At 71.0% G+C, this 55,714-nt stretch carries 53 protein-coding genes and 1 tRNA gene (1 of these 54 cut by a window edge); 20 read left to right on the forward strand and 34 right to left on the reverse strand.

Translation table 11 applies throughout. The features are described 5' to 3' along the window. Positions 1–234 precede the first annotated feature (234 nt). From ACK4TT_RS15405 to ACK4TT_RS15445, 9 genes are all read right to left on the reverse strand, one after another. Positions 235–320: transfer RNA gene (locus ACK4TT_RS15405), tRNA-Leu, on the reverse strand. 53 nt (positions 321–373) lie between these two features. Continuing rightward, positions 374–1,741, reverse strand: a complete 1,368-nt coding sequence (locus tag ACK4TT_RS15410) for an ATP-binding protein (RefSeq protein ID WP_410213348.1) — start codon at positions 1,739–1,741, stop codon at positions 374–376. Continuing rightward, positions 1,738–2,484 carry a response regulator gene (locus tag ACK4TT_RS15415; RefSeq protein ID WP_409642492.1) on the reverse strand — a complete coding sequence of 249 codons (747 nt, stop codon included), beginning with the start codon at positions 2,482–2,484 and terminating at the stop codon, positions 1,738–1,740. Before ACK4TT_RS15415 ends, ACK4TT_RS15410 begins: the two co-directional genes overlap by 4 nt. An 86-nt stretch (positions 2,485–2,570) precedes the next feature. Beyond that, positions 2,571–3,863: a DUF1254 domain-containing protein gene (locus tag ACK4TT_RS15420; protein WP_409642489.1), complete on the reverse strand. Its 1,293-nt coding sequence runs from the start codon at positions 3,861–3,863 to the stop codon at positions 2,571–2,573. Beyond that, positions 3,860–4,942, reverse strand: coding sequence for an alpha/beta hydrolase family protein (locus tag ACK4TT_RS15425; RefSeq protein ID WP_409642486.1), 1,083 nt, complete (start codon positions 4,940–4,942; stop codon positions 3,860–3,862). Before ACK4TT_RS15425 ends, ACK4TT_RS15420 begins: the two co-directional genes overlap by 4 nt. A 3-nt stretch (positions 4,943–4,945) precedes the next feature. Further along, entirely contained in the window at positions 4,946–7,141 is a 2,196-nt protein-coding gene (locus ACK4TT_RS15430; protein WP_409642483.1) for a TonB-dependent receptor, read from the reverse strand. A 223-nt stretch (positions 7,142–7,364) separates the two neighbouring features. Beyond that, positions 7,365–7,862, reverse strand: a complete 498-nt coding sequence (locus ACK4TT_RS15435) for a hypothetical protein (RefSeq protein WP_410213349.1) — start codon at positions 7,860–7,862, stop codon at positions 7,365–7,367. Between the two features lie 31 nt (positions 7,863–7,893). Next, entirely contained in the window at positions 7,894–8,565 is a 672-nt protein-coding gene (locus ACK4TT_RS15440) for a TetR/AcrR family transcriptional regulator (RefSeq protein ID WP_410213350.1), read from the reverse strand. Positions 8,566–8,572: 7 nt separating this feature from the next. Further along, a complete protein-coding gene (locus tag ACK4TT_RS15445; RefSeq protein ID WP_410213351.1) occupies positions 8,573–10,123 on the reverse strand; it encodes a sulfatase-like hydrolase/transferase in 1,551 nt (516 codons plus the stop codon). A gap of 99 nt (positions 10,124–10,222) precedes the next feature. Between ACK4TT_RS15445 and ACK4TT_RS15450 the strand changes: the two genes are divergently transcribed. Next, the gene (locus tag ACK4TT_RS15450) at positions 10,223–11,131 is read left to right on the forward strand and encodes a LysR family transcriptional regulator (RefSeq protein ID WP_410213352.1); all 909 of its coding nucleotides are present in this window, start codon (positions 10,223–10,225) and stop codon (positions 11,129–11,131) included. Between the two features lie 79 nt (positions 11,132–11,210). Next, positions 11,211–12,539 carry a PQQ-binding-like beta-propeller repeat protein gene (locus tag ACK4TT_RS15455; RefSeq protein WP_410213353.1) on the forward strand — a complete coding sequence of 443 codons (1,329 nt, stop codon included), beginning with the start codon at positions 11,211–11,213 and terminating at the stop codon, positions 12,537–12,539. Here ACK4TT_RS15455 and ACK4TT_RS15460 read toward each other — a convergent pair. After that, on the reverse strand, positions 12,496–13,428 hold the full coding sequence (locus ACK4TT_RS15460; protein WP_410213354.1) for an alpha/beta hydrolase family esterase: 933 nt from the start codon (positions 13,426–13,428) through the stop codon (positions 12,496–12,498). The two genes, ACK4TT_RS15455 and ACK4TT_RS15460, sit on opposite strands and share 44 nt — an antisense overlap. Before the next feature lie 144 nt (positions 13,429–13,572). Here ACK4TT_RS15460 and ACK4TT_RS15465 point away from each other — a divergent pair, with 144 nt between their 5' ends. The 3 genes from ACK4TT_RS15465 to purU all read left to right on the forward strand — a co-directional run bounded on the left by ACK4TT_RS15465 (position 13,573) and on the right by purU (position 15,570). Continuing rightward, positions 13,573–14,139: a hypothetical protein gene (locus ACK4TT_RS15465; protein WP_410213355.1), complete on the forward strand. Its 567-nt coding sequence runs from the start codon at positions 13,573–13,575 to the stop codon at positions 14,137–14,139. A 96-nt stretch (positions 14,140–14,235) separates the two neighbouring features. Continuing rightward, complete coding sequence (locus tag ACK4TT_RS15470; RefSeq protein ID WP_410213356.1) at positions 14,236–14,658, forward strand: EF-hand domain-containing protein; 423 nt, start codon at positions 14,236–14,238, stop codon at positions 14,656–14,658. A 69-nt stretch (positions 14,659–14,727) separates the two neighbouring features. Further along, complete coding sequence (gene purU / locus ACK4TT_RS15475) at positions 14,728–15,570, forward strand: formyltetrahydrofolate deformylase (RefSeq protein ID WP_410213357.1); 843 nt, start codon at positions 14,728–14,730, stop codon at positions 15,568–15,570. A 20-nt stretch (positions 15,571–15,590) separates the two neighbouring features. Here the strand turns inward: purU and ACK4TT_RS15480 are convergent, their stop codons facing one another. The 4 genes from ACK4TT_RS15480 to ACK4TT_RS15495 form a co-directional block, all read right to left on the reverse strand. Further along, positions 15,591–16,343 (reverse strand): sulfite exporter TauE/SafE family protein, encoded by a 753-nt coding sequence (locus ACK4TT_RS15480; RefSeq protein WP_410213358.1) that lies wholly within the window; start codon positions 16,341–16,343, stop codon positions 15,591–15,593. A 16-nt stretch (positions 16,344–16,359) separates the two neighbouring features. Then, positions 16,360–17,139 (reverse strand): SDR family NAD(P)-dependent oxidoreductase, encoded by a 780-nt coding sequence (locus ACK4TT_RS15485; protein WP_409642601.1) that lies wholly within the window; start codon positions 17,137–17,139, stop codon positions 16,360–16,362. A gap of 68 nt (positions 17,140–17,207) precedes the next feature. After that, a complete protein-coding gene (locus ACK4TT_RS15490) occupies positions 17,208–20,390 on the reverse strand; it encodes an efflux RND transporter permease subunit (RefSeq protein ID WP_409642603.1) in 3,183 nt (1,060 codons plus the stop codon). Between the two features lie 4 nt (positions 20,391–20,394). Continuing rightward, positions 20,395–21,606, reverse strand: a complete 1,212-nt coding sequence (locus ACK4TT_RS15495; protein ID WP_410213359.1) for an efflux RND transporter periplasmic adaptor subunit — start codon at positions 21,604–21,606, stop codon at positions 20,395–20,397. Positions 21,607–21,820: 214 nt separating this feature from the next. On the opposite strand from ACK4TT_RS15495, the gene ACK4TT_RS15500 reads away from it, so the two are divergent. Continuing rightward, entirely contained in the window at positions 21,821–22,801 is a 981-nt protein-coding gene (locus ACK4TT_RS15500; protein WP_409642607.1) for an NADPH:quinone reductase, read from the forward strand. Here ACK4TT_RS15500 and ACK4TT_RS15505 read toward each other — a convergent pair. The 3 genes from ACK4TT_RS15505 to ACK4TT_RS15515 form a co-directional block, all read right to left on the reverse strand. Beyond that, positions 22,798–23,517, reverse strand: a complete 720-nt coding sequence (locus tag ACK4TT_RS15505) for an AAA family ATPase (RefSeq protein WP_410213360.1) — start codon at positions 23,515–23,517, stop codon at positions 22,798–22,800. The genes ACK4TT_RS15500 and ACK4TT_RS15505 overlap by 4 nt on opposite strands. Before the next feature lie 165 nt (positions 23,518–23,682). Further along, entirely contained in the window at positions 23,683–23,928 is a 246-nt protein-coding gene (locus tag ACK4TT_RS15510; RefSeq protein ID WP_409642611.1) for a hypothetical protein, read from the reverse strand. Between the two features lie 67 nt (positions 23,929–23,995). Continuing rightward, complete coding sequence (locus tag ACK4TT_RS15515) at positions 23,996–24,760, reverse strand: competence/damage-inducible protein A (protein WP_410213361.1); 765 nt, start codon at positions 24,758–24,760, stop codon at positions 23,996–23,998. Between the two features lie 151 nt (positions 24,761–24,911). Here ACK4TT_RS15515 and sfsA point away from each other — a divergent pair, with 151 nt between their 5' ends. Then, complete coding sequence (gene sfsA, locus ACK4TT_RS15520; protein ID WP_410213375.1) at positions 24,912–25,622, forward strand: DNA/RNA nuclease SfsA; 711 nt, start codon at positions 24,912–24,914, stop codon at positions 25,620–25,622. Positions 25,623–25,655: 33 nt separating this feature from the next. Here the strand turns inward: sfsA and mgtE are convergent, their stop codons facing one another. Both mgtE and ACK4TT_RS15530 read right to left on the reverse strand, forming a co-directional pair. Next, positions 25,656–27,026, reverse strand: coding sequence for a magnesium transporter (gene mgtE, locus ACK4TT_RS15525; RefSeq protein ID WP_410213362.1), 1,371 nt, complete (start codon positions 27,024–27,026; stop codon positions 25,656–25,658). Between the two features lie 269 nt (positions 27,027–27,295). Continuing rightward, on the reverse strand, positions 27,296–29,410 hold the full coding sequence (locus ACK4TT_RS15530) for a S9 family peptidase (protein WP_410213363.1): 2,115 nt from the start codon (positions 29,408–29,410) through the stop codon (positions 27,296–27,298). Between the two features lie 142 nt (positions 29,411–29,552). Here ACK4TT_RS15530 and map point away from each other — a divergent pair, with 142 nt between their 5' ends. The 5 genes from map (at position 29,553) to ACK4TT_RS15555 (ending at position 33,589) form a co-directional block, all read left to right on the forward strand. Then, positions 29,553–30,371 carry a type I methionyl aminopeptidase gene (gene map / locus ACK4TT_RS15535; protein WP_409639826.1) on the forward strand — a complete coding sequence of 273 codons (819 nt, stop codon included), beginning with the start codon at positions 29,553–29,555 and terminating at the stop codon, positions 30,369–30,371. A 4-nt stretch (positions 30,372–30,375) separates the two neighbouring features. Further along, on the forward strand, positions 30,376–30,666 hold the full coding sequence (locus ACK4TT_RS15540) for a hypothetical protein (protein WP_409639824.1): 291 nt from the start codon (positions 30,376–30,378) through the stop codon (positions 30,664–30,666). Positions 30,667–30,915: 249 nt separating this feature from the next. After that, positions 30,916–31,461 carry a DUF4402 domain-containing protein gene (locus ACK4TT_RS15545; RefSeq protein WP_409639821.1) on the forward strand — a complete coding sequence of 182 codons (546 nt, stop codon included), beginning with the start codon at positions 30,916–30,918 and terminating at the stop codon, positions 31,459–31,461. 39 nt (positions 31,462–31,500) lie between these two features. After that, positions 31,501–32,256 (forward strand): RadC family protein, encoded by a 756-nt coding sequence (gene radC / locus ACK4TT_RS15550; protein WP_409639818.1) that lies wholly within the window; start codon positions 31,501–31,503, stop codon positions 32,254–32,256. Between the two features lie 127 nt (positions 32,257–32,383). After that, positions 32,384–33,589, forward strand: a complete 1,206-nt coding sequence (locus tag ACK4TT_RS15555) for an acetyl-CoA C-acyltransferase (RefSeq protein WP_409639813.1) — start codon at positions 32,384–32,386, stop codon at positions 33,587–33,589. On the opposite strand, the gene ACK4TT_RS15560 is transcribed toward ACK4TT_RS15555, so the two are convergent. Next, complete coding sequence (locus tag ACK4TT_RS15560) at positions 33,586–34,044, reverse strand: SgcJ/EcaC family oxidoreductase (RefSeq protein ID WP_409639810.1); 459 nt, start codon at positions 34,042–34,044, stop codon at positions 33,586–33,588. The genes ACK4TT_RS15555 and ACK4TT_RS15560 overlap by 4 nt on opposite strands. Positions 34,045–34,197: 153 nt before the next feature. Between ACK4TT_RS15560 and ACK4TT_RS15565 the strand changes: the two genes are divergently transcribed. Genes ACK4TT_RS15565 through ACK4TT_RS15575 form a run of 3 tightly spaced genes read left to right on the forward strand, consistent with a single transcriptional unit; the run spans position 34,198 to position 36,840 of the window. Further along, entirely contained in the window at positions 34,198–35,676 is a 1,479-nt protein-coding gene (locus tag ACK4TT_RS15565) for a carotenoid oxygenase family protein (protein WP_409639807.1), read from the forward strand. Positions 35,677–35,686: 10 nt separating this feature from the next. Next, positions 35,687–36,442: an SDR family oxidoreductase gene (locus tag ACK4TT_RS15570; RefSeq protein WP_409639804.1), complete on the forward strand. Its 756-nt coding sequence runs from the start codon at positions 35,687–35,689 to the stop codon at positions 36,440–36,442. Between the two features lie 11 nt (positions 36,443–36,453). Further along, complete coding sequence (locus tag ACK4TT_RS15575) at positions 36,454–36,840, forward strand: nuclear transport factor 2 family protein (RefSeq protein WP_409639802.1); 387 nt, start codon at positions 36,454–36,456, stop codon at positions 36,838–36,840. A gap of 41 nt (positions 36,841–36,881) precedes the next feature. On the opposite strand, the gene ACK4TT_RS15580 is transcribed toward ACK4TT_RS15575, so the two are convergent. Beyond that, positions 36,882–37,298, reverse strand: a complete 417-nt coding sequence (locus tag ACK4TT_RS15580) for a nuclear transport factor 2 family protein (protein WP_409639799.1) — start codon at positions 37,296–37,298, stop codon at positions 36,882–36,884. 426 nt (positions 37,299–37,724) lie between these two features. On the opposite strand from ACK4TT_RS15580, the gene ACK4TT_RS15585 reads away from it, so the two are divergent. The 3 genes from ACK4TT_RS15585 (at position 37,725) to ACK4TT_RS15595 (ending at position 41,023) form a co-directional block, all read left to right on the forward strand. Further along, a complete protein-coding gene (locus ACK4TT_RS15585; RefSeq protein ID WP_409639797.1) occupies positions 37,725–40,001 on the forward strand; it encodes a TonB-dependent receptor in 2,277 nt (758 codons plus the stop codon). A gap of 63 nt (positions 40,002–40,064) precedes the next feature. Beyond that, positions 40,065–40,496 (forward strand): nuclear transport factor 2 family protein, encoded by a 432-nt coding sequence (locus ACK4TT_RS15590; RefSeq protein ID WP_409639794.1) that lies wholly within the window; start codon positions 40,065–40,067, stop codon positions 40,494–40,496. Positions 40,497–40,504: 8 nt separating this feature from the next. Next, positions 40,505–41,023: a nuclear transport factor 2 family protein gene (locus ACK4TT_RS15595; RefSeq protein ID WP_410213364.1), complete on the forward strand. Its 519-nt coding sequence runs from the start codon at positions 40,505–40,507 to the stop codon at positions 41,021–41,023. A gap of 6 nt (positions 41,024–41,029) precedes the next feature. On the opposite strand, the gene ACK4TT_RS15600 is transcribed toward ACK4TT_RS15595, so the two are convergent. The 3 genes from ACK4TT_RS15600 to ACK4TT_RS15610 are packed head-to-tail and all read right to left on the reverse strand — an operon-like array spanning position 41,030 to position 43,796. Then, the gene (locus ACK4TT_RS15600; RefSeq protein ID WP_410213365.1) at positions 41,030–41,986 is read right to left on the reverse strand and encodes a winged helix-turn-helix transcriptional regulator; all 957 of its coding nucleotides are present in this window, start codon (positions 41,984–41,986) and stop codon (positions 41,030–41,032) included. Positions 41,987–42,044: 58 nt separating this feature from the next. Continuing rightward, on the reverse strand, positions 42,045–42,968 hold the full coding sequence (locus ACK4TT_RS15605; protein WP_409639786.1) for an NAD(P)H-dependent flavin oxidoreductase: 924 nt from the start codon (positions 42,966–42,968) through the stop codon (positions 42,045–42,047). Between the two features lie 18 nt (positions 42,969–42,986). Further along, on the reverse strand, positions 42,987–43,796 hold the full coding sequence (locus ACK4TT_RS15610) for a DUF1295 domain-containing protein (protein WP_410213366.1): 810 nt from the start codon (positions 43,794–43,796) through the stop codon (positions 42,987–42,989). A gap of 125 nt (positions 43,797–43,921) precedes the next feature. Here ACK4TT_RS15610 and ACK4TT_RS15615 point away from each other — a divergent pair, with 125 nt between their 5' ends. Then, a complete protein-coding gene (locus ACK4TT_RS15615) occupies positions 43,922–44,746 on the forward strand; it encodes an SDR family NAD(P)-dependent oxidoreductase (RefSeq protein ID WP_410213367.1) in 825 nt (274 codons plus the stop codon). Positions 44,747–44,749: 3 nt separating this feature from the next. Here ACK4TT_RS15615 and ACK4TT_RS15620 read toward each other — a convergent pair whose 3' ends face one another. The 10 genes from ACK4TT_RS15620 to ACK4TT_RS15665 all read right to left on the reverse strand — a co-directional run bounded on the left by ACK4TT_RS15620 (position 44,750) and on the right by ACK4TT_RS15665 (position 55,612). After that, positions 44,750–46,537: an AMP-binding protein gene (locus tag ACK4TT_RS15620; RefSeq protein ID WP_410213368.1), complete on the reverse strand. Its 1,788-nt coding sequence runs from the start codon at positions 46,535–46,537 to the stop codon at positions 44,750–44,752. Between the two features lie 2 nt (positions 46,538–46,539). Further along, positions 46,540–47,760, reverse strand: coding sequence for an acetyl-CoA acetyltransferase (locus ACK4TT_RS15625; protein WP_409639774.1), 1,221 nt, complete (start codon positions 47,758–47,760; stop codon positions 46,540–46,542). A 16-nt stretch (positions 47,761–47,776) separates the two neighbouring features. Beyond that, positions 47,777–48,673, reverse strand: a complete 897-nt coding sequence (locus tag ACK4TT_RS15630) for an SDR family NAD(P)-dependent oxidoreductase (RefSeq protein ID WP_410213369.1) — start codon at positions 48,671–48,673, stop codon at positions 47,777–47,779. Between the two features lie 72 nt (positions 48,674–48,745). Continuing rightward, positions 48,746–49,831, reverse strand: a complete 1,086-nt coding sequence (locus ACK4TT_RS15635) for a hypothetical protein (protein ID WP_410213370.1) — start codon at positions 49,829–49,831, stop codon at positions 48,746–48,748. 56 nt (positions 49,832–49,887) lie between these two features. After that, on the reverse strand, positions 49,888–50,832 hold the full coding sequence (locus tag ACK4TT_RS15640) for a winged helix-turn-helix transcriptional regulator (protein ID WP_409639765.1): 945 nt from the start codon (positions 50,830–50,832) through the stop codon (positions 49,888–49,890). Between the two features lie 85 nt (positions 50,833–50,917). After that, positions 50,918–52,606, reverse strand: coding sequence for a class I adenylate-forming enzyme family protein (locus ACK4TT_RS15645; RefSeq protein ID WP_409639762.1), 1,689 nt, complete (start codon positions 52,604–52,606; stop codon positions 50,918–50,920). Between the two features lie 100 nt (positions 52,607–52,706). Then, positions 52,707–52,943: a hypothetical protein gene (locus ACK4TT_RS15650; RefSeq protein ID WP_409639759.1), complete on the reverse strand. Its 237-nt coding sequence runs from the start codon at positions 52,941–52,943 to the stop codon at positions 52,707–52,709. A gap of 62 nt (positions 52,944–53,005) precedes the next feature. After that, positions 53,006–53,554 (reverse strand): hypothetical protein, encoded by a 549-nt coding sequence (locus ACK4TT_RS15655; RefSeq protein WP_409639756.1) that lies wholly within the window; start codon positions 53,552–53,554, stop codon positions 53,006–53,008. A 4-nt stretch (positions 53,555–53,558) separates the two neighbouring features. Continuing rightward, positions 53,559–54,446, reverse strand: coding sequence for a sugar kinase (locus tag ACK4TT_RS15660; RefSeq protein WP_410213371.1), 888 nt, complete (start codon positions 54,444–54,446; stop codon positions 53,559–53,561). A 17-nt stretch (positions 54,447–54,463) separates the two neighbouring features. Continuing rightward, positions 54,464–55,612 (reverse strand): saccharopine dehydrogenase family protein, encoded by a 1,149-nt coding sequence (locus ACK4TT_RS15665; RefSeq protein ID WP_409639750.1) that lies wholly within the window; start codon positions 55,610–55,612, stop codon positions 54,464–54,466. Positions 55,613–55,693: 81 nt separating this feature from the next. Between ACK4TT_RS15665 and ACK4TT_RS15670 the strand changes: the two genes are divergently transcribed. Beyond that, a protein-coding gene (locus ACK4TT_RS15670; protein ID WP_410213372.1) for a beta-N-acetylglucosaminidase domain-containing protein crosses the window boundary here: on the forward strand, positions 55,694–55,714 show its start. The gene runs 1,044 nt beyond the window's last position; only the first 21 of its 1,065 coding nucleotides appear in the window; it begins with the start codon at positions 55,694–55,696; its stop codon lies beyond the right edge, outside the window.

The following is a 55,714-nucleotide window of genomic DNA, read 5'->3' on the forward strand; positions in this document are numbered from 1 at the left end:
GCTTCCCGCTCAGCTCGTAGCGCTTCACGCTCATCAACCCGCTCCGAATCACAAACCCGGAGACCGATTGATTCAGCACCTTTCAGGCATGGGAATCCTGAATGTGGATTGGTCCTAGAGCGCGATCCGCGAAAATGGACGCCGGTTTGGCGACCAGATGGCGCTCAAGGCTTTGATTTGGAGCTTTTTCGTCCCGTTCAAATCATTCCGTTTGAACGGGAAGGACTCTAGGCCTGGTGGGGACACCGGGGGTCGAACCCGGACGGGCGTTGCCCGAGCGATTTTAAGTCGCTTGCGTCTACCAGTTCCGCCATGTCCCCCAAACGCGCCGGCGATGGGTGTGCGCCAGCGATAGGCGCCGCCGGGGGTTTTCTCAAGCGCCGTCTCCCGCCGCCGGCAGCCGGACGGTGGCGCTGAGGCCGCCTTCGGGGCGGTTCTCCACGACGAGGTCGCCGCCCTGGCTGCGGGCCAGGGCCCTGACGATGGCCAGGCCCAGGCCGGCGCCGCCCGTCTCCCGGCCCCGCGAGGGCTCCAGCCGCTCGAACGGCTCCTGCACCCGGGCCAGGGCCTCCGCGGGCACGCCGGGGCCGTCGTCCTCCACCCGCACCCAGACCTCGTCCGCCTCGCGGCCCGCCGACAGCCGGGCGAGTCCGCCGTAGCGGACGGCGTTGTCCGTCAGGTTGGCCAGCATCCGGCGCAGGGCCAGCGGCGCGCAGCGGGCGGCGAGCGGCTCCGTCCCGCTCGCCTCCAGGCTCACGGGTTCTCCCATCTGCGTGCGCACGGCGACGAAATCGGCGAGTTCGCGGGCCACATCCGTCGCCTGGGGACCGGCGCCGCCGTAGCGCGCCGCCTCGCTCGCGAAGGTCAGGGTGTCGTCCAGCAGCAGCGACATGTCCTCCAGGTCGCGGACGGCCGCCTCGCGCTGGGCCGTGTCCTCGATGAAGTCGGCCCGCAGGCGCAGCCGCGTCAGATAGGTCCGCATGTCGTGGGCGATGGCGGCCAGCATCCGCGTCCGCTCGTCCAGCAGCCCCCGGATGCGCCGCTTCATGCCGTTGAACGCCGCCGACAGCGTGCGGACCTCGTCGGCTCCGCGTTCGGGCAGGTCGGGCATGTCGATGTCGGTGGCGAGGTCCCGGGCGGCGCGCGCAAGCCGGCGGGCCGGGAGCGCGATCTGCAGCAGGCAGGCCGCCATCACCAGCAGCAGCACCCCGCCGGCCGCCGCCGCGATCACCGCCGAGCGGGCGAACAGCCGCTGGAGCAGCACGGGCGCGCGCTCGACGACCAGCACCTGGCCGGTCTTCAGCTCGACCAGCAGCCGCACCGCGCCCGGCGCGCCCACCCGCCCGTGGACCGCCGCGCCCAGCGCCGCGCCGTTGCGCACCTGCACCCGGAAGGGCCGGCCCTCCAGCTCGTGGCGGTAACGCGCGTAGGATTCCAGCCCCCGCGCCCAGCGGGCCCTGCGCGGCGGCGGCGCTGCGGCCTCGGCCGGGAAGCCCGGCTCGAGCTGAACGATCAGGCTGCCGGCGTTCAGCGCCTGGACGATCAGCCGCTGCTGCTCGGGGGTGGCCGCCTCCAGCGCCCGGGCCATGGCCGCCGCATCGTGCGGCGAGACCAGGCGGAAGATGGCGGGCCGGCCCTCGGGCCAGAGCACGGCCACGGTCACCGCGATCTGCATCACCACCAGCCCCGCCAGGAACAGGAGCCCCAGACGGACGGCGATGCTGTTGAGCGCCCCCTTCATGCCCCGGCCGACCCGCGCTCGCCCCCGCGCTCGACCTTGGGCGCGAAGAGGTAGCCGCCGCCCCGCACCGTGCGAATGATGGCGGGCGCGCGGGCGTCGTCCCGCAGCTTGCGGCGCAGGCGGCTGAGCTGGACGTCGATGGTGCGGTCGAAGGGGTCGGCGCTGCGCCCTCGCGTCCAGTCCAGGAGCTGCTCGCGGTTCAGCACCCGCTGCGGATGGGTGGCCAGGACCATCAAGAGGTCGAACTCGCCGCCGGTCAGTTCGACCGCTCCGCCCTCGGGGTCGATCAGCTCCCGCGAACCCGCGTCCAGGGTCCAGCCGGCGAACCGCAGCGTCCCGGGCCGGGGCAGGTTGGCCGCCTGGTGGACGTCGCGGGTCCGGCGCAGGATGGCCCGGGCGCGGGCTGTGAGTTCGCGCGGGTTGAACGGCTTGGGCAGGTAGTCGTCGGCGCCGATCTCCAGGCCGATGATCCGATCCACGTCCTCGCCCTTGGCGGTGACCATCAGGACGGGGGTGGCGGGCGAGGCCGCGCGCAGGCGGCGGCAGATCGTCAGGCCGTCGTCGCCCGGCAGCATGAGGTCGAGGATCACCAGGTCCACCCGCCGGCGCGACAGCAACCGCTCCAACTCGGTCCCGTTCTGGCAGGCGGCGGCCTCGAAACCCTCGCGCGCCAGCAGGCCGCAGACCAGCGAGCGGATCTCGGGATCGTCCTCGACGACGGCGATGAGGGTGGTGCGGTCCACGGGCGGCCTCGGCTCCAACCGCCGCAATGTCCTGCGCCGAGGCGTCCGGAGGAAGCCCCAAGCCCCTCCGGACACACTTCGTTACATCAGGCCCGCCGCAGCGGCGGCAGGCGGTAGCGGCCGTTCCTCAGTTCGGCCCTGGGCAGGTAGGCGCGCAGGAACACCGAGAATGGCGCGGCCGGCGCCGGCAGCCAGTTGGACCGCCGCTCCGGGCCCGGGTCGGCATGGCCGATCCAGATGTCCAGCGAGCCGTCGGCATTGTGCGCGAGCCCGGGCGTGCGGTCGCCGATGGCGTAGCGGTCGAGGGGATTTCGGGTGAAGAAGTACTGCCCCTCGGGCGTGGCCTCGTACATGCTGAGCGACCAGAAGGCGTCCACCGGCGGCAGGCGCCCGGCCGGGAAGTGCAGCCGCCACAGGCCGCCCGGCGCGAACCGGCCGCGGCCCTCGCCCTCGGCCTGCATGTAGACCGCCTCGTCCACCGTCAGGGCGGCCAGGCCGCCCAGCGCCACGGCGGCGCGGTATTGGTAGTCTTGGCCGAAATCGCCCAGGTCCGCCTTGGGATAGGACCAGCCCTGGACATAGTTCCGGCCGGAGACCCCGCCGCGCAGGCTGGCGCGCGCGTCGGCGACGCCGGCCTCGATCTCGGCGGCCTGTGCGGGCGTGAAGCGGGCCGGATCGAAGTCCGGTCCCAGGCCCAGCGGCGCCATGCGCCGGACCATGGCCGCGTCGCCCGGCAGCGGCGGGTTGAGGCCCAGCAGCAGGCCCGCGGTCCTGAAGTACTCGCCCCATGGCGCGCCGCGGCGCGGGATCGGCGGGGCCGGCGGGACATCCTTGGGCGCCGTCAGCGTGATGCCCTCGGCCACCCGACGGGCCTCGGCGAAGTCGTCGGCGCTGGCCACCAGGGTCCGGCCCAGCAGCCAGACGTGGTTGGTCGGCGAGCGGATCGCGCCCTTCGGCGCCTCGGCCCCCGGCCCGACCAGGGTGAACGTCCCGCCGTCAGGCGTCGTCCGCGTTCCCAGCACCGCGAAGTTGTTCGAATAGGCGTCCATCAGCGCCACCGAGATGTAGCGCCCCCGGCCGGACGGCACGGTGAAGCTCGCCGGTCCCCTGCTCAGGTCGATCTGCGCGCTGGAGTAGAGCGTGTCGTTGTTGGGCGTGGTGACCGCCCGGGCCGTATAGTCCGACAGCGCCTGGGCATGACCCAGCCGGTTGATACCCGCGGCGGCGCGCATGTGGCGTGTGCGGGCGATCTCCATCAGCGGCAGGGTGAAGATCCACGCGTCCCGGGCCGCCTGCCGGAGCCCGCTCGGGGCGGCGGCGGCTGGCCCCGCGAGGCCCGCCGCGGCGGCCGCGGCCAGCATCTGTCGTCTGTCGATCATCCCGGTTTCCTCTTGTCGTCCGTGGCGCCGTCCAGCGGCGCGATGGGGGTGGGCGGCCCGCAACGGGGCGCCTTGATGAAGCCCTCGCCCTGCGCCGCCGCCCGCTGAGGCAGCTCGCAAAGCTCGGCGGCGGCCCGGGCGTCGCCGCCCAGGTACGCCCGCCAGAAGCGAACCGTCTCGTCCTTGATCAGCGCCATGTGGCCTGGATCGGTCGGCTTCAGCCGGCCCGTGGCCGCGCGCCGTCCGCCGAACACCGCGTGGTCGCCGCCCCTCAGGATCACCAGGAACTGATCGGCGCCCTGGATGGCCTGGAAGGGCGCGGTCCGCTCGAACGGCGAGCGCTCCAGGTCGAACGGCGTCACGTCCTCCGTGCCCGTGAAGTGCAGCATCGGCGTCCGCACGTTCCGGAACGCGGCCGCCGGATCGTCGCCGCGCGGCTTGTTGGGGCTGTAGGCGATGGCCGCCCTGATGCGCGGCTCGGCGAAGCTCGCGCCCGCCGGCGCACCCAGCGTACGCTGCCCCACCGCCACCAGGGTCGAGAGCGCGCCGTAGGAGTGGCCGGACATGCCGACGCGCGAGAGGTCGGCCTTCCCCGCCAGGGGGCCGCCGGCCTGCGCCTCGCGTGCGATCTGGTCGAGGGCGAAGGGGACGTCGCCGTAGCGGGCCTGGGCCGCTCGCGGGCTCATGCCCCGACGGCCGGCCGCCACCAGCCCGGCCTCCCCGCCCCCAGGGCCGAGGCCTTCGAGGAGGGCGCTGTCCGAACCCGCGTGCTGGAGGGCCACGACCAGGAACCCCGCCTTGGCCACGGCCTCCAGGATGTAGCCCGAGGCTTCGCGCGAACCGCCCAGGCCGTGCGAGTGCACAACCACCGGGAACGGCCCTTTCCCGGCCGGGACGTACATCTTGTAGGGGACGACCCGGCCCCCCCGAGCCGGGTCGTCCCACTCGCCGTAGCGGATCTCCACCGCCAGCGCCGGTGCGGCGGCCTCTGCGGCGGCGTACGCCGAAGAGACCGCCGGCGCCGCCGCGGGGAGGAGTGCGACGAGCGCGATCAGCCAGGCAAGTCCCGCCCTGGCCACGACCTACCAGCCGTAGCGGAGCTGGGCCCCGTAGGTCCGGGGGATGTTCCAGCGCCGGGTCGTGGGCGCGTCGAAGACGATGTACGACTCGTTCCCGGCGTTGTTGGCGAACAGGGCCAGCTCCCAGGCGTTCCGCTGCACGCCGGCCCGCACGTCGAAGATCTGGTAGTCGTACAGCTTCGGCGTCTGGGCGATCTCCTGCACCCCGCCCCAGCGGCCGTTGCCCTTCACGTTGAAGAAGCCGGTGTAGCCGCCCGGCAGGTCATGGCGGTAGTTGACCGAGAAGGTGGCGGTCCACTTCGGCCGCTGCGGGCCGGTCTTGCCCTTGTCCGGCCCGTCCACGATCTCGCCGCCCTGGCGAGAGCCGCCCAGGGTCAGCCGCGCCACGCCCCCCAGAACCTCGCGGCTGGCGGTCAGCTCGGCCTCCAGGCCCCACAGCTCGGCCTTGCCGGCGTTGAACACGAATGGCGTCGCCTGGACCGGGCAGGCCGGATTCGAGATGTTGCAGCCGTTGTCGGCCTGGACCATCAGGTTGTCGACCTCGGTGAAGTAGGCCGCCGCCGCCAGGTAGACGCGCGGCGCCAGGTCGCCCTTCAGGCCCACCTCGTAGGAGCGCGCCTTCTCGTCGTCGAAGGTGGCCGGCACCGGGATCGGCTGGCGCGGGTCGCCCAGGGCCAGGTTGAAGCCGCCGGCGCGATAGGCCGTGCCGATCTTCGCGTAGGTCAGCCAGTCCATGATCTTGTACGACGCGGTGACGTTGTACGAGAAGTTGTCCGTCTCGCGCGAGGTGTCGATCTTGAAGCCCGTGCCCACCGGCACGCCGGTGCCGAAGCCCAGGCGGTCCGACAGCAGGTCCTTGTCGTCGCGAGTGTAGCGGCCTTCCGCCGTGACGTTGAAGGCCTCGGTGACGTCGTAGCCCAGGGAGCCGTAGAGCGCCCAGGAGACGAAATCGAGCCGGCTCACCCCCACCGTGCCCCGGGACGGGTTCGTCCGGGTCGGCGATTGCGAGAGGGTGTTCTGGTACTTGTCGTTCAGGTCGTAGTACTCGACGCCCGCCAGCCAGCTCAGCGCGCCCACCGGCTCGCCCACCAGGTGGACGTCCTGGAAGAGAATGCGGGCGAAGTCGTTCTGCGAGCCGCCCAGGAAGGCGTCGCCCAGGTTGGCGCCGGGCGCCACCAGGCCCTGGGCCCGGGCCCAGGCCTGGAACTCGGGAGAGCTGGCGTCGCGGTCATAGGCGTTCTGCGAGCGGCGCTCGCGCACCGAGCTGGTGGACGTCAGCGTCGCGAAGCCCAGGTCGTACTCCAGCACCAGCTCGGCGTAGTTGACCTGCTGCTTGGCCGACGACGGATGGTTCCAGGGCATCTCGTACTTGTCCTGGTAGATGCCCCGCGGATAGGTCGCGTTGGCGGGGATCATCACCTGGTACATCAGGCCGGGCAGCTGGTCGCGGCCGTGCTCCAGCAGCAGGTTGGCGCTGAACGGGCCGTTCTCGTAGCGGACCTGGCCGCGATAGATCTCGGTCTCCTGGGCGTCGAAGTACTCGTCCCGGATCGGGTTGTAGAAGAAGCCCTCATTCTGCTTCATCAGGTCGGCGCCCAGGCGGATCGCCCAGTTTTCGTTGATCGGCTCGTTGACGACGAGCTGCACCTCGCCGCGCTCGTTGTTGCCGACCTCGACCAGGGCGAAGCCGGTGCGGTCCTGGGTCGGCCGGGCCGAGACCACGTTCACCGAGCCGCCCACGGCGTTGCGGCCGTTCAGGGCGCCCTGCACGCCGCGCAGCACCTCGATCCGGCCCACATCGAAGAAGTCGGTCTTGGAGAAGGTGCGCCCGCCGACGTAGCCGCCGCCGATGTAGACGCCGTTCCGATAGAGGCCCACGGCCGCATCGGCGGCCGTCGCCCGGCTCGTTCCCGAGCCACGGATCGAGACCTCGGACGTCACGGGATTGGACGTGTTGGCGAAGTTCACCGCCGGCACGTTGGAGAGCAGCGCCTGGGTGTTGGCGATGCCGCCCATGTCCTTGATCATGCCCGCGCCGATCGCCGTGCCGGCGAGCGGCGCCTCGCGCAGGCTCTCCTCGCGCTTACGGGCGGTGACCAGCACCTCGTCCACCTCGGCGTCCTGCGCGACGGCCGGCGCGGCCACGGCCAGGCAGAGCGCAGCCAGCGACGCGCCCGTCAGAAATCTTGCGGCCTTCATTGTCATCCCCCTCGATGCTCGCCGTCTTGGATGCGGCGAAGCTGATCCTCCAATTCCAATTGGATTTGTAGGAATATTGTTTCGCAACCTCCGCAGAAATTCTGGGAGGGCGTTACTCCTTGGTAACAGCCGCAATGAAGCTAGCTATTGCCGGCCCGGCTTTCCAATGCCCGCAGGGCTTGGAGCCATAGCGCCGTGTCCGCTTGACGGCCGGCGGGAATGGCTATGGCGCGAAGCTAGAGCGCCCCTGGATGCCCCAGCGGCCGTCCACCTTCGTCACGATGTAGATGGAATCAAAGGCGCCCAGGACGCTGCCGTCCTTGCGGTAGCGGGCGAAGCGGGTGTCGATGTGCACCTTGTCGGCCCCGGCGTGGATCACGTCGCGCCGCTGCCAGGCCGAGTGGTTCCATTCCGCCAGCGCGCCGCGCTCGAACATCTCCGGCTTGTGGAAACCCGGATTGATGATCGTCACCGTCCCCGAGGCGAACCGGACATGAGGGAAGTTGAACGTGGCCTCGAAGGCCGCCACGTCGCGGGCGTTGAAGGCGGCCATGAAGGCGTCCAGCCGCTCCTGGGCCGCGGCGATCTCGGCGGCGAACCGGGCGAACTCGGGCTTCACGGCCGGCGCCTTCACCGGTTGTCCCCCGGCCTGGGCCGAGGCCTGTCCGGCCGCCGCCAGGGACAGGCCGGCTCCCAGCAGGGCCTCGCGTCGACGCAGCATCCCGTTCTCCCCATGTCGTTGTCGTGATCCATCAGGGCTCCCCGGTGTCGAAGCCCCAGTCCTGTTCCGGCGAGTCCAGGTTCAGGAGCTCGCAGGCGTTCCTGCGCCAGGCGCTGATCATCTGACCGCACCAGCGCAGGTAGTGCTCGTCCTGCGCCGGATCGCCCTGCTCCACCCAGTAGGCGAGCGCGTCGTTGCAGAACGAGATCATCGGCTCCAGCGACAGGTCCAGCAGGGCCGGCAGCTCGGCCTTCGGCGGCGGCTTGGCCGGATGCCAGAGCAGCGACTTGAGCCGCGCGCCAGTGCGCCGGCGCAGCGTGTCCTGGAAGGACTGGTAGGCCGTCTGGCGGCGGCAATCGCGCACCAGCAGGATGTAGCCGTCCTCGAACGACCGCGCCGCCGCGAGCGAGCGGCGCATGCCCGCGCCGTATCCGGTCCAGGGCCGCGCGTCGGCGTTGCGGAACCGCAGGACGGTCTCGTTCAGGATCGCCTGGATCAGTTCGTCCTTCGAGGCGAACCGCCGGTAGAGCACCATCTTGGTGACGCCGGCCGCGGCGGCGACCTGCTCCATGGTGCCCCGGGCCAGTCCCTGCTCGCGGAAGACCCGCGCGGCGATCCGCATGAAGGTCTCGCGCCGCTCCGCCTCCCGCGCGGCGCGGTCGGGCGTCGTCTCCTCGGTGAGGCTGGCGGCGGATCGGGACATCGGCGCGCTAGTCGTACATCTGGAGGAGGTGGCCGTCCTGCTTCTTCACCGACTGGCGCATGCTGGTCCATTGCGGCGTGACGTTGCCGGCGTCCCAGGCCTTCAGCTTGGCCTGCAGGTCGGCCACGACCTTGGGCTCGCGGGGCGCGCGGTTCCGATGTTCGCCGAGGTCGGTCTTGAGGTCGTAAAGCATCACGTGCTGACCGTAGGGCGAGACAGTCGCGTGCGTCCCGTCCGGCGTGATCTCGGCGCTCCCGGTCGCCTCGGCGCCGGGCGGGGCCTTGTTCACGCTCCACATCTTCCAGCGTCCATCGCGGATCGCATAGTTGGGGCCCGCCCGCCAGTAGAGCGTCGGATTGGGGACGCCGCGATCGCCCCCCGCCAGATAGGGCAGCAGGTTCACCCCGTCCGAGCCCTTCGGCAGCGTCGCCCCGGCCAGGGCCGCGGCCGTGGGCACGATGTCCAGGCTGGAGACCATCCGGTCGTCCGTCCGGCCGGACGGGACCGTCCCGGGCCACGAGACGATGAACGGCACCCGCACGCCGCCTTCCAGGTGCGTGCCCTTGTACCCGCTGAGCGGCGCGTTCGAGCAGGCGCCCAGCACATAGGCGGCGCAGCCGTTGTCGCTCAGGAAGACGATCAGGGTGTCCCGCTCCAGGCCCTCGGCCTTCAGCTTCGCCCGGATCTCGCCCACGCCGTCGTCCAGAGCCGAGACCATCGCCGCGTAGACCCGCTTGCCCTTGTCCGGTACGTGCCGGTAGCGGTCGACGTACTTCTTGGGCGCCTGAAGGGGCGTATGGGGCGCGTTGTAGGCCAGGTAGAGGAAGAACGGCCGGTCCTTGTTGGCCCCGATGAACCGCACCGCCTCGTCGGTGAAGGCGTCGGTGAGGTAGTCCTTCACCTCCACCTTCTGCTTGCCCCGTTCGATCGGCGACATCCGGCGGGTGTAGGCCATGCGCTGGGCGGGCGTGGCGTCGGCCGGCAGGGGATCGCGGGCGCTGGCTCGCTCCGAGGCCTCGGAGCCCGGCGGGGTGTAGGCCTCGTCGCCGGGCTGGAGGTCCAGCATGTAGCTCGAAGCGCCGGCGGTCATGCCGAAGAACTCGTCGAAGCCGCGGTCCATCGGGTGGTAGCCGTCGGCCATCCCGAGGTGCCACTTGCCGACCATCGCCGTGCGGTAGCCGGCCTGCTTCATCACCTGGCCCACGAAGGTCTCGGCGAGCGAGACGCCGCCCGTGCGGTCGCGGCCCACCGGATTGAACTCGTAGCCGAACCGCGTCTGGTAGCGCCCGGTCAGGATTCCGGCCCGCGACGGCGCGCAGACGGGGTGGGTGACATAGCCTTCCGTGAACCGCACGCCGTCGGCGGCCAGGGCGTCGATGTTCGGCGTCCGGATGATCGTCGAGCCGTAGCTGGAAAGGTCCCCATAGCCCAGGTCGTCGGCCAGGATGACGATCACGTTCGGGGGCCGCGCGGGCCTGCCGTCCACCGCCACCGCCGAGGACGCCCCGCCCACCGTCACCGCCGCCAACACCAACGCCGCAGCCTGCTTCGCCGCCATGGAATCCCCTCGTTCGGTCGTAACTCCCCGAAACGACCCTAGCCGGAAGCGCCGGGGCAATCTCCCCAGTAGCGGGTCGCGATGCTATAGCCTCGGGGCATGGAGCTTCGGCACCTCGAACAGATTCTGGAAATCTGCCGCGCGGGCGGCTTCAGCGGGGCTGCGCGCAAGCTGCAGATCGCCCAGCCCACCCTGTCCAAGAGCATCGCCCGGCTGGAGGCCCAGCTTTCGCTGCGCCTGTTCGAGCGGACCAACGGCGCGGCGCGGCCCACCGCCTACGGCGCCTTCGTCGCCCAGCGGGCGGAAATCCTGCTGCAGGGCGTCGCCGCCCTGAGCCGGGACCTGGAGCAGCTCGCCCGGGGCGAGGAGGGCCGCATCCGCATCGCCGTCGGCCCGGCCACGCGCATCAAGCCCCTGCCCGAGCTGATGCGCCGGGTGGCCCAGCGCTTCCCCAAGCTGCATGTCGAGACGCTGATGGAGACCGGGCCGGGCGTGATCCGCGCCCTGAACGAGGGCCGCGTCGACATCGCCTTCGGCTATTCCGAGCACGCCGCCCGCTATGGCGAGCTGATCCGCAAGAAGCTCTTCGAGGACGCGATCATCCTGGTCGCGCGGCCGGGCCATCCGGCGCTCGAACTGTCCGGCGCCGGCCCCGCCGAGGTGCTCCGTCATCCCATCGCCCTGCCCAGCGTCCTGCCCGGCGTCGAGCGCTGGGCCGGCGAGCTCGACCGGCGGCAGGCCGACAACCTGCGCGCCTTCGTCAGCGACGACTACGGGCTGATCATCCAGCGCGCCCTCGACACCGACGCCATCGCGCTGGGCGCCGCGTTCCTGTTCCGCGACCACCTCGCGGACGGCCGCCTGGTCCCCGTCTCGACCACGCTCGACCTCACCTACGCCTGCTGGATGCTGACCACGGCCGAACGCTGGCAGTCTCCCCTCATCAAGGCCATGGCCGAGCTCTCCAAGGCCGCCGTCACCGTTCGCCCGCGGGACGTGGCCGCCTGACGGCCCCATAGCCGGCCGCCATGGCGCTCGACGCTCCCGGCCACTGGTCCGGGGCCGGGGGCCGTCGCAGAACTCGGGTATGAAAGCCTCGACCGCGCTCGACCTCGCCGCCGCCTCCGCCCTGGTCCTCGCCGCCTGCGCGACGCCCGCCCCCGCCCCGCCGCCGGCCGCGTCCGCCTACGGCCCCGGCTGGTCCGCCGCCCACGCCGACGCCGCCAACACCGACTACCTCGCCGTTCCCGGCGCGCGCGACCTGGAGCTCGCCTGGTCCCGGCGGTTCGAGGGCGGGAGCATCAACCTCGGCGCCACCACCGACGCCCGGGGCCGCGTCTATGTCACCACCACCGCGCCCGGCTGCCACCTCTACGTCCTCGACCAGAAGACCGGCGAGACCATCTGGTGCTCCGACGCCGTGAACCGGTCGGCGGTCTCGTCCTCGGCCCTGCTGGACCGCGAGGGACGCATCTATCTCTCGGACAACGAAGCCATGGTCGCCTTCGACGGCGACGGCAAGGTGCTGTGGCGCACGCCCATCGCGGGCTTCACGCTGTCGGCCCAGTTCACGCCCCAGGGCCACCTGATCTTCGTCACCCACATCGGCCGCATCTACGTCCTGCGCCGCGACACCGGCGAGGCCGTCCTGCCGCCCGTGGAGCTGATCCCCGGGGCGACCTACGATCCGAAGAGCCCCGACCAGCCGGTGCGCGCCTGCATGCGCGGGACCGAGGACTGCCCGGCGGCCAACACCATCGCCGTGGACGAGCGGACGGGCCGCTTCTTCTTCACCTTCTGGGACAAGGGGGCGAAGCAGGCCGGCCTGCGCGCCATGCGGTACGCCGAGGACCCGGTCCCGCGCATCACGGCGCTGTGGACCAATGACGCCCTGCCCGGCGGCTCGGGCTCCAGCCCCGACCTCACCGCCGACGGAAGACGGCTCTACGTCAACGACAACGTCGACAGCGTCCACGCCATCGACGCGGCCACGGGCCGGTCCATCTGGCGCTTCCCCATCGGCTGGGCCTCGGGCGGCAGTCCCTCCACGTCGCCCGAGGGGATCATCATCCCGACCGGCGGCGGGCCGCTCCTGGCCATCGCCGACCGGGGCGACCACGCCGAGCTCCTCTGGCGCGACGACGCGCGCGACAACCGCAGCATCGCCGCCCAGGCCGCAGGCGGCCTCGCCTACCCCGCCGTGGCCCGCGCCCGCGGGGAGAACGACCTGACCGTGGTGGACGTACGGACCGGCGCCGAGCTCGACCGCGTCCCCCTGCCCGGCCGGACCCTGTTCACCGTGGGCACGGCCTTCGGCCTGGACGGCTCGGTCTATGTGGCCACCATCCTGGGCCAGATCTTCGCCCTTCGGCCTACCGCGCCGGCAGCCGGTGACGGCGGAAGAAGTCCCAGATGACCTCGGTGGCGTCGAACGCCTGCGTCGGCCGGTCGGCCTCCGGCCGCGCCGCCTCGCCGCCGGGCCAGGCGTGGCCGTTGTCCTTGACCACGTAGAAGCGCACCTCCGCCCCGCCCCGGCAGCCGCCATGGGTCGTGACCGTCGCCGAAGGCTCCTCCCGGACAGCCTCCGTCCGGCATCCATCCGCCTTGGCCCAGTAGTCGGCCTGGGCCCTGGCCGGCGCGATCGGCCGGTCCGCCGCCTCGCTGGCGCGTCCGCCCGGCAGCGACAGGCCCGCCCCCGGCATGCCGCCGGCGCCCGGCATGATCCGGTCGTCCGCGCCGACCACGATCAGCGCCGGGACGGGACGCTTGGGCGAAGGCTCATCCCCGAAGACGGCGCCGATCACGGGGGCGATGGCCGCCACCTTGTCGGACAGGAAGATCCCCGCGCGGTGGGCCATCATCCCGCCGTTGGAGAGCCCCGTCACATAGACCCGCGAGGGATCGACCGAGCGCGTCGCCACGAGTCGGTCGATCAGGGCCGACAGATAGCCCAGGTCGTCCACCTGCTCCCGGAACGCGTAGGCGCAGCAGTGGCCGGCGTTCCAGGTGAGAAAGCGGTCGGCGAAACGTCCGGTCCCGTTCGGATAGGCGACGATCAGCCCTTCCCGCCGGGCGACCTCGTCGAAGCGCGTCATGCGGGCGGTGATCTCGGCGTTCCCGCCCGCCCCGTGCAGCACCAGCACCAGCGGCGCCTTGCGGCCGCCGGAATAGTCGCGGACCAGCGCCGTGCGCGTGCGGCCGTCGTGCACCAGGGTCTCGAGCGGCTCGGCGGCCGGCGCGGCCCCGCAGGCCGGCGCGGCGATCAGGGCCGCCAGGAGGGCAGCGAGGAGCGGCAGGCGTCTCATGCCTGGAAACTCCCGCCGCCGCGCGCGCGGGGGAAGTCCGATCGGCCGCCCGATACACTTCGTTACGCTCCGTCGCGGCGCCGTCACGCCCCGCATACGCTGCGGGGGGACCTTCGCCTCGTGACACGAACGAAGGAGCCCCCGATGAACGCCCTGCGCCTCCCCCTAGCCCTCGCCGCCGTCGCCGCCGGCCTCGCCCTGGCCGGCGAGGCCTCGGCCGGCCACCGCTCCGGCCCGCGCCTCGTGGACGGTCCCCTGGGCCGGCCGGCGCTGGCCGGCCGCCGGATCGACCGCGACCCCGGCCACACCTACGCCGAGCGCGGCGTGATCGGCCGCGGGGGCCACGGCTACCGCACCAGCCGCGACACCACCTGGGGCGACGGCCGCGTCGACAACACGACCCAGCGCACCTGGCGGAACGGGGCCCAGGCCACCCGCACGGGTTCGGCGGTCCGCAACGAGGACGGCTCGGTCAGCATCAACCGCAGCCGGACCGGGACCCAGGGCGCGACCCAGACCGGCTGGAGCACCATCTACAAGACCGAGGACGGCTACGCCCGCGACCGCGGCGTCTCCACCTCGAACGGCCGCTCGGCCACCACCCACGGCGACATCCAGGTCACGGACGACACGATCACCGTGAACCGGTCCGCCACCACCGGCTCGGGCCAGACCTACAGCCGCACCAACACCTACACGCGCCGCGACTAAGCCCCCCGCCCCGCGAGCGCGTCCGGCGCGGCCCCTTCGGCTCCCCCAGAACGGGGCCGCGCCGGGAACCCCTTCCACGATCCTTCGGAGACCCCGATGCGCCTGCCGCTGATCCTCGCCGCCCTCGTCCTCGCCGCCCCCGCCGCCGCCTGCGCCGCGGCCGGAGGCCGCGATCCGCTGAAGATGCTCCAGGAAGCCGACGCCAACCGCGACGGCGCCGTGACCCGGGCCGAATTTCGCGACGCCCGCAACCGCCTGTTCGATCGCCTGGATCGGAACAACGACGGCTTCGTCAGCCAGGCCGACGGCGGCGGTCGGCTGGCCCGCCGGCGCGGCGGCGGCGAGCGCATGGCCCAGCTCATGCAGGCCATGGACGCCGACCGCGACGGCCGCCTGGGCCGCCGCGAGTTCGTCGAGGGGCCCAGCCTCTTCGACCGGGCCGACCGCAACGACGACGGCGTGGTCGACCGCCGCGAGATGAATGAGGCCCGCGACGCGGTCGCCGCCATGCGGCGCTAGGTCCCGCGCGGGCGGGCGACGCGACGGGGCTTGACCATACGCCCTTCGCCTGCGAGCGGTCCCCGCGCGATGATCCTGACGCTTTCCTGCCCCGACCAGCCCGGCATAGTCGCCCGCGTCTCCACCCTGCTCTTCGAGCGCGGCGCCAACATCCTCGACGCCCAGCAGTTCGACGACGAGGAGACCGGCCAGTTCTTCATGCGCGTGGTGTTCGATCCGGGCGACACCGGCCCGGACGCCTGGCGCGAGGCCTTCGCCCCGCTGGCCGAGGGCTATTCCATGCGCTGGAGCCTCCGCGACCGCGGCGAGCGGCGCCGCGTGATGATCCTGGCCTCCCAGCAGGATCACTGCCTGGCCGACCTCATCTGGCGCTGGCGCCAGGGCGAACTGCCGATGGACATCTCCGCCGTCGTGTCCAACCACCCGGCCTCCACCTATCCGCACACCGACCTGAAGGGCGTCGCCTTCCACCACCTGCCGATCACAGCCGAGACCAAGGCGGAGCAGGAGGCCCGGCTCTGGAGCCTGATCCAGGAGACGAGGACCGAGCTCGTGGTGCTCGCCCGCTACATGCAGATCCTGTCGGACGACCTCTCGGCCAAGCTGGAAGGGCGCTGCATCAACATCCACCACTCGTTCCTGCCGGGCTTCAAGGGCGCCAAGCCCTACCACCAGGCCCACGCCCGCGGCGTGAAGGTGATCGGGGCCACCGCCCACTACGTCACCGCCGACCTCGACGAGGGGCCGATCATCGAGCAGGACGTCGAGCGCATCAGCCACCGCGACCATCCGCGCGACCTGATCCGCAAAGGCCGCGACATCGAGCGACGGGTCCTGGCCCGCGCCGTCCGCTGGCACCTCGAGGACCGCGTCCTGCTGAACGGCCGCAAGACCGTCGTCTTCACGGACTAGGGTCCTCGCCCGGCGCGACCCTAGGCGCGCCAGGCCTCCCAGAGGAGCTGGACGCCCACCAGCATCATCAGGCCGTAGATGATCACGTAGAACCGTTCGGCCCGCACCCGGCGGACCAGCCAGACGCCGGCGAAGGTGGACGCGATGGCCACGGGAATCAGCACGGCGGCGGTCGTCAGGTTCTGGCGGGTGAACTGGCCCAGGGCCGCATAGGCCGGGACCTTCAGCCAGTTGATGGCCGCGAAGTAGATGGCGTTGGTGCCCACGAACACCGCCGGCTCCAGCTGCTTGGGCAGCACCCACATCTGGAACGGCGGCTGGCCGGCGTGGGCGATCTGGCTGGTGAAGCCCGACAGCGCGCCCAGGATCGCGCCCACCCACCGGGGCGCGTTCGATGGCGCCTGGACCCGCCCGCCCCGGGCGATCCACAGGCGGTGGGCGGCGAAGGCGATGGAGATGGCGCCCAGCGTCGCCAGCACGGCCGTGGCCGACACCTGGGCCGCCATCAGGTAGCCCAGGAAGATGCCGACCGCCGCGCTCGGGACCATCAGCGTCAGGATTCCCCGGTCCCAGGTGCGCCGGAACGCCCAGACGCCCACCACGTCCTGCACGATCAGGATGGGCAGGAGGATGGCCGCGGCCTGCACCGGGGAGATGGCCAGCGCGAGCAGCGGCATGGCCACCGCGCCGACGCCCGAGAACCCGCCCTTGGCCAGCCCCATCAGCGCCACCGCCGGCACGGCGAGGGCGTAGAAGACGGGGTCGGTCAGCATGGGGGCGCTTGAGGTCTCAGAAGATCGTGTAGCCGCCGTCGATGACGAGGCTGTCGCCGGTGTGGAACTTCGAGGCGTCCGAGGCCAGGTAGACGGCCACGCCCGAGAAATCCTCGCCCTCGCCCCAGCGGCGCATCGGCACCCGGCCGATGGCCTTCTCGTTGAAGGTGTCCCAGGCCTGCAGGCCGGCGGTCATGTCGGTGGCGATCCAGCCCGGCAGGATGGCGTTGGCGCGGATGCCGTAGCGGGCGTACTCGACCGCCAGGCCGCGGATCATGGCGATCACCGCGGCCTTGGTGGAGGCGTAGGCCTGGTTGCGCGGCGCGCCGTGGATGGCCGAGGTCGAGGAGGTCACCGCCAGCGAGCCGCCGGGATCGCCGGCCTCGGCGCGGGCGATCATGTGCTTGGCGGCCTCCCGGAACGTCCAGAACACCGCATCCAGGTTCACCGTGGTGACGCGCCGCCACTGCTCGGTGGTCATCTCGGCGAACGGCCCGCCGCCGCCGATGCCGGCGTTGGCGGCCACGAAGTCCAGCCGGCCGAGGGTGCTGATCGCCTCGGCGACGCCGGCGATCACCGCCGCCTCGTCGGCCACGTCCACCCGCTGGACCAGCACGTCCACGCCGTGGGCCTTCAGCGCCTCCTGCGCCTTGGCGTTCTTCTCCGGGTTCTGGCCCCAGATCGCGACCTTGGCGCCGGCCGCGGCCAGGCCCTCGGCCATGCCCAGGCCGATGCCTCCGTTGCCGCCGGTGACGAGCGCCACCTTGCCGGTCAGGTCGAACGGTTTGAACGCCATGGACTTGCCTCCCTCTGAACTGGCCGCGCACTTGATGCGGGCGCCCCTAGGGAGGTCAAGCCTTCAGGCTATTCCGCCGGCGCCGGCCGCGCCGCCTCCGCCTCGCGCCCGGGCTTCGGCAGCCGGTCCCCGATCCCGCGGCACAGCACGTAGAACGCCGGGGTGAAGATCAGGCCGAAGCCGGTCACGCCCAGCATCCCGAAGAACACCGCCGTGCCCAGCGCCTGGCGCATCTCCGCGCCCGGTCCGCTCGCCACCACCAGGGGCAGCACGCCCAGGATGAAGGCGAACGAGGTCATCAGGATGGGGCGGAGCCTGGTCCTCGCCGCCTCGACCGCCGCCGTCCAGCGGTCGAGCCCGCGGTCCTCGCCCTGCTTGGCGAACTCGACGATCAGGATGGCGTTCTTGGCCGCCAGCCCCACCAGCACCACAAGCCCGATCTGGGTCAGGATGTTGTTGTCCTTGCCCAGCAGGTTCACCCCCAGGATCGCGGCCAAGAGGCACATGGGCACGATCAGTATGATGGCCAGCGGAAGCGTCACGCTCTCGTACTGGGCGGCCAGAAGCAGGAACACGAACACCACCGCCAGGCCGAAGGCGATGGGCCCGGTGTTGCCGGCCTCCTTCTGGGCGTAGGCGAGTTCGGTCCACTCGTGGGCGAAGCCCTCGGGCAGCCGCGCGTCGGCCATCTTCTCCACCGCCGCCAGCGCCTGGCCCGACGAGTAGCCGGGCTTGGTGTCGCCCTGCAATTCGGCGGCGGGGAAGAGGTTGTAGCGGACCACGCGATAGGGCCCGGAGTCGTCGCGCAGCGTGGCCACCGAACCCAGGGGCGTCATCGCGCCGCTGGCCGAGCGGGTCTGCAGCCGCATGATGTCCGAGGGCTCGTCGCGGAACGGCGCGTCGGCCTGCGCCGTCACCCGGTAGGTGCGGCCCAGGTAGTTGAAGTCGTTGATGAAGCTGGAGCCCAGATAGACCGACAGCGTCTCGAACACGCGCTCGGGCGGCACGCCGGCGAGCTGCGCCTTGTCCCGGTCGATCTCGGCCCACAGCCTGGGGGTGGAGGTGTTGAACAGGGTGAAGACGGAGGTCAGCTCCTTCTCCTGGTTGCCCTGGATCATCAGGTCGGTGGTGGCCTGCTCCAGCGCGCGGTAGCCCGCGCCCGAGCGGTCCTCGATGATGAGCTTCCAGCCGCCGCCGGTGCCGATGCCGCGCACGGGCGGCGGCTGGATCACCAGCACGTTGGCGCCGGGGATCGCGCCCAGCCGGGCCCGGAGGTCCTCCAGCACCTTCTGGGCGTTCACGCCATCCTTGGCGCGGTCCTCGAACGGCGTCATCGGCAGGAAGATGGTCCCGGCGTTGGGCGCGTTCGAGAACGTGGTGCCGTCGAGGCCCGCGAAGGCGGCGGCGTGCACGATCCCCTTGGTGTCCAGCGCCTCGTTCACCACCCGGCGCACCACCGCGTCGGTGCGCGACAGCGACGAGCCCGGCGGGAGCTGGACGACGGCGATGTAGTAGCCCTGGTCCTGGGCCGGGATGAAGCCGGTCGGCGTGGCGGCGAACCGCCAGGCGGTGAGGCCCAGGAGGGCGGCGTAGACCACCAGCATGATCCCCACCCGCCGGACCGTGTGCGAGGTCAGCCGGCCGTAGCGCTCGCTCAGGTTCTCGAAGGTCGCGTTGAACCGCCGCCCGAAGATCTGGAACGGCGCGCGCCAGCCGCGCGGCTCGGGCAGGCGCTCGGGATGGGGCCGCAGCACCAGGGCCGCCATGGCCGGCGAGAGGGTCAGCGACACCAGGCAAGAGATCAGCGTGGCGCTGGCGATGGTCAGCGCGAACTGCCGGTAGAACTGGCCCGAGATGCCGGTAATGAAGGCCGTGGGCACGAACACCGCCACCAGCACGAGGGCGATGGCGATCAGCGCCCCGCCCACCTCGTCCATGGTCCGGTAGGCCGCCTCCTTGGGCGACATGCCGCGCGCGAGGTTCCGCTCGACGTTCTCGACCACCACGATGGCGTCGTCGACGACGATGCCGATGGCCAGCACCAGCCCGAACAGCGAGAGGTTGTTCAGCGAGGCGCCGAAGCCGGCCATCACCGTGAAGGCGCCGACCAGCGACACCGGGATCGCCACCACCGGGATGATCGCCGCCCGCCAGGTCTGCAGGAAGACGATGACCACCAGCACGACCAGCACCACCGCCTCGAACAGGGTCTTGCGAACCTCCTTGATCGACTCGGCGACGTATTCGGTAGGGTTGTAGATGACCGTGTATTTCAGGCCCGGCGGGAAGTCCTTGCCGAGCGTCTTCATCGTCGCCAGCACGCTGTCGGCGGTGGCGAGCGCGTTGGTGCCCGGACGCTGGCTGATGCCGATGGCGACGGCGCGCTGGCCGCGGTCGAGGTAGGCGTTGATGCTGTAGTCCTGGGCCCCCAGCTCGACGCGGGCCACGTCGCTCACGCGCACCAGCCGGCCGGCCGGATCGGTCTTCAGCACGATGTCGGCGAACTGCCGCGGGTCGGCCAAGCGGCCTTGGGTGTTGATGTTGAGCTGGAAGTTCGAGCCGGTGTCGCTGAACGGCGGCTGGCCCACGGCGCCGGCGGCCACCTGCACGTTCTGGCCGCGCAGCGACTGCACGATCTCGCCGGCCGTCAGGTTGTGCGCGGCGGCCTTGTCCGGATCGATCCAGACCCGCATGGCGTAGTCGCGGGCGCCGAACACGCGGGCGTCGCCCACGCCGTCCAGGCGCGCGAGCTGGTCGCGGATGTGCAGGGTGGCGTAGTTGGAGATGTATTCCGAGCTGCGCGAGCCGTCCGGCGAATAGAGGTGGATGACCATCAGGAGGTCGGGCGAGGCCTTGCGGGTCGTAACCCCCAGGCGCCTCACCTCCTCGGGCAGGCGCGGTTCGGCCGAGGCCACCCGGTTCTGCACCAGCACCTGGGCCTTGTCGAGGTCGGCGCCCAGCTTGAACGTCAGCGTGATCGTCAGCAGGCCGTCCGACGTGGACGAGGAGGACATGTAGAGCATGTCCTCGACGCCGTTGATCTCCTGCTCCAGCGGCGTGGCCACGGTGTCGGCGATCACCTCGGCCGAGGCGCCCGGATAGCTGGCCGTCACCGTGATGGTGGGCGGGGCGATCTCCGGGTACTGCGCCACCGGCAGGGTGGGATAGGCGAAGGCCCCCACCAGCACGATGATGACCGAGATCACGGCCGCGAAGATCGGCCGGTCGATGAAGAAGCGCGAAAATCTCACGAACCTACTCCGCGGCGCGGGCGGTGGTGGCGTCGGACGACGGCGGGGTCACCACCTCCGGCCTGGGGGCCGTGGGCGCCGACGCGACGATGCGGCCGGGGCGGGCCACGACCTTCATGCCCGGGCGGACCCGGTGCTGGCCTTCGATGATCACCCGGTCCGCGCCGGTGAGGCCCGAGCGGACCACCCGCAGGCCGTCGACCAGCGGGCCCAGTTCCACCTTGCGGGGCTGGACGGTGTCGCCCGGGCCCACCACCAGCACGATCTTGTCCGACTGGTCGGCCATGACCGCCGCGTCGGGGATCACCAGCGCGTCGTAGGCGCCCGAGCCCAGGAGCCGCATCCGGCCGTACATGCCCGGCGTCAGGAAGAGGTCGGGATTGCGCACCACGGCCCGGCCGCGGATCGTCCCCGAGCCGGGGTCGAGCGCGTTGTCCACGAAGTCCATGCGGCCCCGCCAGGCGTAGCCGGTCTCGTCCTGGAGCTGGATCTCGACAGGGTTGGCCGCGTCGCGCGAGCTGGTGCGCGACCCCTCGCGGTTCTGCCGCTGGTACTTGAGGTACACGGCTTCCGAGCCGGTGAAGGCGAAGTGGATCGGGTCCAGCGAAACCACCGTGGTCAGCAGGGTGGGCTCCGCGCCCTCGGCGCTGACCAGGTTGCCGACGCTCACCCGGCGGTCGGAGACCCGGCCGGTGATCGGCGAGGTCACCTTCGTGAACGACACGTCCAAGGCTCGCGCCTGCTCGGCGGCCCGGGCGGCGCCCACGGCGGCCTCGGCGGTCTCCCACTCGGCCTTGCGCGCGTCATAGGTCGAGCGGCTGACGAAGCCCGTGGACAGCAGCTTCTCGGCGCGGGCGAGCTCCAGCTTGGCGCGCGCGGCCTCGGCCTCGGCGCGCTTGGTCTCGGCCCGGGCCTGGGCCAGCGCGGCCTCGTAGGGGCGCGGGTCGATGACGAACAGCAACTGGCCCTTCTTGACCAGGTCGCCGTCGTGGAAATGCAGCGAACGGACGTAGCCGGACACCCGGGGTCGGACATCCACCTCCTCGATCGCCTCGAACCGGCCGACGAACTCGTCCCAGTCCACGATCTTGCGCGCCAGCGGCGCCGACACGGTGACGGGGGGCGGGCCCTGCACGGGCTCGGCCCGCTTCGCGCCGCACGCGGCGACGACCAGAGACACCAGGACCGCCACGGCCATACGGACCGATCCCGACATGCTCACTCCTGGAAGTATGGATGTTCCGCGATCCGCCCCACGCGGCCGCGCTTGAGCCCTAGTTGGGGACCGCCACGGTCGAAATCCAGAGGGTGACGCCACGGAAATTTCGCACCTGCGGCGAAGGCGTGTCCGGATGATGGCGCGGACGGCCTTGCGGCGCGCTCCGGCCACCCCAAATGCAGCGGCCCCATAGTCAAGCTTGGAGAACGGGATGCGGGCGGTGTGGTACGAGAAGAAGGGTCCGGCGCGCGAGGTGCTGGTCGCCGGCGAGATGCCGACGCCCCAGCCCGCGGCGGGCGAGGTGCTGGTCGCCATCCGGGCCTCGGCGGTCAATCCGTCCGACACCAAGGGCCGGGGCGGCGCGCGCGGCAATGTCGCCATGCCCTTCCCCCGCATCATCCCCCACCAGGACGGCGCCGGCGTCATCGAGGCGGTCGGCGACGGCGTCGATCCCGCCCGCGTCGGCCAGCGTGTCTGGCTCTACGAGACCCAGCTCGGCCGCCCGTTCGGCACGGCCGCCGACTACGCCACGGTCCCGGCCGCCAAGGCCGTGCCCCTGCCCGAGGGCGTCAGCTTCGAGGACGGCGCCTGCCTGGGCGTGCCGGCCATGACCGCCCACCGCTGCGTGTTCGCCGACGGGCCGGTGGCGGGCCAGACGGTGCTGGTCGCCGGCGGCGCGGGCGCGGTCGGCTTCTACGCCATCCAGTTCGCGAAACACGGCGGCGCCCGCGTCATCGCCACCGTCAGCAACGCCGAACAGGCGAAGGTCGCCCGCCGCGCCGGCGCCGACCTCGTGGTCGACCGCAAGACCCAGGACGTGGCCGCGGCCGTCGGCGAGCGCAGCGTGGACCGCGTCGTCGAGGTGGCCTTCGGGGCCAACCTCGACGCCATCCTGAAGGTGCTGAAGCCGCGCGGCGTGGTGGCGACCTACGCCTCGGACGCCGAGCCGGAACCCAGGCTGCCGTTCTGGTCGTTCGTGGGCCTGGACGCCACGATCCGCTTCGTCCTCGTCTACGTGATGTCCGAAGCCGCCCACGCCGAGGCGGCCGAGTACGTCACCCGCGCCCTGCGCGACGGCTGGCTGAAGCACAACATCGCCGCGGTCCTGCCCTTCGAGGCGGTGGTCGAGGCGCACGAGCGGCTGGAGGCCGGCGGCGCCGGCGGCAAGATCGTCCTGTCGAAGGGCGTCTAGGCGGTCGGGACCATGGCCAGGCCGGCGCGCGCGTGGGTCCGGCCCAGGTCGTCGTTGGCCGTGCGCATCGGCGCGCGGCCCTCGCCGTTGAGCTGGCGCCAGACGTGGCCGAACAGCTCCTGCACCTCGCGCGCGGCGGCCCCGCCGCCGTCCATCTCCATGACCGAGCGGGCCTGGGCGAAGGCGGTCTGGTAGACCACGCGCGAGCGCAGCGCCACGGGCGCCACCGGCAGGCTGGCGAACCGCAGCGCCTCGAACGCCTTGAGCACGGCCGGCGGCTCCACACCGTTGCGGGCCGGCGGGCACTGGTTCAGCGCGATCAGCCCCTCGCGGCCCAGGCGCTGGATCACCGCCACCGACATCACCGCGGCGGCCAGGTCCAGGTAGGTGGGGCGGGCCACGGCCAGGCACAGGTCGGCCACCTTCACCGCCTCGGCCACGTCGGCCTCGGGCGCGGCCGGGGTGTCGATGATCAGCAGCTCCACGCCGCCGCGCTGGCAGGCCTGAGTCAGCGTGAAGAGCTTGGCGGCGCTGGTCTCGAACAGCACCGAGGCCGCCTCGTCGCGGCCCTTCAGCACCTCGCAGGCGCTGCGCATGGGATCGGCGTCGGCCAGCACGGCCCTCACGCCCATGACGCGGGCGGCCAGCGTCAGATTGACGGCGACCGTCGTCTTCCCCGCCCCGCCCTTGCGGGACATCACGGCTAGAGTCTTCACCCCTGGCGCCCCATCACGCTCAGGACGCTTGGCGCCCTTCACACCCACGGGCGCTCCTTTGGCCGACGCCCTGAAGCGCCGCCATTTGCGCACAACTTATCCACATCCGCAAAGTGACTTTACGGTGACGGCGAATCGGGCGTGCTGCGGCGAACCGCCGGGCGATCAGTCGCCAGTGGTGCCGTTCAGCGGGCGATTGGTCTGGCTCTTGTCGAGGGCGTCCTTGGCGTCCAGACGGCGCTGCTCCCATTCGGCCTTGGTGGCGCAGATCCGCTTGGGCATGCGCGAGCCGGCGACCGCCTCGCTCTTGCAGATCATCTTGTTGGCGTCGTCGGCCTTCTTGGCGCCCTCGGCGGCGGCCGGGGTTCCGTCCGCCAGCATGACCACAGCGGCGAGCATCGAAATCAACATGGCACTCTCCCCAGAGATGTAGGCCGAACATATGACACCGCGCCGCGGGCGCCAAATTACCCCTTTGTCACGCCTCGACCTCGCGGGCGCCGCCGATCCCCGCCTCCGCCAGCGCCGCGATCAGCTCACCGACGACCGCCGCCACCTCGTCCGGGTCGCGCCCGCGCAGCACCAGGTTCGAGCCGTAGCCGTCGGGCGTGAAGAACGGATAGCTGCCCAGCGACATCCCCGGATGGGCCTTGGCCACAGCCTCCAGCGGCGCGGCCAGCGCCCCCTCGCCGCTCCCCTCGACCCGCACCGTCCGCGACACCGTGGGCCGTCCGCCGCGCAGCCTGGGCCCCACGTCCTCCAGCATGCCGCGCATGATCTGGGGCACGCCGGCCAGCACGAAGACATTGCCGATGGTGAAGCCGGGCGGGCCCTGCACCGGGTTCTTCACCAGGTCCCCGCCCACCGGCACGCGGGCCATCCGCCGCCGCGCCGCGTTGAGCTGGTCGCCGAAGCGGGCCTCCATCATGGCGATGATCTCTGGATGCTCGACCAGCTCCACGCCGAACGCGGCGGCCACCGCGTCGGCGGTGATGTCGTCGTGGGTCGGCCCGATGCCGCCGGTGGTGATGACGTAGTCGTAGCGGGCGCGCAGCGCGTTCAACGCCGCCACGATCTCCTCCATCACGTCGGGTACGGTGCGCGCCTCGGCCAGGTCGATCCCCAGCACGCCCAGGTACCGGGCGATGTCGCGCAGGTTGGTGTCCTGGGTCCGGCCCGAGAGAATCTCGTCGCCGATGATCAGCACCGCGGCGGTCACGCGGTCGGAAGTCGTCTCGCTCATGACTCACATCTACCCCGTCATCCCCGGGCTTGTCCCGGGGACCCAGACGCGCCGACGCGCCCGGCAAGCCCACCGAGGTGGACGCGCATGGATGGCCGGGACCAGCCCGGCCATGACGACAAGGATGGCGAGGCTTGCTATCCGCCCGCCCATGGACTTCCCCTCGCCCCTGATCCGCGGCCGCCTGGTGTCGCGCTACAAGCGCTTCTTCGCCGACGTGGTGCTGGACGACGGGACCCCGCTCACCGCCCACTGCCCGAACCCCGGCGCCATGCTGGGCCTGAACACGCCGGGCCTGACCTGCTGGCTGTCGAAGTCCGACGACCCCAAGCGCAAGCTCGCCCACACCCTCGAACTCGTGGAGGCCGACGGCGGCCTCGTGGGCATCAACACCCTCCATCCCAACCGCCTGGTCGCCGAGGCCCTGGCGGCGGACGCCATCCCCGAGCTCGCGGGCTACGCCACCCACCGCCGCGAGGTCCGCTACGGCGAGAACTCCCGCGTCGACTTCCTGCTGGAGGACCCGCTGGACGCCACGGCGCCGCGGCTCTGGCTGGAGGTGAAGAACTGCCACCTCATGCGCACCCCGGGCCTGGCCGAGTTCCCCGACTGCGTGGCCGCCCGCTCGTCCAGGCACCTGCGCGAACTCCAGGCCATGGTCGCGGAGGGCGACCGCGCGGCGGTGCTGTTCATCGTCCAGCGCGCCGACTGCCGGGTGTTCAGCGCGTGCCACGACCTCGACCCGGCGTTCGCGCGGGGATTGGATCAGGCGGCCGACGCTGGCGTTGAGGTGCTCGCCTACGCTTGCGACCTCACGACCGAGCGTGTGGCGATCGGTCGCCGGATTCCATGGCGCCGATAGGGGCGTCCAGCACCTCCGCGCCCCGGCCGCGGTTCACAAGAGCGTTCCCCGCAGGATCACCAGAGCGACGCTGAAGTAGATCACAAGGCCGGTGACATCCACCAGCGTGGCGACGAACGGGGCTGACGCGCTCGCCGGATCGAACCCCAGCCGCTTGAGGATGAACGGCAGCATCGATCCTGTCAGCGAGCCGAAGGTGACGATGCCCACGAGGCCACATCCCACGGTCAGGGCGATCAGCCCCCAGTGTTCGCCGTAGTCGAAGAAGCCAAGCGTCTGCCAGGTCGCGATGCGGGTCATGCCGAGCACCCCGAGGATCGCCCCCAGGGTCAGCCCGGTGGGGATTTCCCGAACCGCCACGCGCCACCAGTCGCGCAGGCGCAGTTGGCCAAGCGCCAGGGCGCGGATCAGCAACGACGTCGCCTGCGAGCCGGAGTTGCCTCCCGAGCTCATGATCAGGGGGATGAACAGCGTCAGCACCACCGCCTTGGCCAGCTCGTCCTCGTAGTGCTGCATGGCGCTGGCGGTCAGCATCTCGCCGATGAAGAGGGCCGAGAGCCACCCGGCGCGTTTGCGGATCATCTTGCGGAAGCCGATCTGCATGTAAGGCTCGGCGATACCCTCGACGCCGCCGAACTTCTGAACGTCCTCGGTGCTCTCCGCGACGATGGCGTCGATCACGTCGTCCACGGTCACGATCCCGAGCACTTGGCGGCGGGCGTTCAACACCGGCACGGCCAGCAGATCGTGGATCGAGATGATCCGGGCGACCTCTTCCCTGTCGGTGTCGGGCGCGACCCAGATCGGCTCGCGCTCCGGCCCGACATCGAGGATCGATTGCTCCGGTTCGCCGGTGATCAGTTGACGAAGGGTCACCACCCGCACCAGTTCGCGGGTGTGAGGATCGAGCACGTGGATCGCATAGACGGTCTCGCGGGTGTGCTCCACCTCGCGGATGTGCTGAAGGGTCTGCGCCACCGTGAAGGTCGAGGGCACGCTCACGAATTCCGTCGTCATGAGGCTCCCGGCGGCGCCCTCCGGGTAGGAGAGCAGCAGCTTCAGGGACTGGGCGGTCTCGAAGTCGACCCGCGTGAGAAGCGCGGTGCGGTCGGCGCCATCCAGTTGGCGCAGCGTGTCGGCGGCCCTGTCCGCCGACATGCCCTTCAGGATGCGGCCGGCGAGCCCCTCGGGCAGACTCATGAGCAGTTCGCCCGCTCGGCTGAGTTCCGGGCGGTCGAACACCTCGATGGCGCGCTCCAGGGGCAGGTGCGAAAGCACCGCCGACGCGGTTTCCACGTCCTCGTCGTTCAGGCGGACGATGATGTCCGCGACATGCTCGTCGATGATTTGAGCCAGCAGGATCGGATCGACCGATCCGACCGACTCGTTGCGGGCGTCGTTCATAGCTCACCTCTCGATCCGCCACCGGGGACGGACCATGGCGAGCTAACCCATGCGGGCTAGGCCGGGGACCGCCGCGACGGCGCGAACAATCGACTTCGACTGTCGCTTGGCATGGGGTTGGGTTCCTGTGAGCCTTCCGGACGAAGGCGGAGCCAGATGAACTCGACCGGCCGCGCAGTCAAGCCCGCACCTGGCTCGGCGCCGGCCCGGCCCTGACTTCGGCGGGTCGCGAAGACCGTTCGCGATCCACATCCCCTGGCGCGGCTGAGTTACTCCACCCCCAGCCGGTCCAGAACGAAGGCGTAGAACTCGGCCGTCTCGCTGAAGCGGCCGAAGCGGCCCGACTTGCCCGCGTGGCCGGCCTCCATGTTCACCCGGAAGACGATGGGCTGGCCGCTGGTGGTGTTGTCCCGCAGGCGCGCCACCCACTTGGCGGGCTCGTAATACTGCACCTGGCTGTCCCAAAGGCTCGTGCCGACATAGATCGCCGGATAGGCCGTGGGCCTCACGTTGTCATACGGCGAATAGGCCAGCATGTAGCGGTAGTAGGCCGGAACCTTCGGATTACCCCACTCGTCGAACTCGTTGGTGGTCAGCGGGATGGTCTCGTCCAGCATGGTCGTCACCACGTCCACGAACGGCACCTGGGCGACGATGGCGCGGTAGTCCTCAGGCGCCATGTTGGTCACCGCGCCCATCAGCAGGCCGCCGGCCGAGCGGCCCATGGCGGCGGCCCGGCCCGGGGCGGCGTACTTCTGCGCCACCAGATGCCGTGTCACGTCGATGAAGTCGGTGAAGCTGTTCGCCTTGTTCATCAGCCGGCCCTGGTCGTACCAGGCGCGGCCCATCTCCTGGCCGCCGCGCACGTGGGCGATGGCGTAGACCACGCCCCGGTCCAGCAGGCTGACCACCGCCGGGCTGAACTCGGGGTCCGAGGACGAGCCGTAGCTGCCGTAGCCGTGCTGGTAGAGCGCCGCCGTCCCGTCGCGCTTGAAGCCCTTCCGATAGACCAGCGAGACCGGGATCTTGGTCCCGTCGCGGGCTGGCGCCCACACCCGCTCGGTCACGTACTGGCTGGCGTCGTAGCCGATCACCGACGTCTGCTTGAGCAGGGTCCGTTTCCCCGTCGCCACGTCCAGGTCGTAGGTCGAAAGCGGCGTGGCCAGCGAGGTGTAGGTGTAGCGCAACGCGGCCGCGTCCGGCTCGGCGTTGTCCCCGAAGCCCATGGTGTAGGCCGGCTCGTCCGCCGCCACGACCGTCGATGTCCCGTCGGCCTTCAGCAGCCGCAGACGCTTCACCCCGCCGGCGCGCTCCTCGATCGCCGTGAAGCCGTCGAACAGCCGGACGTCCTCGATGAACACGGCCGGGTCGTGCGCCACGAAATCGGTCCAGCGCGCCTTGTCGCCCAGCGGCTGGTTGTCGGGCTGCGTCACCAGCCGGTAGTTCGGCGCCCGCCAGTTCGTGCGGATCACCCAGCGGCCGTTCAAGTGGTCGGCCTGGTAGAGGTGGTCCTTCTCGCGCGGCGCGACGACAGCAAAGTCCCGGGGCGCGGCGGCCGGCGCGCAGCGCTCCTCGTTGGCCGTGGTGCTCCACAGGAAGATGCAGAGGAAGCCGTTCGAGCGGGTCCGGTGCAGGTTGATGTAGAAGGCGTCGTCCGGCTCCTCGTAGACCAGCCGGTCGGCGGCGGCCGGCGTCCCCAGCGCGTGGGCCTTCACCCGCTTGGACAGCAGGGTCACCGGGTCCTTCTCGATGTAGAGCAGCGTGCGGTTGTCGTCGGCCCACAGGAGGTCGGGCTCGATGTTCGACACGCCCTCCTCGGTCACCTTTCCGGTGGCGAGGTCCTTCACCTTCAGGACGAACTGCTGCCGGCCCACCGTGTCCTCGGTCCAGGCCAGCCGGCGGTTGTCGGGGCTCACGACCCACGCGCCGACCTTGAAGAAGCCCTTGCCCTGCGCCATGGCGGTCTGGTCGAGCAGCACCTCTTCGGCCGCGCCAACCTGATCCTTCCGGCGGGTCAGCACCGGATAGTCCTTCCCGGCCTCGAAGCGCGAGGCGTACCAGTAGCCGCGCTGGCGGTAGGGAACGGATGCATCGTCCGGCTTCACCCGCCCCGTGATCTCCTTGAACAAGGCCTCCTTCAGCGGCTTCACCGGCGCCAGCACCGCGTCGGCGTAGGCGTTCTCGGCCGCCAGATGGGCCAGCACCTCGGGGTTCTTCCGGGTGTCGTCGCGCAGCCAGTAGTAGTCGTCGTTCCGGGTCCCGGCCGGCGCCTCGACGGCGTGCGGACGCTTGGCCGGCCTGGGCGGAACGGGGGCCTGGGCCTGGGCGGCCCCGGCGGAAATGGCGAACAGCACGGCCGCCGCGGCGGCCTTCGCGAAACGCATGGATATCCCCCGAACAGAGTCGTGACGGGACGCTCGCACGCGCCCTCGCGCCCGCCAAGGCCGTCGCCGCGCTTCGTCGCCCAGGGGCCCCGCGTGTTGAACTTTCGGCTCCGGGTCGTCACATAGGCCCCTGGAGCACCCCATGACCGACATTCTCGACGGCGAATACCGCACCGGCCAGATCAAGCTGCACACGGCCGAGGACTTCGAAGGCATGCGCCGCGCCGGCCGCCTGGCCGCCGAATGCCTCGACATGCTGACGCCCCACGTCGTTCCGGGCGTGCTGACCGAGAAGCTGGACGACCTGGCCCGCGAGTTCATCCTGGACCATGGCGCGCTCCCCGCCTGCCTGGGCTACCGGGGCTACACCAAGACCGTCTGCATCAGCCCCAACCACATCGTCTGCCACGGCATCCCGGGCGAGCGCGTGCTGCGCGAGGGCGACATCGCCAACATCGACGTCACCGTCATCCTGGACGGCTGGCACGGGGACACCTCGCGCATGTACGGCGTGGGCGAAGTGGCGCCGCGCGCGCGCCGCCTGGTCGACATCACCTACGAGGCCCTGGAGCGCGGCCTGGCGGCCGTGAAGCCCGGCGCCACGACCGGCGACATCGGTCACGCCATCCAATCCTACGTCGAGAGCATGCGCTGCTCGGTGGTGCGCGACTTCTGCGGCCACGGCCTGGGCCGCGTGTTCCACGACGCGCCCAACATCCTGCACTTCGGCCAGAAGGGTTCGGGCGAAGTCCTGAAGCCCGGCATGTTCTTCACCATCGAGCCGATGGTGAACCTGGGCAAGCATCCGGTGAAGCTGCTCTCCGACGGCTGGACCGCCGTCACCCGCGACAAGTCGCTGTCGGCCCAGTGCGAGCATTCGGTGGCCGTCACCGAGGACGGCGTCGAGATCTTCACCCTGTCCCCGGCCGGTCTCTTCAAGCCGCCGATCCAGGGCGCCTGATCCCGTGATCCTGCGGACCTGGACCGGACGGATCAGGGCCGGACGGATCAGGACCGCGGACGGCGCGGAATACGCCGCTTACGTCGAGACCAACGGCGGGGCGACCTACCTCGCCACGCCCGGCGACCTCGGTTGGCAGACGGTGTTCCGCGACCTGGGCGACGGGACCTGCGAGGTCGCCACCCTCTCCTGGCGGAGCGGCATGGACGCCGTCCATGGCTTCGGCCACCCCGAACACGTCCGGCGCCACGAGGTTGTCTCCGGGTCGGGGCCGTCGTCCGCGCCGTTAAGGTGACCGCCGGCTGAGTCCGCACCGGCGACAGTCCGTGCATGGAGGATTTCAGAAACCCACGTTCTCCCCTCTCATCATGGCGGTCCGGTTTACTGATCGCGACAGAGGCACATCTTGCCCGCGGGCGAGAAGAACGCCCGTCCTGGGTAGCTGACCGCGGTCACGACTTGGCGCGGAACTTGCTGCCGCGACGGTAACCGACTATGGCCAAGCCGCGTCCCGCCCAAATCGGGACGTCTGCGGAGATCGACCATGCTGCCAAGCCTGCCGAAGCCCCTGAAGGTCCTCGCCGGCGCCCTCCTGGCGTCGGCGCTCGCCGGCGTGGCCTGCGCCCAGACGACCTCGAACCAGTCGGTCAACGGAAGCATCGCCATCTTCCAGCCGATCACGCTCACCAAAGGCTCGGACCTGTCGTTCGGCACGGTGATGCGACCGGCCTCCGGCGCGGGCGACGTCATCATCAACGCCTCCACCGGCGCGCGCAGCGTCACCGGCAACGTCCAGGCGATGGCCAACGGGCCGGCCCCGGCGCCGTCGCGAGCCACCTTCACCGTCAGCGGCGAGGGCGGCCTGAACTTCAGCATCAGCTACCCCGGCAACTTCAACCTGACGCGCAACGGCAACCAGGACCCCATCCAGGTGAACCTGAACGCCACCTCGGGCGGCGGCGCGCTCAGCGGGTCGGCCGGCTCCACCGGAACATCCAGCTTCGGCATCGGCGGCCAGCTCACCATCAGCGACAGCACGCCCACCGGCTCCTACACCGGCTCGTTCACGGTCACCGTCTCGTACAACTAGGCTTGCCAATCCAGAACGCATGGGGAACATTCGTGTCCCATGCGCAACCTGCCCGGCATTGAGGACGCCTCCGGCCTGCCCGAGCCCCGGTTCGACCTGTGGGCGGCCCCCGCCGTTTCCGGGAAGCCCCACCACCTCGGCCACCGCGAGCGTCTTCGCGACCGCGCCGTGGCCGGCGGCCTTGCGGCCCTGCCGGACTACGAGCTGCTCGAGCTCTTCCTCTTCCGTTCGATCCCGAAGAAGGACGTCAAGCCGCTCGCCAAGCAGCTCCTGGCCCGTTTCGGGTCGCTGGGCGCCGTCCTGGGCGCCTCGCCCGAGGAGCTGCGCACGGTGAAGGGCGTCGGCGAGGCCGTGGCGCTGGACCTCAAGCTGCTGCACGAGGCGACGCTTCGGACCGCGAAGGAACAGGTGGCCCGCCGGCCGTTGATCTCCTCGTGGTCGGCGCTGCTCGCCTATGTGAAGGCGGCCCTCGCCCACGAGAACCGCGAGCAGTTCCGGGTGCTGTTCCTCGACAAGAAGAACCAGCTCCTCGCCGACGAGGTGATGAACCGCGGCACGGTCGACCACGCGCCCGTCTATCCGCGCGAGGTGGTCCGCCGGGCCCTGGAGCTGTCGGCCAGCGCGCTCATCCTGGTGCACAACCACCCCTCGGGCGATCCCACGCCTTCGTCCGCCGACGTGGACATGACCCGCCAGGTGGTGGACGCCGCCCGCGCGCTCCGCATCGCCGTCCACGACCACCTGGTGGTCGGCCGCGACGGCGTGGCCAGCTTCAAGGCGCTCGGCCTCATGTAGCGGCCCGCCAGCCGCCAGCCGCCCGCCGCCCGCCGCCCGCCGCCCGTCCCGCGCGAATTCCCCGATCGCCCTTCCCGCGACGGGATGACTTCGTTTACAAGACTGACTCGGGGTGGGGAGGAGTGCGATGCCGGTCTATATCTTCGACGCCGTGCGCACGCCGCGCGGCAAGGGCCGGCCGGACGGGTCCCTCGCCAGGGTGAAGCCGGCCCGGCTGGTCGGGCAACTGTTGCGGGCCCTGGCGCGCCGCAATGGCGACGAAGCCGTCGCGGCGGCCGGCCATCTCACCCTCGGCTGCGTCACCCAGACCGGCGTCCAGGGCGGCCACATCGCGCTGTCGGCCCGCATCCAGGCGGGACTGCCGGACGAGGTCGCGTGCCTGACGATCAACAACTTCTGCGTCTCGGGCCTGAGCGCGATCGCCGACGCCGCGCGGCGGGTGGAATGCGGCCAGGTGGACCTCGCCCTCGCGGGCGGAGTCGAAAGCATGTCGCAGACGCCGTTCCTCGCCGACGAGGCAGATTTCTACACCGACATGGGCATGGCCGCGCGGATGGGCTGGGCGCCGGTCGGCCTGGCCGCCGACCTGCTGGCGACGACCGAGGGCGTGACGCGGGCCGAGATGGACGCCGTCACGCTACGCTCCCACCGCCGGGCGGCGGCCGCCTGGGCGGCGGGCCGCTACGACGGCCGGGTGATCCCGGTGACGGACGACGACGGCCAGGTCGTGCTGGCGCGCGACGAGAACATCCGTGACTTCGGGGACGGGGCGGCGCTCGCCAAGCTCGGGCCGGTGTTCGCCGCGCCCGGCGCGGCCGGCTACGACGACATCCTGCTGGCCCACCGTCCGGGCCTGTCCGAGGTCAGGCATCTGCATTCGGTCGCCCATTGCCCGCCGATCTCGGACGGGGCGGCGATGGTCCTGCTGGGCGCGCTGGAGGCCGGCCGCGCGCTGGGCCTGACGCCGCTCGCCAGGATACGCGCCTTCGGAGAGACTGCCGGCGACCGGGTGCTGCAGCTCACCGCCGGCTTCAGCGCCATGCAGCAGGCGCTCGGGCGGGCGGGCCTCGACCTCAAGGACATGGGCGCCGTGGAGTTCATGGAGGCCTTCGCCGCCGTCCCCGCGCTGTTCGAGCGCCGCCACGCGCCCGACATGGAGCGCGTGAACCCCAACGGCGGCCACCTGGCCATGGGCCATCCCATGGGCGCCACCGGCGCCGTGCTGACCACCACCCTGCTGGACGACATGGCCCAGCTCGACGCCGAGACCGGTCTGGCGGTGGCCACGGGCGGCGTCGGCGTCGGCGCCGCCGTGGTCCTCGAACGTGTCTAGTGCTCCGAGACGCCCATCTCCTTCAGGAGCTGGGCGCGGTCGTAGTATTCGCGCCAGACCTTCACCTTGCCGTCCTGGACGTCCAGTACGCCCACCACCGGCACGGCGCCCGGCTTGCCCTTGTAGGTGAAGCGGTCCACCCGCTCGATGAACACCAGGCCGTCGATCACCCCCATGTGCGACACGTCCAGGATCACGCCGTCCGGCGCGCCCTCGCCCAGGGCGGCGATGCGCTGGTAGATCGCCTCGCGGCCCTTAACCGGCTCGATCATCATCGAGTGCAGCACCCCGTCCTCGGCGAACAGGTCGCCCACCTTGCGCCAGTCGGCGGCCTTCCAGGCGGCGATCATCTCCTTCACCACCGCGATCCGGCCCGCATCCGTGTCGGCGGACAGGGCCGGCGCCGGCGCGAGAAGCACGGCCAGGGCCGCGACGGCCATCGTGAACGCTTTCATGAGTTTCCCCCCGCCCCCGACGGGGCTCTCCATGTTCCGGCGGTCGCCTGTTTCCGGCGCCGCCACTAGTCACTTGCACAACAAGACCATGGTGCTAGGGTGAATTCAAGGGCGCGCCGATCCGGCCGCCGATCGAGCCTTCGGAGAGCCTGGATGAAGATGGAGCGCTTGCCGCCGGTGCGGGTCTCGCTGCTTCCGAGCAACCACCCCTACCTGAGCGGCCCCTGGACCCCCCAGCACGAGGAGGTGAACGCCACCGACCTGGAGGTGATCGAGGGCGCCATTCCGTCCGACATCGACGGCGTCTATGTCCGCAACACCGAGAACCCGGCGCAGCAGCCGCTGGGCCGGCACCATCCCTTCGACGGCGACGGGATGCTGCACATGATCAGCTTCAAGGACGGCAAGGCGGACTACCGCAACCGCTTCGTCCGCACCCGCGGCTTCGAGGCCGAACAGGAGGCAGGCCATGCGCTGTGGGGCGGCCTCGCGGACGGGCCGGGCGTCTCCCTACGCCCCGGCTTCGGGGCCCATGGCGGGCTGAAGGACGCCTCCTCGACCGACGTGGTCGTCCACGGCGGGCGGATCGTCTCCACCTTCTACCAGTGCGGCGAGGCCTACTGGCTCGATCCCGAGACCCTCGAGCAGGGCGGCGTGGCGAGCTGGGCGCCCCTGGACGGCGTCTCGGCCCACACCAAGATCGACGAGGCGACCGGCGAGCTCCTGTTCTTCAACTATTCCAAGCACGCGCCCTACATGCACTACGGCGTGGTCGACCGGCACGGGAAGCGGGTCCACTACGTGCCGGTGGCGCTGCCGGGGCCGCGCCTGCCGCACGACATGGCGTTCACCGCCAACTACTCGATCCTCAACGACCTGCCGGTATTCTGGGACGAGGAGCTCCTGAAGCGGAACATCCACGCGGTCCGCCTGCATCCCGGCCTTCCGTCGCGGTTCGCGGTGATCCCGCGCTACGGCCAGCCGTCGGACATCAGGTGGTTCGAGGCCGACCCCACCTACGTCCTGCACTTCCTGAACGCCTACGAGGACGGCGACGAGATCGTCATGGACGGCTACTTCCAGGAGAACCCCACGCCGCGGCCGCTGCCCGACGCGCCCGAGGGCCTGGGCCACATGATGGCCTTCCTGGACGAGCACAGCTTCCGGCCCAAGCTGCACCGCTGGCGCTTCAACCTGAAGACCGGCGAGACCACCGAGCGCCACCTGGACGACCGCATCCTGGAGTTCGGGATGTTCAACCAGCGCTACGCCGGCAAGCCCTACCGCTACGCCTACTCCACGACGACCAAGCCCGGCTGGTTCCTGTTCAAGGGCTTCGTGAAGCACGACCTGGAAACCGGCGAATCCTGGGAGGTGACCCTGCCCGAGGGCCGCTACGCCAGCGAGTCGCCGTTCGCGCCGCGCGTCGGCGCGAAGGACGAGGACGACGGCTATCTGGTGAGCTTCATCATCGACGAGAACAACCAGACCTCGGAGTGCATCCTCATCGACTGCAAGCGCTTCGACGACGGTCCCGTCTGCCGCATCGCCCTGCCCCACAAGATCTCCAGCGGAACGCATTCCGTCTGGGCCGACCGCGCCTTCATCCGCGACGGCTTCATCGCTGACTGAGGCCGACATCATGGAGATCAAGGACAGCGTCGCCCTCGTCACGGGCGGCAACCGCGGGATCGGCGAAGCCTTCGTCCGCGCCTTCCTGGCGGCCGGGGCGGCCAAGGTCTACGTCGGCGCGCGCGACGTGGCCAACGCCCGCCATCTCGTCGACGAGGACCCGCGTGTGGTCGCCGTTCAGTTGGACGTGAGCAAGCCCGAGCAGATCGAGGCGGCGGCCGCGCAATGCCAGGACGTCAGCATCCTGGTGAACAATGCCGGCCTCTTCGCGATGCAGACGCTCCTCAAGGCCCCCGACCTGTCGGCGGCCCGCGCCGAGATGGAGGTCAACTACTTCGGCCCTCTGGCCATGTGCCGGGCCTTCGCGCCGATCCTCGGCCGCCACAGGGAAAGCGCCATCGCCAACGTGCTGTCGGCCGGGGGCATCGTGGCCGTGCCCGGCATGGGCGGCTACAGCCCGTCCAAGTTCGCGGGCCGGGCCATGTCGACCTGCCTGCGCGCAGAGCTGGCGGGCCAGAACACCTCGGTCACGGCCCTGATCGTGGGCTCGGTCGACACCCGCATGGCCAGCCACGTGGAAGGCTTCAAGGAGACGCCCGCCACCATCGCCGAGGCCGGGCTGAAGGCCATCCGCAAGGGGGCGACCGAGGTGGATACGGACTTCATGGCCATCGACGTCCGCGCCAACCTGGCGCGCGATCCCGCGGGCTTCGAACTGCAGATGCGCCGCTCGCTCTCGGGCGAGCGCGTGACCACCGGCCGATAGGAGCGCGCCCGATGACGCCTCAGGAACACCTCGACTTCGCCGAACGGTTCGTCTCGGCGATCCAGGCGGGCGACACCGCCGCCGTCCGGGCCTGCTACGCGCCCGACGCCAAGCTCTGGCACAACACCGACGGGATCGAACAGACCGTCGATCAGAACATGAAGGTGCTGGACTGGTTCATCCGCACCCTCCCCGACCGCCACTACCGCGTCCTGCGCCGCGAGGCCTTGCCGGACGGCTTCCTGCAGCAGCACGTGCTGGAGGCCACCCTGCCGGACGGCCGGCGGTGGGCCATGGACGCCTGCGTCGTGGTGAAGGTCGAGAACGGCGTGATCACCCGCCTCGACGAGTACCTGGACTCCGCCCGTTCGGCCGAGCTCCGCCCATTCGGCCGCTAGGCGCCGCCCCGGCGAGGCCGCCGCGGGAGCGGAGGCCTGGCTCAGCGCGTCTTGGCGTCGAAATCCTCCACGAGGCCCATGGCCTTCAGGAGGTGCGCCCGGTCGTAGTATTCGCGCCACGTCTTGATGAGCGGCCCGTCGAATTCCAGCACGCCCACCACCGGCGCGGAGCCCGCCTTGCCGCGGATGGTGAACTCGTCGGTCCGTTCCATGAACAGCAGGCCGTCGATCACGCCGATGTGGTGGATCTGGAGCGTGATCCGCTCCAGCCCGTCGGCGAGGCCCGCCACGCGCCTGTAGACCGCCTCCCGGCCCACGACCGGCTCCACCATCATCGAGTGCAGCACGCCGTCGGGCGCGAACATGTCGGCCACCTTGCGCCAGTCCATCGCGCGCCACGCCTCGGCCATCTCCCGGCCCAGCGCGATCTTCTGTTCGTCGGTCAAGTTCGTGGCCATGGTCCGGCGTCTCCACCCTGAATGTCTTTTAACTTGCATAACCGTACGAACTGCTGGCAAGTCCTTTTCTGCTGCTTTCATCCGTAGCCGCCGTCGGGGCCGGGAGGCCTCAGGGGGCGACCAGCGGAGAAGGTGACTTGCTTGACGAGACGCAAACCTTACGCCTACGCTCGAACCAGTAAACTACAGAAACAGAACGAGTAATTGGGAGGATGTGGAGCTGGAGCGCCTGAGGGTGTGACGCCTCTGCGTGGGTGATGCTCGCATCGCGTCGATGACGTTATGCAAGCCATCCGCGCGACGTTCGCGCCTTCGGAAAAGGCGTATCCCGGCCGCGGCGCCCTCCGTTTCCGACGTCCTTCCGTTCGATGGACCAATGCAAAAGGGGCCTCGCGCCGCAAGGCGGGGCTAAGGGGGAGACCACCTGTGAATCTTCAGCACACCGCTTCTGCTATCGCCCTGCTCGCCGGACTGGGCCTCGCGGCGCCGGCCCTTGCGGCCGACAACGCGCCCGCCGCACAGCTCGAGGAGCTGATCGTCACCGCCCAGAAGCGCGAGGAGAACGTCCAGTCCGCGCCGCTCGCCATCACGGCGGTCACCGGCGCGACGCTGGCCAAGGACCGCGTCCTGACGCTCCAGGACCTGGCCAACACCATGACCGGCATCTCGTTCACGGCGAACTCGCCCCAGTCGTTCGAGATCAACATCCGCGGGGTGGTGAACACCCGCCTGAGCTCGCCCACCGCCGACCAGTCGGTCTCGACCTTCGTCGACGACGTCTTCGTGAGCCGATCGGGCAACCTGAACTCGGCCTTCTACGACATCTCGCGCGTCGAGGTGGTGCGGGGGCCGCAGGGCGTGCTGCTGGGCAAGAACGTGGCCGGCGGGGCGGTGAACATCATCAGCAACGCCCCGAGTTTCGACGCCTCGGGCAAGGTCACCGTCGCACTGGGCAACTACGACCTGCGGCAGACCAACGGCTACATCACCGGGCCGATCGCCGAGGGCCTGGCGGGGCGCGTGTCGTTCCAGACCATCAACCACAGCGGCTATTACAAGGACATCCTCCACAACACCGACCTGGAGAACCTCGACTCCACCCAGGCCCGGGCCCAGTTGCTCTACCAGCCGGACGGGAGCGACCTGCGCGCCCAGCTCATCGTGGACTACGCCAAGGACAGCAACGACGGCATCCATCGTGTCGGCCTGAAGAGCAAGACGCTGCCGGCCAGCTTCACGCCGTGGTCCGGCACCCGCGCGCTGATCGACGCGCTTCGTCCGGGCGGCCTCGACCGGGACGAGAGCCTGCCGATCTGGCCGCTGTTCAAGGGCGACGCAGCCCCCACGCCCCAGGGCGCGCGGCACGAGACCTACAGCATCATCGCCAAGGTCGATAAGGACCTCACCGAGACCATCCGCCTCTCCAGCGTCACCGGCTACCGCCACAATCACTCGTTCACGCTGTACGACCAGACGGGCCTCGGCCCGGCCAACGGCTACAACGTGGCCGCGCCGCTGCTCTTCGCCGAGCCGGTCAACTTCATCGAGGGCATGAACCAGGTCTCGCAGGAGGTGCGGCTGGCCTCGACGAACACCGAGAGCCGCTTCGACTGGCTGGTCGGCGCCTACTATCAGAAGACCAACGTCCACCAGTACAATCGCTACTGGGGTGAATCGACAGTCCTGCCGACCCTCTCGGGCGAGAGCCACTGGGACGACCACGGCCACAACCGCGACCTGGCGGTGTTCGCCCAGGTGGGCTTCAAGCTCACCGACACCCTGAAGCTCGACGTCGGCGCCCGCTACACCAAGGACAAGAAGTACGGCTTCCAGCGCGGCATCATCGTCGCCACCGGCGACCGGCTGAACCCCAACGACACGGCGCCGCTGACGCCGCTCACGACCAACTTCGCCACCGCCTACGGCGACTCCTGGAAGGAGCTGACGCCGCAGGCCACCCTGCGCTGGACGCCCGACGACCAGAACATGGCCTATCTGACGGTCTCGCGCGGCTTCAAGGGCGGCGGCTTCCAGAACAGCGCGTCCAACGCCTTCGCCGCGTCCACGCCCTACAATCCCGAGACGGTCACCAACTACGAGGCCGGCTACAAGACCGAGTTCATGGATCGCCAGGTCCGCTGGAACACGGCCGTGTTCTACATGAAGTACAAGGACCTGCAGGTTCAGCAGACCCTGGCTTCCTGCCTCTGCAACGTGATCAGCAACGCGCCGGGCGCCACGATCAAGGGCGTCGAGACCGACGTGCAGGTGGCCCCCACGCGCTGGCTCCGCGCCTGGGCCAGCGGCAGCTACGTGCACGCCGAATACGACACCTTCGTCTTCGCCGGGGTGGACAACTCGGGCAACCGCATGCAGCGGACGCCCCGGTGGCAGGGCGCGATCGGGGCCGAGGTCACCACCGGCGTCGGCTCGTGGGAGGACGCCCTCTCGGCCCGCCTCAGCTATCGCTACCAGGGCAAGATGCCCTGGGCGCCCGAGAACACCACCTGGGAAGAGAGCTACGGCATCCTGGACGGCCGGATCACCCTGACCCCGCCCGACAGCCCCTGGAGCGTCTCGGTCTACGGCAAGAACCTCGCCAACACCGTCTACCGGACCAACATCATCCCGTTCTTCCAGGAAGAGATGTCGTCGTTCGGCAATCCCCGCACCTACGGCATCGAACTGTCGGCATCCTTCTAGGGCGCCCCTGGGCCGGGCGGCGCGAGCCGCCCGGCCCTTTCCTTTTTCCCTTGCGAGCTTTCCATGGGCCGCCGTTTCGCAATCCTTACGCAGGTGATCGAGGCCTGGCAGGCCCGCGACGTGGAGCGCGTGCTGGCCTTCATGGCCGACGACATCGTCTGGCACTACGCCGCCGCCGCCATGCCGCCGGTGCGGGGCAAGGCCGCCGCCCGCAAGCTCCTGGACCGCTTCCTGGCCGACATGCACGGCGTGGCGTGGCGCATCTTCGCCCATGCCGAGACGGCCGACCGCCTCTTCGTCGAAGGCGTCGACGACTACCGCACGCCCGAAGGCCATCGGGTCGCCACACCCTACGCCGGCGTGCTCGACTTCCGCGGCGACCTCATCGTGGGTTGGCGGGACTACGTGGATCTCGGCGTCGCCGCCGACCAGAAGGCCGGCCGCCCCTTCACCCGCCAGGTTCTCGAACTGCTCGACCGCCCCAGCCTTGGATGATCCCGCCCATGCCTGTCGACCGCCGCGCCCTGCTGACCGCCGCCGGAGCTCTCGCCGCCGGGCCCGCCCTCGCCGAGGAGAAGACCGCCATGCCGCGCCTCTATCCCGTCCTGGAGGCGATCATCGCCGCCTGGAAGGCGCAGGACGTCGAAGGCGTCCTGGCCCACGTCACCGACGACATCGTCTGGCGCAACTCGTCCGGCTACGCGCCCGCCATCCGGGGCAAGGCGGCCATGCGCGAGGCCCTGCAAAGGATGAAGGCGGTGATCGAGCCCGGCAGCAACCGCTGGCGGATCTTCGACCACGCCGAGAACGAAACCCGCCTCTTCATGGAAGGCGTCGACGAGTTCCGTCTGACCACCGGCCAGCACGTGGCCATCCCCTACGCCGGCAGCCTGGAGTTCCGCGGCCTGCTGGTCAGCGAATGGCGCGAGTACTTCGACGGCCGGATCAGCGCCGACATGAAGGCCGGCAAGCCGATGACGCCCGAGGTCCAGGAGATGATCTCCCGGCCGGTCGCCCGATAGGCGCGATCAGCCGTCCAGGGCCGGGGTCACGTTGAACGCCGTGACCTCTTCGTGGCACTGGTCGCAGGTGATCTTGCCCTCCAGCACGTGGCCGCAGGGCCGGTGATGGGTGATCAGCGGCGGGCCCTTGCCGCCGTCCAGCCAGCGGTCGCCCCAGCGGTTCAGCTCGGCGATGAGCGGATAGAGGTCGCGGCCCTCGTCGGTCAGCCGGTACTCCCAGCGGTCGGGCCGCTGCTGGTAGAGCTCCTTGCGCAGCACCCCCAGGTCGACCAGCCGGGTCAGGCGGTCTGCCAGGATGTTGGGCGCCACGCCCAGGGCCGACTGGAAATCGTTGAACCGCCGCCTGCCCAGGAAGGCCGAGGCGATCACATGGCTCGTCCACCGGTCGCCCAGCACCTGGAAGGCCCGGTCCAGCATCGGGTTGCCCTGGTTCAGGGCGTCGGCGGGCACGGTCGAGCGCCGCTGGGCGCGCGGCGGCAGGGACGGTTCGAGTCCCGCGCCCGGCCCCTCCTCCACCCAGACGTCCCGGGGGCCGACCAGCTCGCCGCAGCACCGGCACCGGAACTCGGGCGTGAACTCGCGCCCGCAGTCGTGGACCAGGCGATGGGCCGGATTGGCCGGGTCGTAGAACCAGCGCTTTTCCCAGCGGATGATCATCAGGGCCAGGCTGTAGAGGTCGCGGCCCATCTCGGTGAGGTGGTACTCCTCCCGCACCGGTCGCTCCTGGTAGCGCGCCTTCTCCAGGACGCCGGCCTTCTGCAGGCGGCGCAGGCGGTCGACGAGCAGGCTGCGGGCCACGCCGATGCGGCCCTGGAACTCGTCGAAGCGGCGCACGCGCTGGAACGCCAGGTACAGGATCATCAGCGTCCAGCGGTCGCCCAGGATGTTCAGGGCGCGGGTGGCGGAGTTGGCCTGGACGAGCTGGGTCGGCGGCGGCGTTTCGGAAATGGGGGATTCGGCCATGTCGCCTCGGCTGCGCCGCCGACCCTTCGGAATTGGCCGGGGCGTTGTCAAGCGCGCCTCAGCTCGCCGCGCCGGCCCGCGCGTAGTCGGCCGCCAGGTCGTCGACGATGGCGGCCAGGGGCTCGATCGCCTTCACCTGCCCCGCCCCATGGCCGGCGGACCAGACGTCGCGCCAGCGCTTGGCGGCGTCCTCGGGCCGGCCGAGGTTGATCTCGGCCTTGGACTTCAGCCCCTCGGCGTCGTAGCCGGCGGCCAGCAGGCTGGCCTTCAGCCAGTTGGCCGGCATGCCCGTGAGCGCCGCCGAGGTGACGATGTCCTCGGCCGTGGCCTCCACCAGCATCTGCTTGTAGCCGGGCACCGCCAGGCTCTCCTCGCAGGCGATCAGCCGGGTGCCCAGGTAGGCGAGGTCGGCGCCCAGCATCTGGGCGGCGCGGATCGCCCGGCCCGAGCCTATGCCGCCCCCCAGGACCAGCGTCCCCTCGAACCACTCGCGCACGGCCGGCGCGAAGGCGAAGCCCGAGATGGGACCGGTGTGACCCCCGGCCCCCGACGCCACCAGGATCAGGCCGTCGACGCCCGTCGCCGCCGCCTTGCGGGCGAAGGTCAGGGAGTTGACGTCGGCGAAGACGAGGCCGCCGTAGCCGTGGATCGCGTCGACCACCGCCGAGGGGCTGCCCAGGGCGGTGATGACGATAGGCGGCCGGTGCTTCAGCACCAGCTCCAGCTCCTCCTCCCAGCGGGCGTAGGACCGGTGGACCATGATGTTCATCGCCCAGGGCGGCGCGTCGCCGGGAAGCGTCGCGTTGATCGTCTCCATCCACCGGTCGAGCTCTTCGAGCGTGCGGGCGTTGTTGGCGGGGAAAGAGCCGATGATCCCGGCCTTGCAGGCGGCCAGCACCATCTCGACCCCGCTCACCAGGAACATGGGGGCGGCGATGGCCGGCAGGCGCAGGCGCCCGGCGATATGGGCAGACAAGGACATGTGCGTTCTCTCGTGGACCTAGGCGGCCTCGGGCGGCTTGGGCGGCCAGGGGATGAAGGCCGAGGTCCGGCGGACGTAGTCCTCGTAGGCGGGCTTGCGGCGGCGCATCCGCCCCTCGACTGTCGGCATCCCGCTCCAGCGGGTCAGGGTGTAGACGAGGTAGATCGGCCCCACGACCGCGAACAGGCCCAGGTGCGTCTCGGCCGCCACCAGCCAGAGCCCCCACCAGACGCAGGCGTCGCCGAAGTAGTTGGGGTGGCGCGTGTAGCGCCAAAGGCCCTTGTCCAGCACCTGCCCGGCGTTGGCGGGGTTCTTCCGGAAACGGACGAGCTGCCAGTCGGCCAGGCTCTCGAACAGCAGGCCGAAGACCGCCAGGACGGCGCCGGCGATCCCCAGGGCCCCCAGGGTCGCGGGCTCGGCCTCGACCTGCCCGAGCTGCACCGGCAGGCAGACCAGCCACAGCAGCGGCATCTGCAGCATGAACACCAGGCGGAAGGCCGCGTAGCCGTAGCCCCAGCCGCGCTCGGCCTTGGCCTTGTCGAGCAGCCGCACGTAACGGCCGTCGGGCCCGTGGTCGCGCCAGCGCCACAGCATGTAGCCGCCCAGCCGCACCGCCCAGGCCACGCAGATGGCGGTCAGCACCATTCGCCGCTCGGTTCCCCCGCCGGTCTGCAGGAAGGTCGAGATGGCCACGACACCCATGCCCAGGCCCCACAGGCTGTCCACCGGGGTAACGTCCCGCTGGGCCACGCAGATGGCCCAGGCCAGCACGAAAACCCCCAGGATCACGGCGGCGTTCACCGCCAGGATCACCACAAAGTCAGGCACGCGAACCTCCCCCTGTAACGCCCGCGGACTCCCCCCGGAATCCTTCGGACCGATTTGACAGTCTTTCTATGCAAGTTAATGTCCGCCGCCAACACGCGGCAAGCGAAAACACCTGGAGGAACGGGATGGGCGGTTTCAGCGGCAGGACGGCCCTGGTCACCGGGGCGGCGGGCGACATCGGCGCGGCCGCGGCGGCGGCCTTCGCGCGCGCCGGCGCGAGCGTCGTCGTCACCGACCGGCGGGCGGACGCGCTCGAAGCCGTGGCCGCCACGGTCCGCGAATCCGGCGGCGAGGTGCTGGCCTACGCCTGCGACCAGTCGGACCCCGCCGCCGTGGACGGCCTCTTCGCCGCCGTGCGGGATCGGTTCGGCCGCCTGGACGCCGCCTTCCTCAACGCCGGCTACGGCCGCTACGGGGCGCTGATCGACCTGCCGTTCGACCAGTGGCGCAAGCATGTGGACGTCAACCTCAACGGCGGTTTCCTGATGGCCCAGGGCGCCGCGCGGCTGATGCGGGACGGGGAGCGCGGCGGGGCGATCGTCTTCACCGCCTCGACGGCGGCCACGCACATCTGCGACCTGCTGGGCGCCTACGCCGCATCCAAGGCCGGCGTGCGGATGCTGGCGAGGTCGCTGGCCTCCGAACTCGGGGTCTGGCGCATCCGAGTGAACCTGGTGCTGCCAGGGATCATCGAGACGGCCATGACGAAGTCGCTGATCGACGACCCCGCCGTGCGCGCCGACGCGGTCTCCAACACGCCCGTGGGCCGCCTGGGAAGACCCGAGGACATCGCCGGGCTGGCCGTCTTTCTTTGCGGCGACGAGGCCGGCTACGTCACCGGCGCCGAACTCCTGGCCGACGGCGGCCAGACCCTGCACGGCTATCCCCGCTGGTTCAGCGCCGACTACGCCGAGGCCGGCGCCGAATGGACGCCCCACACCCGGCGCTGAACGTCAGAGGACGATGACGCCGTCGTCCGGAGTCTCGGCGTAGAGACGCGCCACCTCCCCGGCCCGGCGGTCGATGACCGCGCGGCGGTTGATGGTGCCCTTGTCCGAGATCTCGTGGGCGTTGGCGCTGGGCGGCTCGGCGAGCAGCAGGGCCCGCTTCACCCGCGCCGCGCTGCCGTGCTGGCCGGCGTTGAAGGCCGCCAGGCGCCGGGCGATCTCGTCCGGCTCGGCGCCCGCCTGCGCCCAGAGCATCACGCCGAGATAAGGCCGGCCGTCGTCGCAGAGCACCAGGTCCGTCACCAGCGGCGAGAGCGCCTTGAGGAGGCCGTCGCGGAGCGAACCGCCATAGACCCAGGCCCCGCTCGACAGCTTGAACTCCTCGGCCGCGCGGCCCGAGAACGCCAGCCCCTTCGCCGGGTCCGCGGGATCGTGGAAGGTCACGAGGTCGCCCGTGCGGTAGAAGCCCTCCTCGTCGAAGGCCGCGGCGGTCTTCTCGGGATCGTCCAGGTAGCCCGCGGTCACGTTCGGCCCGCGCACGCGCAGTTCGTAGCGGTCGCCCACCGGGACCAGCTTCACCGTCGCGCCGGGCGCCGGCAGGCCGATGCCCACCTGGTCCGTCTCGAAGTGGATGACCATGAAGGCCGAGACCGTCTCGGTCATGCCGTAGCCGCTGGTCATCATGATCCGGCAGCCGGTCTCGGCGACCGCGGCGGCCTGCAGCCGGTCCAGCACCGTCTGCGGCAGGCCCGCGCCGCCGTACAGCATCAGCCGCATCTTGCGGAAGAAGGTGCTGCGGAGCTCGGCGTCCTTCTCCAGCGCCTCGGTCAGCATGGCGTAGCCGAGCGGCACGTTGTTGAAGTAGCTGACCGGGATCTCGCGCAGGTTCCGGATCGAGGCCTCGAACAGGCCCGGCGCCGGCTTGCCGTCGTCGATGTAGAGCGTTCCCCCCTCCAGCAGCGTCGTCCGCAGGACGAAGGCGCCCGCCGCGTGGTGCCAGGGCAGCCAGTCCAGCATCACGTCGTGCCAGCCCGCCGCCTGGCCGATGGTCTGCTGGCACTGGGTGGAGTTGGCCATCAGGTTGTCGAAGGTGATCGGCACCACCTTGGGCAGGCCGGTCGAGCCCGAGGTCAGCATGAGGGCCGCGCGGTCCTGCGGCCCCAGGCGGGCGATGGACCGCGCCACCGCCTCGGTCGGCGCCGTCGCCAGAACGTCGGCGTAGGCCACGGCGGGCTTGGAGAGCCGCGACGGATCGCCCGTGACGATCTTCGCCCCGGCCAGGTCCAGGGCCTCCAGCGCGCCCTTGGTCGCGCGCGTGTCCTCGGCGAAGACGACGCCGGGCCTGACCTTGTTCACCACATGCGCCAGCCGGCCGTAATCGCCGCCCAGGGCGGCGTAGGTCACGCTGACCGGACAGGCCGCCCGCCCCGCCGCCTGGGCCGCGAAGCTCATGACCGCGAAGGCCGGGGTGTTGCCCGCCAGGATCAGGACCGGACCGTCGGGCGCCTCGCGCAGCAGCCATTCCGTGGCCGCGTCCATCTCCCGCTTGAGCTCGCCGTAGGACCGGAAGACCCACGCCCCGTCCGCCCCCCGCTGCGCCATCGCGGGCTTGTCGGCGGAGGCCGCGGCCCGCCGTGCGAACGCCGCCGGGATGTTGGGGTCGTAGGGCTTGAGCGGAATCCGCGAGGCGATCAGCACCGCCCCGTCGGCGCGGCGCTCGACCTCCAGGTCCACGGGCATGAGATGCGCCTCGCGGAACGGCGCCTTCACCTCGGCCAGGGCGCTGTCGGCCACGATCAGACGCCCACCACGAGACTGACCGTCGTGGTGGTCGAGCCGCCGATGTTCAGCGTCTGGACCGTCTTGGCGCCCTCGACCTGGTAGTCGCCGGCCCGGCCGGTCACCTGCTTGAAGGCGTCGAGCGCCATCCGCACGCCCGTCGCGCCGACGGGATGGCCCAGGCCGATCAGGCCGCCGGACGGATTGATCGGCAGGCGCCCGCCGATCTCGATCGAGCCGTCCTCAACCGCCTTCCACGCCTCGCCCGGCGCGGTGAGTCCCAGGTGCTCGATGGCCATGTATTCGGTGGTCGTGAAGCAGTCGTGGGTCTCGACGGCGTCCAGCTCGGAGATGTCGGCCACCCCGGCCCGGCTGCGGGCGGCGTCGATCGCCTGCTTCACGCGCGGGAAGATGTAGGGCTCGTCCCGGCTGGCGCGGACCTTCCGCTCGTAGCTGATCGGCGCCGAGGTGTGACCCCAACCCTTGATGCGCGGCAGGCTCTCCAGCGCGATCCCGCGCCGGTCGGCGTAGGTCTTGGCGGCCTTTTCCGAGGCCAGGAAGATCACGGCCGAGCCGTCCGTGACCTGGCCGCAGTCGTTCTTGCGGATCATCCCCTCGATGACAGGGTTGGCCTCGTCGTCGGCGGTGAAGCTCTTGTCGTTGAAGGTCCACTGGCGGGTCTGGGCGTTGGGGTTCCGGCGGCCGTTGGCGAAATTGATCTCGGCGATCCGCATCAGGTGCTCGTACTTCAGCCCGTAGCGGCGGCCGTACTCCTCGCCCAGGTCCGAGAAGGCGCGCGGCCACAGGTAGGTGGCGTCCTGGAACTCGTGGCCGGCCCAGGCCGCCGCGCCCAGGTTCTCGGCCGCCGTCTGGCCCGAGACGTTGCGCATCATCTCGATGCCCACCACGCAGGCGGTGTCGTAGCGGCCGGCCTCGATCTCGGCGGTGGCCGCCAGGATCGCCACGCTGCCCGAGGCGCAGGCCGCCTCGTGACGGGCCGTCGGCATGCCGTCGAAGTCCGGATGCACCAGGCCGAAGAAGCCGCCCAGCAGCCCCTGGCCGGCGAACAGGTCGCCCACGAAGTTGCCGACGTGGCCGGTGTCGATGTCCTTGGGCTCCAGGTCGACGGCGGCCAGGCCCTCGCCCACCGCCTCGGCGAAGGCGTCGGCGAAGTCCATCTGCCGACGGGCCCAGTTCTGGGAGAAGTCCGACTGCCAGCCGCCAAGAATATAGACCATGGTGTCCTCGTCCGGGTTATGCGGGGGTGGCGGCCAGCGCCGGGCGGCCGTCCATGAAGGCCGCGAAGGCCGTGTGGGAATCCGGGTAGGCCTCGCGCGGCTCGGCCCGCATGGCGGCGTGCACGGCCGGGCCGATGGGGCCCTTCAGGCTGACCGGCTGGCCCTCCACCGCCGTGGCGATCCGCAGGCGCCCGCCGCCCGAGACCAGCGTCTGGCCGGTGACGTCGCACGCCTCGCTGACCAGCCAGGAAACCAGCGGCGCCACGTCGGCCGGGTCCATCCGCTCGGCGAGGCCCGGGGCCAGGTGCTGTTCGGTCATGGCGGTCACCGCATAGGGGGCGATGGCGTTGATCAGGACGTTGCGCGGGCGGCCTTCGGTGGCCAGGCCCCGGACCAGGCCGATCAGCGCGGCCTTGGACGAGGCGTAGGCCGCCATGCCGTCGCCGCCGTGCAGGCCGGCCGACGAGGCGCTGACCACGATCCGGCCTCCATTCTTGGAGAGCACCGGCCAGGCGGCGTGGACCAGGTCGAAGGCCCCGAAGAAGTTGATGTCGAAGATGCGCCGGAAGCCCTCGCGGGTCTGGCGATGCAGGCGCTGGGTCTCGGGTACGCCGGCGTTCGAGACCACGCCGTCCAGGCGGCCGAAGACCTCCAGCGCCTGGTCGACGAGGCGCTGGCCGCTCGCCGGGTCCTCGGCGCTGTCGAGGTTGGCCACCGCCCGCCCGCCGCGGGCCGTGATCTCGGCGGCCACCGTCTCGGCGCTGGGCGGTTGGCTCCGGTCGCTCCAGCGGTTGTTGACCACCACGCTGGCGCCGCGCGCGGCCAGGTCGAGGGCGTAGGCGCGCCCCAGGCCCTTGCCGGCCCCGGTCACGATCACGACCCGCCCCGTCAGGTCGGTCTCTCCAGCGCGCATCATCCGTTCCTCCCGAGGGCGATCATCCATACAACGTATCGTTATGCAAGTAACCTGGCGAAGACGCGCCGATCAAGCGTGCGCGAGGTCGTTCCAAAGGTCGGCCCAAAGGTCGCCCCTGAACGGCGTGGCCAGCGGCCGGGTCACGAGCCCGGGCGGGGCGGCGACGACATGGGGGATGGCGTTGAGCACGGCGCCGGCGACGCCGAGCTGCTCGGCCGAGGTCGGCGTCGTGTCCCCCTCCCGCTTCTCCAGGTCGATGCTGAGGCGGACGCCGGGATGGCCCTTCACGCGGACGCGCCAGAGCGGCGGGTCGGGCGCGTCCAGGTGCGCCTCTTCCATCCACCAGTGGATCGACATGGTGAGCCTGGGCTCGCCGCCGACGAGGCCGTTCCAGCGCCAGTTCACATGGGCGAGGCGGCCCCGCGGGATCACGCCCGCGGCCATGGCGATGTCCTGCGTGGCCGCATGGACGCGGTGGTCGGTGCGGACCTCGTCGAGCGGCAGGCGCAGGTGCTCGGCCATGGCGGCCAGGACCTCCTCGTACATGCCGTTGAGCGCGCTGGCCGGTCCCCAGGCGGGGTGGTTGGGGTCGAAGGTCGCGGGGTCCGCGCCGAAGCCCAGGATGCGGAAGACGTAGTCCGGGTTGCGCATGGCCCGGCAGTCGACGCTCTCCACCACCTCCACATGGTCCAGGGCCTGGCAGACGCCCGTGGCGACCACGGCGATCTGCTCGCCCGCGAAGCCCGGATTGAGGCCCGCGGCCATCAGGCTCGTCCCGCCCGCCCGGCAGGCCGCCTCCAGCGCCTCGCGCCGCGCGCCCGTCCAGTACGACGGGCGGCTGTAGCCGTTGATGCTGATGACGTTCTTGCCCGAGGCCAGCAGCCGCAGGATGTCGGCGTCGTGCGAGCCGTAGGGCGGGGCGAGCCGCGCGCAGTGGATCACCGCGTCGGCGTCCAGGGCCAGGATCTCCTCCACATCGCGGGTCGCGACGACGCCGACCGGCGCGCGGCGGGCGATGTCGCCCGCGTCCCGGCCCGCCTTGTCGTCGCCGTAGACGTAGAGGCCCACCAGTTCCATCGCGGGATGGTCGATCACCGCCCGCAGGCACGACTTTCCCATGGCGCCGGTGGCCCACTGGATCACGCGATAGGTCATGCGGCGGCCTCCCCCCGGACAGGCTTACCCCAGACCGTATCGTTATGAAAGTGACTTCAGGCCGGCTGCAGCCGACGACCGGCCTCTGGCTCGACGAGCTCGAACTCCACGGCGTGCGGCTCGACGGGCTGGCCGCAGCAGGAGCAGGTCACCGCCGGCTCCAGGTCGTGGCCGTGGGCCTTGTGGCGCAGCAGCAGCGGCGGCCCCTCGGGCGAGACGTAGTACTTGTCGCCCCATTGCAGCAGCATCAGCAGCACCGGGTAGTAGTCGATGCCTTTCTCGGTCAGGCGGTATTCGAACCGCCGCCCGCCCAGGTCGTGGGTGCGGATGACGCCCTGGGCGGTCAGCCAGGACAGCCGTTCGGACAGGATGTTGGTGGCGATGGCCGTGTCGCGCTGGATCTCGTCGAAACGGCGCAGGCCGGTGAAGATGGAGCGCAGCACCAGGCTCGCCCAGCGGTCGCCGGTGATCTGGGCCACGTCGACCATCAGGCCGTGCGCGTTGACCGCGGCGTGGCGCTGCTGGCGGCGGCGGCTGTAGCGGGCGGCCATCCAGCCCACCCCCGGCCCCTCGGCCCAGTCCACGTCGCGGGCGCTGATCTCGTCGCCGCATTTCAGGCAGGTCGGCGTCGGCTCGAAGGCGTGGCCGCAGGTCTTGTGGCGCAGGGTGAGCTGGAGCTTGCCCTCGGGCGAGCTCCAGCGCCGCTCCCAGCGCAGCATCATCAGGGCTGGCCAGTAGAGGTCCCGGCCCTTGGCGGTCATGTGGTACTCGAAGCGCGGCGGCGTCTCGGAATAGAGCCGCTTCTCCAGCACGCCGGCGGCCACCAGCTTCTTCAGCTTGTCGCTGAGCCGCGCCTGCAGGAGTCCCGTGCGGGTCCGGAACTCGTCGAAGCGCCGCGCGCCGATCCAGCTCGCTTCCAGGATCAGCAGCACCGAGGTGTCGCCCACCACCTCGAGCGCCCGCCAGATCGAACAGGTGCGGATGAACTTCGGCGAGGTCATCGATCGGGCGCGCTCCTCCGGCTGCGTCGCATCGTCGGCCGGAGCGGTACCACTATGCAAGCAGCCCGCCCCGCGCAAGCGGCGGCTAGGCAGGGAGGAGCCGGCCCAGCTCCCGCCGCAGGACCTTGTTCAGGGCGTTCCTGGGCAAGGCCTCCACGACCTCCAGCCGTTCCGGCAGCTTGTAGGTGGCGATCTCGTGGGCCTTGAGGTGGGCGTTGAGCTCCTCCAGCGTCAGCGTCTCCCCCGGTCGCAGCGCCACGAATGCGCAGACCCGCTCGCCCAGCCGCTCGTCCGGATAGGCCGCGCAGGCGCCCTCCCGCACCTTGGGATGGCCCTCGATCAGCACGTCCAGCTCGGCAGGCGAGATGTTCTGCCCGCCCCGGATGATGATCTCCTTGCACCGCCCCACGAACCGGTAGAACCGGCCCTCCCCCTCGGCGGCGATCTCGAACAGGTCCCCGGTGCGGAAGAAGCCCTGCTCGTCGAAGGCGGCCCGGGTGACCTCCGGGGCCTCGTAGTAGCCGTCGAAGGTCATGGCGCCGGCGATGCGCAGCTCGCCCCGGACGCCGGGAACCGTGACCTCTTCGCCGGTGTCGGGGTCGACCAGCCGCGTCCGGATCTTGGCCGGGAACGCGGCCGGCCAGTCGATGCCCTCGACGCCGAACCGGGGGAAGAAGCGCGCCCGCTGCTCGGGGTCCGGGATGGCGTCCCCGGTGGAGAAGAGCGAGGCGCCCTCGTTCGACCCGAAGACGTTCATCACCGTCACGCCGTACCGCGCCTGCCAGCCGGCCACCATCCAGGGCGCCAGGGGCGCCGAGCCCGAGCCCAGGCAGCGCAGGTTGGACAGGTCGGCGGCCGCCAGCAGCGCCTCGTTCTGCAGCAGCATGTTGAGCACCGCCGGCGGAGCCACGGTATAGGCGACGCCCTCATCCTGAAGCTGGCGCACGAAGATCGGCAGGTCGAACGGGTGGTGCTGGACCAGGCGACCCTTGCAGAGCAGCCAGGTCATCACCATGCCGCCGATGGCGGCGATGTTGATCAGGGGGAAGGGGTTCAGCACCGTGTCGCCGGTGCGCAGGCCGGCCGCTTCCACCAGCGCCTCGCCATTCACCACCCACTGGTCGTGGTGGCGCGGCACGCCCTTGGGCGCGGCCTCGGTGCCGGACGTCCAGCAGATGGTCAGCGCCTCGGCGGCGTCGAGGTCGGCCGGCGTGGGATAGGGCCCGGCCGGGGCGGCGGCCAGCAGCGCGTCCAGCGTGCGCACGCCCGCGGGGGCCTCGGCTCCGAGCGTGACGATCTCGGCCGCCGTCACCCCCTCCTGCTTCAGCTCGGCCAGCATGGCGGCATGGTCGCAGCCGTGGAACGGGCCCACGGTCAGATAGACCTTCGCCCGCACGGTCGGCAGGATCTGGCGCAGCTCATGGCCGCGGTAGGCGATGGCGATCGGGCTGAGGATCGCCCCCATACGCGCGCAGGCGAGGAAGGCCAGCACGCCCTCCACCAGGTTCGGAAGCTGCGTCGCCACCACGTCGCCGCGCCCGACGCCGAGGGCCGAGAAGGCGTGCGCCAGGGCGTCGACCTGGGCGTCCACCTGCGCCCACGTCAGCCGCCGGGGCGCGGAGCCCACCAGGGCCTCCCGATTGGGCGCGTCCGCCAGCGCCTCCTCGGCCCCGCGCGCCGCCACGGCCTTGCGCAGCAGCGAGTCGACGGTTTCGCCCCGCCACCATCCCTTCCGACGGTATTCGGCGACGCGCTCGGGCGGGCTGGGAAGCACGGCGCTGATCCTCCTCGCTGTCGATCTTCACGACAGCTCGCATAGTCAGTACCGTATTGCAAGTTACCCCCGCCGCCAGCGGGGCCGCCCGAGGTCGAACCTAGCCGCCCTTGGCCTGGAACGCCCTCCAGAGTTGCCACAGCCCCAGCAGCACCAGCGTCTGGGCGACGCCCGAGATCAGGGTCGCCCCGCCCAGGCCCAGGCGCACCGACCAGGCCTGGCAGGCGGCCGAGTCGCCGTAGGTCGCCCAGACGAGTCCGCTGAGCGCCAGCGATCCCGCGAGGATGAAGGCCGCGCCCACGGCGGCGCGCTTCAGCGAAGGATGGCGAACGTCCATCGGGGTCTCCCTTGCCACCGCGCCAGGACGCCATGTGTACCCGCCGCCCGCCTTGAGCCCCGTCAACTGTCGTAGGCCGCCAGCGTCACGCCCGCGCGCGCCAGGCGCCGGTAGAGCCTGCGCCGGCGAACCAGCGGCAGCCAGTCGTAGAGGAAGATCTCCAGCGGCCGCCAGTTGGCCACCCAGCCCACGATGATCAGGCCCTCGACGAAGAACCGCCCGAGATAGCCTCCGCCGACGATGTTCCCCATCAGCCGCGCCAGCACGATGCAGACGCCCAGCACGGCCAGTCCCGTGGCCAGCGAGACGCGGCCCACCCGGAACAGCTCCCTGAGCTCCCAACCGGTCACCTCCGCGCGATAGGCGAAGTAGTTGCGCATCGCCTCGGCCACATGGCCCGCTTCCTCCCGCTCGGCCTCTGCGGCGGGCAGGCGGACGACGATCTCGATGTCGCCCTCACGGGGCATCTCGCGCGCCCAGCCGACGACATACTCCTCGACCGCGGCGTCGAGGTCGCGTTCGCGGTACGGCAGGGGGTCCAGCGACTGGAAGAGCTGGCCGATCTCCTTGACCTTCAGCTCGATGGGCCGTTGAGCGGGCGCGGAGGTCATGGCCCTATCGCGGCATCGAGGCCCGGGGGATCACCGCGCCCACGTGCTGCACGACCACGCCGGCCAGGCGACGCCCGCCCTCGACCGCCGCCTGGGGGTCGCGACCGTTCAGGCGCAGGGCCAGGTAGCCGGCGTTGAAGCTGTCGCCCGCGCCCGTGGTGTCCACCGCCGGCGCCTTCGGGCCGCCCGGGATCCACACCGGCGCCGCGGCCGGGCGGCGGATGGTGACGCCGTGGTCGTGGCCGCGCTGGATCACCTCGGCCCCCGCCGCCGCCCACCGCTGCGGCCCGTCCATCAGGTCCAGGGCCTCCAGGTCCTCGTCGCTGGCCGAGACGTAGGTCGAGCTGCGCGCCGCCTGGTCGATGGCCGCCCGGGCGGTCTCCACGTCGGGCCACAGCCGGGCGCGGTAGTTCAGGTCGAAGCCCACGGCCCGGGCCTCGCGCATCACGCCGCCCAGGGCCGCGCGGCCCGCGTCACCCACCACCGCCAGGGTTATCGCCGAGAGATAGGTGAGGTCCGCCTTGGCGGCCGCGTCGGTCAGGGCCTCGACGTCGGCCAGCTCGGCGATCTGCCGGACCGGCGCCTCGCCGCGCCAGTAGAAGAACCGCCGCTCGCCCCTGTCGTCCCGCTCGATGGCGTAGAGGCCGGGCAGGCGCCCGTCGACGCGGGTCACGAGCGAGGCGTCCAGCCCCTCCCGCTCCATCACCTGCAGGATCGCCCGGGTGAAGGGATCGTCCGTCCCCAGCGCGGTGGCGTAGGCCACCTCGTGGCCCAGCCGCTGGAGATAAAGCGCCGTGTTGAAGGTGTCGCCCGCATAGGCGAGCGCCGCCTGGCCGGGTCCGGCCAGGCTCAGCTCCACCATGACTTCGCCGATGGCGACGATGCGTCCCATGGGCGAGTCCCTTAAGCCTATTCGACGGCGAAGGTCAGCCCCGCATGCTTCGACAGTCGCTCGACCAGCCGTCCCTGCAGGGCCGCGCCGGGGGTCCAGATCCCGCCTTTCACGTCAGGAGCGTTCACCAGGGCGATCGCCGTCTCGGCCAGCATCTTCGACGTCGAGCCGTAGCCCGGGTCCTTGTCGCCCTTCACCGAGGTGCGCACCTGCCGGCCGTCCGCGCCGGTGGCGATGAACAGGATGTCGTAGAAGCCGGTCTCCCGCTCCTCCTTGGTCGGCCCCTCGCCGGGCTTCGGCCCCCCGCCCGGCAGCGAGCCCAGGTCGGTGAAGCCCGGTCCGCCGGGACCGCCCATCACCATCTCGTCGTAGACGAAGTCCGTCCCGTAGGCGTGGCCCATCAGAAGGTTCGAGCGGTGGACGTTCTTCACGTTGATCACCGCCATCATGAACGGCGCCACCGGCCCGACGTCCGGGTCGTCATAGGGCGCGTTCGAGGCCGGCGCCGCCGGCCCCACGAAGCCCGGCGTGAGCCCATAGTCGCTCATCATCACCGCCATCTGCGACGGGTCCTTCTGGATCGCCTCCATGGTCGCCTTGCCGCTGGCCGCCGTGCCGCCCGAGAGCCCGCCCTTCATGTCGCGCACCCGGCCCTTCACGCGCGGCGCCGGCGCGCCCAGCTTCGCCTTGGCCGTCTCCTGGGCGAAGTAGACGCCCAGCTCGAAGGGGATGGAGTCGAAGCCGCACGAGAACAGGATGCGCGCCCCGCTCTTCTTGGCCGTCGCCTCGTGGGCGTCGATCATCCGGCGCATCCAGTTGGGCTCGCCGCACAGGTCCAGGTAGTCGGTCCCGGCCTCGGCGCAGGCCGCCACCAGGTCCGAGCCGTAGAGCTGGTAGGGCCCCACCGTGGTGATCACCGCCTTGGTCCGCCGCACCATGTCCCGCAGCGAGGCCGGGTCCGAGGCGTCGGCCACCACCAGGGGCGTGTCCTTCGGCGCGCCGATCTCGTCGCGCACCTCCGCCAGCTTCGCCGCCGAGCGGCCGGCCATGGCCCACTTCACCTCGCCGCCGACTCCGTAGCGCTGGGCCAGGTGCTCGGCCACCAGACGGCCGGTGTAGCCGGTCGCGCCATAGACGATCAGGTCGAACTCGGCGTTCGGGTTCATGGGACGCCCCTCCTCCTTGGTTTGCGGCGCCACCCTTACGAATTTACGCCGTTATCGCAATCGCCCGCTTAAGCTCTCGGCATGACCGAGCTCGGAATCATC

Source organism: Phenylobacterium sp., assembly GCF_046463815.1.
Classification (GTDB): Bacteria; Pseudomonadota; Alphaproteobacteria; order Caulobacterales; family Caulobacteraceae; genus Phenylobacterium.

Coding starts and splice junctions, on each gene's coding strand:
- ACK4TT_RS15655 (WP_409639756.1), bottom strand. CDS start 53,554: ATGACCTCCGCGCCCGCTCAACGGCCCATCGAGCTGAAGGTCAAGGAG.
- radC (WP_409639818.1), top strand. CDS start 31,501: ATGCGCAACCTGCCCGGCATTGAGGACGCCTCCGGCCTGCCCGAGCCC.
- sfsA (WP_410213375.1), top strand. CDS start 24,912: ATGGACTTCCCCTCGCCCCTGATCCGCGGCCGCCTGGTGTCGCGCTAC.
- ACK4TT_RS15440 (WP_410213350.1), bottom strand. CDS start 8,565: ATGTCCCGATCCGCCGCCAGCCTCACCGAGGAGACGACGCCCGACCGC.
- ACK4TT_RS15450 (WP_410213352.1), top strand. CDS start 10,223: ATGGAGCTTCGGCACCTCGAACAGATTCTGGAAATCTGCCGCGCGGGC.
- ACK4TT_RS15530 (WP_410213363.1), bottom strand. CDS start 29,410: ATGCGTTTCGCGAAGGCCGCCGCGGCGGCCGTGCTGTTCGCCATTTCC.
- ACK4TT_RS15570 (WP_409639804.1), top strand. CDS start 35,687: ATGGAGATCAAGGACAGCGTCGCCCTCGTCACGGGCGGCAACCGCGGG.
- ACK4TT_RS15650 (WP_409639759.1), bottom strand. CDS start 52,943: ATGGACGTTCGCCATCCTTCGCTGAAGCGCGCCGCCGTGGGCGCGGCC.
- ACK4TT_RS15665 (WP_409639750.1), bottom strand. CDS start 55,612: ATGAACCCGAACGCCGAGTTCGACCTGATCGTCTATGGCGCGACCGGC.
- ACK4TT_RS15580 (WP_409639799.1), bottom strand. CDS start 37,298: ATGGCCACGAACTTGACCGACGAACAGAAGATCGCGCTGGGCCGGGAG.
- mgtE (WP_410213362.1), bottom strand. CDS start 27,026: ATGAACGACGCCCGCAACGAGTCGGTCGGATCGGTCGATCCGATCCTG.
- ACK4TT_RS15625 (WP_409639774.1), bottom strand. CDS start 47,760: ATGGTCTATATTCTTGGCGGCTGGCAGTCGGACTTCTCCCAGAACTGG.
- ACK4TT_RS15460 (WP_410213354.1), bottom strand. CDS start 13,428: ATGAGACGCCTGCCGCTCCTCGCTGCCCTCCTGGCGGCCCTGATCGCC.
- map (WP_409639826.1), top strand. CDS start 29,553: ATGACCGACATTCTCGACGGCGAATACCGCACCGGCCAGATCAAGCTG.
- ACK4TT_RS15435 (WP_410213349.1), bottom strand. CDS start 7,862: ATGCTGCGTCGACGCGAGGCCCTGCTGGGAGCCGGCCTGTCCCTGGCG.
- ACK4TT_RS15635 (WP_410213370.1), bottom strand. CDS start 49,831: ATGACCTATCGCGTGATCCAGTGGGCCACCGGCGCCATGGGAAAGTCG.
- ACK4TT_RS15455 (WP_410213353.1), top strand. CDS start 11,211: ATGAAAGCCTCGACCGCGCTCGACCTCGCCGCCGCCTCCGCCCTGGTC.
- ACK4TT_RS15480 (WP_410213358.1), bottom strand. CDS start 16,343: ATGCTGACCGACCCCGTCTTCTACGCCCTCGCCGTGCCGGCGGTGGCG.
- ACK4TT_RS15630 (WP_410213369.1), bottom strand. CDS start 48,673: ATGCGCGCTGGAGAGACCGACCTGACGGGGCGGGTCGTGATCGTGACC.
- ACK4TT_RS15600 (WP_410213365.1), bottom strand. CDS start 41,986: ATGGCCGAATCCCCCATTTCCGAAACGCCGCCGCCGACCCAGCTCGTC.
- ACK4TT_RS15555 (WP_409639813.1), top strand. CDS start 32,384: ATGCCGGTCTATATCTTCGACGCCGTGCGCACGCCGCGCGGCAAGGGC.
- ACK4TT_RS15560 (WP_409639810.1), bottom strand. CDS start 34,044: ATGAAAGCGTTCACGATGGCCGTCGCGGCCCTGGCCGTGCTTCTCGCG.
- ACK4TT_RS15660 (WP_410213371.1), bottom strand. CDS start 54,446: ATGGGACGCATCGTCGCCATCGGCGAAGTCATGGTGGAGCTGAGCCTG.
- ACK4TT_RS15410 (WP_410213348.1), bottom strand. CDS start 1,741: ATGAAGGGGGCGCTCAACAGCATCGCCGTCCGTCTGGGGCTCCTGTTC.
- ACK4TT_RS15495 (WP_410213359.1), bottom strand. CDS start 21,606: ATGTCGGGATCGGTCCGTATGGCCGTGGCGGTCCTGGTGTCTCTGGTC.
- ACK4TT_RS15590 (WP_409639794.1), top strand. CDS start 40,065: ATGGGCCGCCGTTTCGCAATCCTTACGCAGGTGATCGAGGCCTGGCAG.
- ACK4TT_RS15485 (WP_409642601.1), bottom strand. CDS start 17,139: ATGGCGTTCAAACCGTTCGACCTGACCGGCAAGGTGGCGCTCGTCACC.
- purU (WP_410213357.1), top strand. CDS start 14,728: ATGATCCTGACGCTTTCCTGCCCCGACCAGCCCGGCATAGTCGCCCGC.
- ACK4TT_RS15615 (WP_410213367.1), top strand. CDS start 43,922: ATGGGCGGTTTCAGCGGCAGGACGGCCCTGGTCACCGGGGCGGCGGGC.
- ACK4TT_RS15430 (WP_409642483.1), bottom strand. CDS start 7,141: ATGAAGGCCGCAAGATTTCTGACGGGCGCGTCGCTGGCTGCGCTCTGC.
- ACK4TT_RS15500 (WP_409642607.1), top strand. CDS start 21,821: ATGCGGGCGGTGTGGTACGAGAAGAAGGGTCCGGCGCGCGAGGTGCTG.
- ACK4TT_RS15605 (WP_409639786.1), bottom strand. CDS start 42,968: ATGTCCTTGTCTGCCCATATCGCCGGGCGCCTGCGCCTGCCGGCCATC.
- ACK4TT_RS15640 (WP_409639765.1), bottom strand. CDS start 50,832: ATGACCTCGCCGAAGTTCATCCGCACCTGTTCGATCTGGCGGGCGCTC.
- ACK4TT_RS15545 (WP_409639821.1), top strand. CDS start 30,916: ATGCTGCCAAGCCTGCCGAAGCCCCTGAAGGTCCTCGCCGGCGCCCTC.
- ACK4TT_RS15470 (WP_410213356.1), top strand. CDS start 14,236: ATGCGCCTGCCGCTGATCCTCGCCGCCCTCGTCCTCGCCGCCCCCGCC.
- ACK4TT_RS15565 (WP_409639807.1), top strand. CDS start 34,198: ATGAAGATGGAGCGCTTGCCGCCGGTGCGGGTCTCGCTGCTTCCGAGC.
- ACK4TT_RS15510 (WP_409642611.1), bottom strand. CDS start 23,928: ATGTTGATTTCGATGCTCGCCGCTGTGGTCATGCTGGCGGACGGAACC.
- ACK4TT_RS15575 (WP_409639802.1), top strand. CDS start 36,454: ATGACGCCTCAGGAACACCTCGACTTCGCCGAACGGTTCGTCTCGGCG.
- ACK4TT_RS15595 (WP_410213364.1), top strand. CDS start 40,505: ATGCCTGTCGACCGCCGCGCCCTGCTGACCGCCGCCGGAGCTCTCGCC.
- ACK4TT_RS15420 (WP_409642489.1), bottom strand. CDS start 3,863: ATGATCGACAGACGACAGATGCTGGCCGCGGCCGCCGCGGCGGGCCTC.
- ACK4TT_RS15445 (WP_410213351.1), bottom strand. CDS start 10,123: ATGGCGGCGAAGCAGGCTGCGGCGTTGGTGTTGGCGGCGGTGACGGTG.
- ACK4TT_RS15515 (WP_410213361.1), bottom strand. CDS start 24,760: ATGAGCGAGACGACTTCCGACCGCGTGACCGCCGCGGTGCTGATCATC.
- ACK4TT_RS15465 (WP_410213355.1), top strand. CDS start 13,573: ATGAACGCCCTGCGCCTCCCCCTAGCCCTCGCCGCCGTCGCCGCCGGC.